The organism is Streptomyces sp. NPDC001796 (assembly GCF_042892355.1).
GTDB lineage: Bacteria > Actinomycetota > Actinomycetes > Streptomycetales > Streptomycetaceae > Streptomyces.
On sequence record NZ_JBIAUC010000001.1, the window covers coordinates 492081 to 549616 of the forward strand.

45 protein-coding genes and 2 pseudogenes are annotated in these 57536 nt (G+C 71.0%); 17 read left to right on the forward strand and 30 right to left on the reverse strand.

The genetic code is table 11. From position 1 onward, the window contains the following. Window positions 1-213: 213 nt before the first annotated feature. Complete coding sequence (locus ACFYZE_RS02190; RefSeq protein WP_388987179.1) at window positions 214-3213, forward strand: bifunctional [glutamine synthetase] adenylyltransferase/[glutamine synthetase]-adenylyl-L-tyrosine phosphorylase; 3000 nt, start codon at window positions 214-216, stop codon at window positions 3211-3213. A gap of 42 nt (window positions 3214-3255) precedes the next feature. Here the strand turns inward: ACFYZE_RS02190 and ACFYZE_RS02195 are convergent, their stop codons facing one another. Next, window positions 3256-4137: a phosphatase PAP2 family protein gene (locus ACFYZE_RS02195; protein ID WP_388987182.1), complete on the reverse strand. Its 882-nt coding sequence runs from the start codon at window positions 4135-4137 to the stop codon at window positions 3256-3258. Window positions 4138-4245: 108 nt separating this feature from the next. Beyond that, window positions 4246-5280: a LacI family DNA-binding transcriptional regulator gene (locus tag ACFYZE_RS02200; protein WP_388987184.1), complete on the reverse strand. Its 1035-nt coding sequence runs from the start codon at window positions 5278-5280 to the stop codon at window positions 4246-4248. A 457-nt stretch (window positions 5281-5737) separates the two neighbouring features. Here ACFYZE_RS02200 and ACFYZE_RS02205 point away from each other — a divergent pair, with 457 nt between their 5' ends. The 9 genes from ACFYZE_RS02205 to ACFYZE_RS02245 all read left to right on the forward strand — a co-directional run bounded on the left by ACFYZE_RS02205 (window position 5738) and on the right by ACFYZE_RS02245 (window position 21123). Beyond that, a complete protein-coding gene (locus ACFYZE_RS02205) occupies window positions 5738-7012 on the forward strand; it encodes an extracellular solute-binding protein (RefSeq protein ID WP_388987187.1) in 1275 nt (424 codons plus the stop codon). A gap of 161 nt (window positions 7013-7173) precedes the next feature. Beyond that, on the forward strand, window positions 7174-8178 hold the full coding sequence (locus tag ACFYZE_RS02210; protein WP_388987190.1) for a carbohydrate ABC transporter permease: 1005 nt from the start codon (window positions 7174-7176) through the stop codon (window positions 8176-8178). Window positions 8179-8191: 13 nt separating this feature from the next. Beyond that, entirely contained in the window at window positions 8192-9100 is a 909-nt protein-coding gene (locus ACFYZE_RS02215) for a sugar ABC transporter permease (RefSeq protein WP_388987194.1), read from the forward strand. A gap of 182 nt (window positions 9101-9282) precedes the next feature. Beyond that, window positions 9283-10947, forward strand: a complete 1665-nt coding sequence (locus ACFYZE_RS02220; RefSeq protein WP_388987197.1) for a glycoside hydrolase family 13 protein — start codon at window positions 9283-9285, stop codon at window positions 10945-10947. A 145-nt stretch (window positions 10948-11092) separates the two neighbouring features. Further along, window positions 11093-11746, forward strand: coding sequence for a maleylpyruvate isomerase N-terminal domain-containing protein (locus ACFYZE_RS02225; RefSeq protein WP_388987200.1), 654 nt, complete (start codon window positions 11093-11095; stop codon window positions 11744-11746). Window positions 11747-12049: 303 nt separating this feature from the next. Further along, on the forward strand, window positions 12050-13432 hold the full coding sequence (locus ACFYZE_RS02230) for an alpha-amylase family protein (protein WP_388987203.1): 1383 nt from the start codon (window positions 12050-12052) through the stop codon (window positions 13430-13432). A gap of 200 nt (window positions 13433-13632) precedes the next feature. Continuing rightward, complete coding sequence (gene pulA, locus ACFYZE_RS02235) at window positions 13633-19041, forward strand: pullulanase-type alpha-1,6-glucosidase (protein ID WP_388987206.1); 5409 nt, start codon at window positions 13633-13635, stop codon at window positions 19039-19041. 77 nt (window positions 19042-19118) lie between these two features. Beyond that, on the forward strand, window positions 19119-20732 hold the full coding sequence (locus tag ACFYZE_RS02240; protein ID WP_388987209.1) for a SpoIIE family protein phosphatase: 1614 nt from the start codon (window positions 19119-19121) through the stop codon (window positions 20730-20732). A 34-nt stretch (window positions 20733-20766) separates the two neighbouring features. Beyond that, window positions 20767-21123: a 5-carboxymethyl-2-hydroxymuconate Delta-isomerase gene (locus tag ACFYZE_RS02245; RefSeq protein ID WP_388987212.1), complete on the forward strand. Its 357-nt coding sequence runs from the start codon at window positions 20767-20769 to the stop codon at window positions 21121-21123. 7 nt (window positions 21124-21130) lie between these two features. Here the strand turns inward: ACFYZE_RS02245 and ACFYZE_RS02250 are convergent, their stop codons facing one another. The 3 genes from ACFYZE_RS02250 to ACFYZE_RS02260 form a co-directional block, all read right to left on the reverse strand. Further along, complete coding sequence (locus tag ACFYZE_RS02250; RefSeq protein ID WP_388987215.1) at window positions 21131-21847, reverse strand: TetR/AcrR family transcriptional regulator; 717 nt, start codon at window positions 21845-21847, stop codon at window positions 21131-21133. A 115-nt stretch (window positions 21848-21962) separates the two neighbouring features. Further along, window positions 21963-23879 (reverse strand): hypothetical protein, encoded by a 1917-nt coding sequence (locus ACFYZE_RS02255; protein ID WP_388987218.1) that lies wholly within the window; start codon window positions 23877-23879, stop codon window positions 21963-21965. Between the two features lie 58 nt (window positions 23880-23937). Further along, the gene (locus tag ACFYZE_RS02260; RefSeq protein WP_388987221.1) at window positions 23938-24441 is read right to left on the reverse strand and encodes a tetratricopeptide repeat protein; all 504 of its coding nucleotides are present in this window, start codon (window positions 24439-24441) and stop codon (window positions 23938-23940) included. A 143-nt stretch (window positions 24442-24584) separates the two neighbouring features. Here ACFYZE_RS02260 and ACFYZE_RS02265 point away from each other — a divergent pair, with 143 nt between their 5' ends. Then, window positions 24585-25010 carry a hypothetical protein gene (locus ACFYZE_RS02265; RefSeq protein ID WP_388987224.1) on the forward strand — a complete coding sequence of 142 codons (426 nt, stop codon included), beginning with the start codon at window positions 24585-24587 and terminating at the stop codon, window positions 25008-25010. Between the two features lie 102 nt (window positions 25011-25112). On the opposite strand, the gene ACFYZE_RS02270 is transcribed toward ACFYZE_RS02265, so the two are convergent. From ACFYZE_RS02270 to ACFYZE_RS02300, 7 genes and pseudogenes are all read right to left on the reverse strand, one after another. Further along, window positions 25113-26651: a DUF1996 domain-containing protein gene (locus ACFYZE_RS02270; protein WP_388987227.1), complete on the reverse strand. Its 1539-nt coding sequence runs from the start codon at window positions 26649-26651 to the stop codon at window positions 25113-25115. Between the two features lie 201 nt (window positions 26652-26852). Next, window positions 26853-27215 (reverse strand): annotated as a pseudogene (locus tag ACFYZE_RS02275) (LuxR C-terminal-related transcriptional regulator); the annotation flags it as partial. 96 nt (window positions 27216-27311) lie between these two features. Beyond that, on the reverse strand, window positions 27312-28334 hold the full coding sequence (locus ACFYZE_RS02280; RefSeq protein ID WP_388987230.1) for an SDR family oxidoreductase: 1023 nt from the start codon (window positions 28332-28334) through the stop codon (window positions 27312-27314). Between the two features lie 60 nt (window positions 28335-28394). After that, the gene (locus ACFYZE_RS02285; protein WP_388987233.1) at window positions 28395-28973 is read right to left on the reverse strand and encodes a winged helix-turn-helix domain-containing protein; all 579 of its coding nucleotides are present in this window, start codon (window positions 28971-28973) and stop codon (window positions 28395-28397) included. A 382-nt stretch (window positions 28974-29355) separates the two neighbouring features. Then, window positions 29356-30384, reverse strand: coding sequence for a glutamine synthetase (gene glnII / locus ACFYZE_RS02290; RefSeq protein WP_388987236.1), 1029 nt, complete (start codon window positions 30382-30384; stop codon window positions 29356-29358). Window positions 30385-30918: 534 nt separating this feature from the next. Beyond that, window positions 30919-31623 (reverse strand): hypothetical protein, encoded by a 705-nt coding sequence (locus ACFYZE_RS02295; RefSeq protein WP_388987239.1) that lies wholly within the window; start codon window positions 31621-31623, stop codon window positions 30919-30921. 135 nt (window positions 31624-31758) lie between these two features. After that, window positions 31759-32118 carry an arsenate reductase family protein gene (locus ACFYZE_RS02300; protein WP_388987242.1) on the reverse strand — a complete coding sequence of 120 codons (360 nt, stop codon included), beginning with the start codon at window positions 32116-32118 and terminating at the stop codon, window positions 31759-31761. Between the two features lie 163 nt (window positions 32119-32281). Here ACFYZE_RS02300 and ACFYZE_RS02305 point away from each other — a divergent pair, with 163 nt between their 5' ends. After that, window positions 32282-32590: a hypothetical protein gene (locus ACFYZE_RS02305; protein ID WP_388987245.1), complete on the forward strand. Its 309-nt coding sequence runs from the start codon at window positions 32282-32284 to the stop codon at window positions 32588-32590. Window positions 32591-32713: 123 nt separating this feature from the next. On the opposite strand, the gene ACFYZE_RS02310 is transcribed toward ACFYZE_RS02305, so the two are convergent. Together ACFYZE_RS02310 and ACFYZE_RS02315 are read right to left on the reverse strand one after the other, a co-directional pair. Continuing rightward, a complete protein-coding gene (locus ACFYZE_RS02310; protein WP_388987248.1) occupies window positions 32714-32860 on the reverse strand; it encodes a hypothetical protein in 147 nt (48 codons plus the stop codon). A gap of 13 nt (window positions 32861-32873) precedes the next feature. After that, a pseudogene (locus ACFYZE_RS02315) lies at window positions 32874-33140 on the reverse strand (DNA glycosylase AlkZ-like family protein); the annotation flags it as partial. Between the two features lie 140 nt (window positions 33141-33280). Here ACFYZE_RS02315 and ACFYZE_RS02320 point away from each other — a divergent pair. Next, window positions 33281-33544, forward strand: coding sequence for a hypothetical protein (locus ACFYZE_RS02320; protein ID WP_388987251.1), 264 nt, complete (start codon window positions 33281-33283; stop codon window positions 33542-33544). A gap of 22 nt (window positions 33545-33566) precedes the next feature. Here ACFYZE_RS02320 and ACFYZE_RS02325 read toward each other — a convergent pair whose 3' ends face one another. The 3 genes from ACFYZE_RS02325 to glnA form a co-directional block, all read right to left on the reverse strand. Further along, window positions 33567-34151 (reverse strand): hypothetical protein, encoded by a 585-nt coding sequence (locus ACFYZE_RS02325; RefSeq protein WP_388987254.1) that lies wholly within the window; start codon window positions 34149-34151, stop codon window positions 33567-33569. Between the two features lie 6 nt (window positions 34152-34157). Next, the gene (gene htpX / locus ACFYZE_RS02330) at window positions 34158-35081 is read right to left on the reverse strand and encodes a zinc metalloprotease HtpX (protein ID WP_388987257.1); all 924 of its coding nucleotides are present in this window, start codon (window positions 35079-35081) and stop codon (window positions 34158-34160) included. Window positions 35082-35300: 219 nt separating this feature from the next. Next, entirely contained in the window at window positions 35301-36710 is a 1410-nt protein-coding gene (gene glnA, locus ACFYZE_RS02335; RefSeq protein ID WP_103843613.1) for a type I glutamate--ammonia ligase, read from the reverse strand. Window positions 36711-36908: 198 nt separating this feature from the next. Between glnA and ACFYZE_RS02340 the strand changes: the two genes are divergently transcribed. After that, entirely contained in the window at window positions 36909-37376 is a 468-nt protein-coding gene (locus ACFYZE_RS02340; RefSeq protein WP_388987260.1) for an RDD family protein, read from the forward strand. A 156-nt stretch (window positions 37377-37532) separates the two neighbouring features. On the opposite strand, the gene ACFYZE_RS02345 is transcribed toward ACFYZE_RS02340, so the two are convergent. The 4 genes from ACFYZE_RS02345 to lipB all read right to left on the reverse strand — a co-directional run bounded on the left by ACFYZE_RS02345 (window position 37533) and on the right by lipB (window position 40947). Next, entirely contained in the window at window positions 37533-38234 is a 702-nt protein-coding gene (locus ACFYZE_RS02345) for a DUF4191 domain-containing protein (RefSeq protein ID WP_388987263.1), read from the reverse strand. Window positions 38235-38427: 193 nt separating this feature from the next. Beyond that, window positions 38428-38625, reverse strand: coding sequence for a hypothetical protein (locus ACFYZE_RS02350; protein WP_103843610.1), 198 nt, complete (start codon window positions 38623-38625; stop codon window positions 38428-38430). Between the two features lie 279 nt (window positions 38626-38904). Continuing rightward, window positions 38905-39894, reverse strand: a complete 990-nt coding sequence (gene lipA, locus ACFYZE_RS02355; protein WP_388987267.1) for a lipoyl synthase — start codon at window positions 39892-39894, stop codon at window positions 38905-38907. Window positions 39895-40149: 255 nt separating this feature from the next. Further along, entirely contained in the window at window positions 40150-40947 is a 798-nt protein-coding gene (gene lipB, locus ACFYZE_RS02360) for a lipoyl(octanoyl) transferase LipB (RefSeq protein WP_388987270.1), read from the reverse strand. Window positions 40948-41188: 241 nt separating this feature from the next. Here lipB and ACFYZE_RS02365 point away from each other — a divergent pair, with 241 nt between their 5' ends. Continuing rightward, window positions 41189-42664: a regulator gene (locus tag ACFYZE_RS02365; RefSeq protein WP_388987273.1), complete on the forward strand. Its 1476-nt coding sequence runs from the start codon at window positions 41189-41191 to the stop codon at window positions 42662-42664. A gap of 13 nt (window positions 42665-42677) precedes the next feature. Here the strand turns inward: ACFYZE_RS02365 and ACFYZE_RS02370 are convergent, their stop codons facing one another. Beyond that, window positions 42678-44048 (reverse strand): NAD(P)/FAD-dependent oxidoreductase, encoded by a 1371-nt coding sequence (locus ACFYZE_RS02370; RefSeq protein WP_388987276.1) that lies wholly within the window; start codon window positions 44046-44048, stop codon window positions 42678-42680. A 188-nt stretch (window positions 44049-44236) separates the two neighbouring features. After that, complete coding sequence (locus ACFYZE_RS02375; protein ID WP_388987279.1) at window positions 44237-45139, reverse strand: TIGR01777 family oxidoreductase; 903 nt, start codon at window positions 45137-45139, stop codon at window positions 44237-44239. A 70-nt stretch (window positions 45140-45209) separates the two neighbouring features. On the opposite strand from ACFYZE_RS02375, the gene ACFYZE_RS02380 reads away from it, so the two are divergent. Beyond that, window positions 45210-45698: a GNAT family N-acetyltransferase gene (locus tag ACFYZE_RS02380; protein WP_388987282.1), complete on the forward strand. Its 489-nt coding sequence runs from the start codon at window positions 45210-45212 to the stop codon at window positions 45696-45698. Window positions 45699-45709: 11 nt separating this feature from the next. On the opposite strand, the gene ACFYZE_RS02385 is transcribed toward ACFYZE_RS02380, so the two are convergent. After that, window positions 45710-46894, reverse strand: a complete 1185-nt coding sequence (locus tag ACFYZE_RS02385) for a MarP family serine protease (protein WP_388987285.1) — start codon at window positions 46892-46894, stop codon at window positions 45710-45712. 328 nt (window positions 46895-47222) lie between these two features. Here ACFYZE_RS02385 and ACFYZE_RS02390 point away from each other — a divergent pair, with 328 nt between their 5' ends. After that, window positions 47223-47990 (forward strand): peptidoglycan recognition protein, encoded by a 768-nt coding sequence (locus ACFYZE_RS02390; protein ID WP_388987288.1) that lies wholly within the window; start codon window positions 47223-47225, stop codon window positions 47988-47990. 422 nt (window positions 47991-48412) lie between these two features. On the opposite strand, the gene ACFYZE_RS02395 is transcribed toward ACFYZE_RS02390, so the two are convergent. From ACFYZE_RS02395 to lpdA, 6 genes are all read right to left on the reverse strand, one after another. Next, window positions 48413-48931: a DUF4240 domain-containing protein gene (locus tag ACFYZE_RS02395; protein ID WP_388987927.1), complete on the reverse strand. Its 519-nt coding sequence runs from the start codon at window positions 48929-48931 to the stop codon at window positions 48413-48415. A gap of 56 nt (window positions 48932-48987) precedes the next feature. Next, window positions 48988-49992 (reverse strand): helix-turn-helix transcriptional regulator, encoded by a 1005-nt coding sequence (locus ACFYZE_RS02400; RefSeq protein WP_388987291.1) that lies wholly within the window; start codon window positions 49990-49992, stop codon window positions 48988-48990. A gap of 85 nt (window positions 49993-50077) precedes the next feature. Then, window positions 50078-52780 (reverse strand): pyruvate dehydrogenase (acetyl-transferring), homodimeric type, encoded by a 2703-nt coding sequence (gene aceE / locus ACFYZE_RS02405; RefSeq protein WP_388987294.1) that lies wholly within the window; start codon window positions 52778-52780, stop codon window positions 50078-50080. Between the two features lie 377 nt (window positions 52781-53157). Beyond that, on the reverse strand, window positions 53158-53781 hold the full coding sequence (locus ACFYZE_RS02410) for a GntR family transcriptional regulator (protein ID WP_200417025.1): 624 nt from the start codon (window positions 53779-53781) through the stop codon (window positions 53158-53160). Between the two features lie 194 nt (window positions 53782-53975). Beyond that, on the reverse strand, window positions 53976-55775 hold the full coding sequence (gene sucB / locus ACFYZE_RS02415; protein ID WP_388987298.1) for a 2-oxoglutarate dehydrogenase, E2 component, dihydrolipoamide succinyltransferase: 1800 nt from the start codon (window positions 55773-55775) through the stop codon (window positions 53976-53978). 100 nt (window positions 55776-55875) lie between these two features. Further along, window positions 55876-57264, reverse strand: a complete 1389-nt coding sequence (gene lpdA, locus ACFYZE_RS02420; protein ID WP_388987301.1) for a dihydrolipoyl dehydrogenase — start codon at window positions 57262-57264, stop codon at window positions 55876-55878. Window positions 57265-57536: the final 272 nt, after the last annotated feature.

The window sequence follows — 57536 nt, forward strand, 5'->3', positions numbered from 1 at the left end:
GTCACCCGGCGCCCGCGGCCACCGCCACTCGCGCCCGCACGGCACCGACCCGCGCCCGTCGCGCCCGCATCGGCGTACCCCCTCCTACGCATCCGCACAGCCCCGTATCCCCGGGCCTGCGCCCCGTAGGCCACCGCCCCGGCGCTCCCGTCCCCGTCTCCAGTTAGGCTCAAAGCCTCAGGACCTTGATCTCGATGCTCGGGAGGCCGAGGGATGACCGTGCCCCAGGGGCGCAGAAGCAGCACCTTCACGCGACTGCTGCGACACGGTTTCACCGACCCCTCCGCCGCCGAGCGGCTGCTGGAGAGCGTCGAGCTGGCGCCGGTCAGGTCCGACCCCGTCCTGCTCGACGCGCTGGGCGCCACCGCCGACCCCGATCTCGCGCTGGGCGGCCTCGTCCGGCTGCTGGAGGCGCAGCCCGCGCCCACCGCCCGCCGGGAGCTCCTCGACACGCTGATCTCGGCCAAGCCCCTGCGCGACCGGCTGCTCGGTGTCCTCGGTGCCTCCGCGGCGCTCGCCGACCACCTCGCCCGCCACCCCGGTGACTGGCACGCCCTCGTCAACTACGAACCGCACGACCTGCACCCCGGCGTGGCGGAGTTCGAGCGGCAGCTCGCCGAGGCCACGGACCCCGTCTCGCTGCGCGTCGCCTACCGCCGCTGCCTGCTGTCCATCGCCGCCCGCGACGTGTGCGGCACCACCGACGTCGCCCAGGCCGCCGCCGAGCTGGCCGACCTCGCCACCGCCACCCTGCGCGCCGCCCTCCGTATCGCCCGCGTCGCCGCCCCCGACGACGCGGCGCTGTGCCGGCTCGCGGTGATCGGCATGGGCAAGTGCGGCGGCCACGAGCTGAACTACGTCTCCGACGTCGACGTCATCTTCGTCGGCGAGGCCGTGAGCGGCGCAGACGAGCGCAAGGCCCTCCAGGCCGCCGCCCGGCTCGCCTCGCACATGATGCGGATCTGCTCCGAGACGACCGTCGAGGGCAGTATCTGGCCGGTGGACGCCAATCTGCGCCCCGAGGGCAGAAACGGTCCGCTGGTGCGCACCCTGGCCAGTCACCTCGCCTACTACCAGCGCTGGGCCAAGACCTGGGAGTTCCAGGCCCTGCTCAAGGCTCGCCCGGTGGCCGGCGACCTCGACCTCGGCGAGGAGTACATCGCCACCCTCTCCCCGCTCGTCTGGCAGGCCGCCGAGCGGGAGAACTTCGTCGCCGACGTGCAGAAGATGCGCCGCCGGGTCGTGGAGAACATCCCCGCGGGGGAGGTCGAGCGTGAGCTGAAGCTCGGTCCGGGCGGCCTGCGGGACGTGGAATTCGCCGTCCAGCTGCTGCAGTTGGTGCACGGGCGGTCCGACTCCTCGCTGCGCAGCGGCAGCACCCTCGACGCGCTCAGGGCCCTCGCCGCCGGCGGCTACGTCGGCCGCGCCGACGCCGCCCAGCTCGACGACGCCTACCGCTTCCTGCGCTCCATGGAGCACCGCATCCAGCTCTACCGGCTGCGCCGCACCCACCTCGTCCCCGAGGACGAGGGGGACCTGCGCCGGCTCGGCCGTTCCCTCGGCCTGCGCACCGATCCGGTCGCAGCGCTGCGGCGCGAATGGAAGCGGCACAGTGGAGTCGTACGCCGGCTGCACGAGAAGCTCTTCTACCGCCCGCTGCTCGACGCCGTGGCGCAACTCGCCCCCGGCGAGGCCCGGTTGAGCCCCGACGCGGCCCGGGAACGGCTCGTGGCGCTCGGCTACGCGGACCCGGCCGCCGCCCTGCGCCACCTGGAGGCGCTGGCGTCCGGCGTCACCCGCAAGGCCGCCATCCAGCGCACCCTGCTGCCCGTGCTGCTCGGCTGGTTCGCCGACTCCGCCGACCCGGACGCGGGCCTGCTCAACTTCCGCAAGGTGTCCGACGCGCTCGGCAAGACCCCCTGGTACCTGCGGCTGCTGCGGGACGAGGGCGCCGCCGCCGAGAACCTCGCCCGCGTGCTGTCCGCCGGCCGGCTCGCCCCCGACCTGCTGATGCGCGCCCCGGAGGCGGTGGCCCTGCTCGGCGACGGGGACGGCGGCGGACTCGAACCCCGCTCCCGCGCCCACCTCGAGCAGGAGATCCTGGCCGCCGTCGGCCGCGCCGAGAACGCCGAGCAGGCGGTCACGGTGGCACGCGGCGTGCGGCGCCGCGAGCTGTTCCGTACGGCCGCCACGGACATCGTCGGCTCCTACGGCACCGAGGAGATCCCCGCCCGCCCGGATCAGGGCGCCCTGGTGGACCTCGTCGGCGGCGCGGTCTCGGACCTGACGGCGGCGACCCTGGCGGGCACCCTGCGGGCCGTGGTCCGTGAGGGCTGGGGCGACACCCTGCCCACCCGGTTCGCCGTCATCGGCATGGGCCGCTTCGGCGGACACGAGCTGGGCTACGGCTCCGACGCGGATGTGATCTTCGTGCACGAGCCGCAGGACGGCGTGGACGAACGGGAGGCGGCCGAGGCCGCGAACAAGGTCGTGTCCGAGATGCGACGGCTGCTGCAGATCCCGAGCACCGACCCGCCCCTGCTGATCGACGCCGACCTGCGCCCCGAGGGCAAGTCGGGACCGCTCGTGCGCACCCTGACCTCGTACGCGGCCTACTACCGCCGCTGGTCCCTGGCGTGGGAGGCGCACGCGCTGCTGCGGGCCGAGCCGGTCGCCGGGGACGAGGACCTGGGCCGCCGTTTCGTAGAACTGATCGACCCGCTGCGCTACCCCGCGCAGGGGCTCGGCGACGACGCCGTGCGCGAGATCCGGCGCCTGAAGGCCCGCATGGAGTCCGAGCGGCTGCCGCGGGGCGCCGACAAGACCCTGCACACCAAGCTGGGCCGCGGCGGCCTGTCGGACGTGGAGTGGACGGTCCAGCTGCTGCAGCTCCGGCACGGCCGGTCGGAGCCGGGCCTGCGCACCACCCGCACCCGCGCCGCCCTCGCCGCCGCCTGCGCAGCGGGCCTGATCTCCGACGAGGACGCCGCGATCCTGGACGAGGCCTGGGTCCTGGCCACCCGGGTGCGCAACGCGGTGATGCTGGTGCGGGGCCGCGCGGGCGACACGTTCCCCTCCGACACCCGGGAGCTGGCCGCCGTGGGCCGCTACCTCGGATACGGCCCGGGCCACGTCGGGGACATGCTGGACGACTACCGGCGTACGACGCGCCGGGCACGGGGCGTGGTGGAGGAGCTGTTCTACGGGTCGTGACGCGTCAGCGGCGGCGGAGCAGCACGCCCGCACGGTGGCGGGTCACACCCGTACCGGCACCAGCGCGGGCTCGCCCGCCGTCGCCACCCGTCGCGGCAGTGCGTAGGGCAGCGTGCCGTACCAGACCCGTGCCACCGTGAAGCCGAACGCCAGGCAGAGCGTGCCGCCCACCGCGTCCAGCCAGAAGTGGTTGGCGGTGGCGACGATCACCACCAGTGTCGTCGCCGGGTACAGCAGGCCCAGGACCCTGGCCCACGGCACCGTCGACAACGCGAAGATGGTCAGACCGCACCACAGCGACCAGCCGATGTGCATCGACGGCATCGCCGCGTACTGGTTCGACATGTCCTTCAGGTCGCCCGACGCCATCGAGCCCCACGTGTGGTGCACCACCACCGTGTCGACGAAGTGCCCGCCGTTCATCAGGCGCGGCGGCGCCAGCGGGAGGAAGTAGTAGCCCAGCAGCGCCACGCCGGTCGTGGCGAACAGGGTGAGGCGGGTGGCCGCGTAGCGGCCCGGATGGCTGCGGTAGAGCCACACCAGCACACCCAGCGTCACCACGAAGTGCAGTGTGGCGTAGTAGTAGTTCATCCCGATGATCAGCCATGTCACCGAGTTCACCGCGTGATTGACCGAGTCCTCGACGGCGATGCCCAGGTGGTTCTCCAACCGCCACACCCAGTCCGCGTTGCCCAGCGCCGCGGCCTTCTGCTCCGGCACGGCGTTGCGGATCAGCGAGTAGGTCCAGTAACTCAGCGCGATCAGCAGGATTTCGAACCAGAAGCGCGGGCGGCGGGGGGTGCGGATGCGGCGCAGGGCGCCGTGGATCGCGCCGTCCCGTGTGTCGTCCCGCGTGTCGTCCGCGACGGGCCGGGGAGCGCACTGCTCCTGGCCCCCCACCGCCGTCACGGTCCTGTCACCCATAGCTACAGAGTCTGCCAGAAAAGCATTCCCCCACCGATCATCCGCTGGCAGGGTTCCGGCCACCCGTTCTCCAACCGGCGTACTGGTACGGAGCGCCGGAACTACTGCCTAGGGACGACTCCGGTCCCCAGGAGCAGAAGCCGTCGACCCGCGCACCACCAGTTCCGGCATGAACACGAACTCACTGTGGGGTGCCGGTGTCCCACCGATCTCCTCCAGCAACGTGCGCACCGCCGCCTGCCCCATCGCCGGGACCGGCTTGCGGATCGTCGTCAGCGGCGGGTCCGTGAACGCGATGAGCGGCGAGTCGTCGAAGCCCACCACCGAGATGTCCGTGGGGACTTCCAGACCCCGCTGCCGCGCCGCCCGTATGGCCCCGAGCGCCATCATGTCGCTCGCGCACACCACCGCCGTGCAGTCCCGGTCGATCAGCGCGGTCGCCGCCGCCTGACCACCCTCCAGGGTGTACAGCGAGTGCTGGATCAGCCGGGACTCGATGTCCTCCACGGTCAGCCCGAGCTGCTCCTGAACGGTGCGCACGAAACCCTCGATCTTGCGCTGCACCGGCACGAACCGCTTGGGACCGAGCGCGAGTCCGATCCGCGTGTGCCCGAGGGACACCAGGTGCGTCACCGCGAGGGCCATCGCGGCCCGGTCGTCGGGGGAGATGAACGGCGCCTGCACCTTCGGCGAGAAGCCGTCCACCAGCACGTACGGCACGCCCTGGGCGCGCAGCCGCTCGTAGCGCTGCATGTCGGCGGTGGTGTCCGCGTGCAGCCCGGAGACATAGATGATCCCGGCCACCCCGCGGTCCACGAGCATCTCCGTCAGCTCGTCCTCGGTGGAGCCGCCCGGCGTCTGCGTCGCCAGCACCGGCGTGTACCCCTGCCGGGTCAGGGCCTGGCCGATGACCTGGGCGAGGGCCGGGAATATCGGGTTCTCCAGCTCCGGGGTGATCAGGCCCACCAGACCCTCGCTGCGCTGCCGCAGTCGGACCGGGCGCTCGTAGCCGAGCACGTCCAGAGCGGCCAGCACGGACTGGCGGGTGGTCGCCGCGACGCCCGGCTTTCCGTTCAGGACACGGCTCACGGTCGCCTCGCTGACCCCCGCCTGCGCCGCGATGTCGGCAAGCCGTGTGGTCACGGCACTGGACTGTACCGGCCGCGCCTCCGCTTGCCCACCAAAGGGACGCCGGGCCCGGGCGGCTGAACGCCCCGCTGCGGGTTGCTGCGTCATCGCGCTCCCTCGTGTTCTGTTTCGGCGTCCGTCCGCAACGGGATGATTCCCGCGCCGGTGACGTGTGGCAAGAGCTTGCAGAGTCTTGCACAAGTGTCCGTGGTCCCGCAGATCAGCCGCAAAGGCAGGTCTACGGGCCCTCACGGCGAGGTCACGGCGCGGTAACCATTGTCGCCTCTTTCATTTTTTTGCTGCAAGGTCTTTCGCAGCGGTTGCATCGCTGTTACGTTCACCGTCGCCCGGCGGCCTCCCCCACCGCCTCAACGGCGTGGGGGCACCCCCATCGAAGCAGTCGGCAGTCGGCAGGGGCGGCAGACGGGGCCGCCACCTGTAGCACTCGGGCTTTCACCCTCAAGGAGAACTCATGCGGCGTGGCATAGCGGCCACCGCGCTGGTGGCGTCCGTCGCCCTCGCGGCGACGGCCTGCGGCGGAAGTGACGGCGGCAGCGGCAAGTCCGACGGCCCGGTCACCATCACCTGGTGGGACACCTCCAACGCCACCAATGAGGCGCCGACGTACCAGGCGCTGGTCAAGGACTTCGAGAAGGCCAACCCGACCATCAAGGTCAAGTACGTCAACGTCCCCTTCGACCAGGCGCAGAACAAGTTCGACACCGCCGCAGGCTCCAAGGGCGCCCCCGATGTGCTGCGCTCCGAGGTCGGCTGGACCCCCGCCTTCGCCAAGAAGGGCTACTTCCTGCCGCTGGACGGCACCGCGGCCCTCGCCGACCAGAGCAAGTTCCAGCCCAGCCTGATCAAGCAGGCCCAGTACGACGGCAAGACCTACGGCGTGCCGCTGGTCACCGACACCCTCGCCCTGGTCTACAACAAGGCCCTGTTCAAGAAGGCCGGAATCACCGAGGCCCCCAAGACCTGGGACGAGCTGAAGTCCGACGCCGCCAAGGTCAAGGACAAGACCGGCGCCGACGGCTACTGGGGCTCCACCCAGGCCTACTACGCCCAGACCTTCCTCTACGGCGAGGGCACCGACACCGTCGACGCCGGCGCCAAGAAGGTCACCGTGAACTCGGCCGCCGCGAAGAAGGCGTACGGCACCTGGCTGAGCACGTTCTCCGGCAAGGGCCTGCACAAGGCCGACACCACCGCCGACGCCTACGCCCACATCCAGGACGCGTTCGTCAGCGGCAAGGTCGCCGCGATCATCCAGGGCCCCTGGGAGATCACGAACTTCTACAAGGGCTCCGCCTTCAGCGACAAGTCCAACCTCGGCATCGCCACCGTCCCGGCCGGCTCCACCGGCAAGGCGGGCGCCCCGACCGGCGGCCACAACCTCTCCGTCTACGCCGGCTCCGACAAGGCCCACCAGGAAGCGGCGCTGAAGTTCGTGGCCTTCATGACCTCGGCGAAGTCCCAGGAGGCCATCGCCCTGAAGAACTCCACGCTGCCCACGCGCGACGACGCCTACACCGCCCAGGTCAAGGCCGACCCCGGCATCGCCGGCTACCAGTCCGTCCTGCCCGCCGCCCAGCCGCGCCCGGCGCTGCCCGAGTACAGCTCGCTGTGGGGTCCGCTCGACACCGAGCTGCCCAAGATCGCGGGCGGTAAGGAGACGCTGGACAAGGGCCTGAGCAACGCGGAACTCGCGATCGCCAAGCTGGTCCCCGACTTCAGCAAGTGAACCGCCGTGGCCGCCGGATCTCCCTGGGGGAGGGATCCGGCGGCCACCGGCCTGTGCCAGGGCCGCTCGTTCCGATCAGGCCGGCTCGCTGATCCGGCCTGATCCAAACGAAAGACCCTGGCCCCCCTCGATCCGCAGACCTCCGAGAAGGTTGTCGAACCATGACAGTCGCCATCGACCGAGCGACCGGCAAGCGGCGCGGTGAGCCGGGACCGCGACCCGGCCTGGGCCGGCGCATCAGACACGGCTACCAGAAACACTGGTACGCCTACGCGATGATCGCACCGGTGGCGGTCGTGCTCGGCGTGCTCGTGCTGTACCCCCTGGTGTACGGCCTCTACCTGACGCTCACCGACGCCAACAGCCTCAACACCGCCCGCACGATCGGCGTCAACCACATCGACGCCACGTACAAGTTCATCGGGCTCGACAACTACAAGGACATCCTGTTCGGCCCGACCTCCTACGACCGCTTCTGGTCGCACTTCATCTGGACCATCGTGTGGACCGCGCTGTGCGTGGCACTCCACTACACGATCGGGCTCGGACTGGCCCTGCTGCTCAACCAGAAGCTTCGGGGACAGACCTTCTACCGGCTGATCCTGATCCTGCCGTGGGCCGTGCCCACCTTCGTCACAGTCTTCGGCTGGCGCTTCATGCTCGCCGACAGCGGCATCATCAACGCCGCCCTGCACACCCTCCATCTGCCCCAGCCGCAGTGGCTGGAGGACACCTTCTGGCAGCGGTTCGCCGCGATCATGGTCAACACCTGGTGCGGTGTGCCGTTCATGATGGTCTCGCTGCTCGGCGGCCTGCAGTCGATCGACGCCTCCCTGTACGAAGCCGCCGAGATGGACGGCGCGAACGCATGGCAGCGGTTCCGGTACGTCACCCTTCCTGGGCTGAGGTCCGTCAGCTCCACCGTCGTCCTGCTCGGCATCATCTGGACCTTCAACCAGTTCGCCGTCATCTTCCTGCTGTTCGGCACCACCGCGCCCGACGCCCAGATCCTCGTCACCTGGGCGTACTACCTGGGCTTCGGACAGCAGCCGCGTGACTTCGCGCAGTCAGCGGCCTACGGCATCCTGCTGCTGGCCATCCTGATCGTCTTCACCTCGTTCTACCGCCGCTGGCTGAACCGCAACGAGCAGCAGCTCGCGATCTGAGGCAGGAGTTCCCATGAGTACGACCACCGTCGAGACCTCCGTCGCGGTGACCGAGGCCGGTTTGGCGGGCGCCGCCCGCACACCCCGCTCCCGTGGTGAGCGGAGCCTCGTCGCGTCCCTCGCCTCCCACGGCATCCTGATCGTCGGGAGCGTCGTGGCGCTCTTCCCGGTCGCCTGGCTGGTGTTCCTGTCCCTCGGTCCGGACAAGGACGACTACCTGCACCCGAGCGGCATCTGGAAGAAGATGACGTTCGACAACTACTCGTTCGTCCTCCAGCACACGGGCTTCTTCGACTGGCTGAAGAGCTCCCTGATCGTCTCGCTCGGCACCACGGTGCTCGGCGTCCTGGTCGCCGCCACCACCGGATACGCGGTCTCCCGCATGCGCTTCCCGGGCTACCGGAAGTTCATGTGGGTGCTCCTGGTCACCCAGATGTTCCCGGTGGCCGTTCTCATGGTGCCGATGTACCAGATCCTGGCCGACCTGCAGCTCATCGACAACTACTTCGGCCTGATCCTGGTGTACTGCTCGACGGCGGTGCCGTACTGCGCCTGGCTGCTGAAGGGCTACTTCGACACCATCCCGTTCGAGATCGACGAGGCGGGACGCGTCGACGGGCTGACCCCCTTCGGCACGTTCGCACGGCTGATCCTGCCGCTCGCCAAGCCGGGCCTCGCGGTCGCCGCCTTCTACAGCTTCATCACCGCTTTCGGCGAGGTCGCCTTCGCCACCACCTTCATGCTGGACGACAACAAGTACACGCTCGCCGTCGGCCTCCAGAGCTTCATCAGCGAGCACGACGCCCAGCGCAACCTGATGGCCGCCACCGCGGTGCTGATCGCGATACCCGTGTCCGCGTTCTTCTACCTGGTGCAGAAGAACCTGGTGACCGGCCTCACCGCGGGCGGCACGAAGGGCTGAGCCCCGCCTCGCCGACAACGGCTCCCGCGCGCCTGTCCGCGCGGGGCGGCGGCCGCGGTGCCCTCCCCCAAGCTCTTCGAGCAGGGGGGACCCCCAGACCCCGCTCACCGCGGCCGCCTCGTCACCTGCCCGCCGTACCCATGCCCATGACCCGAAGCACTCCGTTACGTACCAAGGACGCCATGAGCCAGCACTCCGCCGACCCGGCCCCGAACACCGCCGTCGCCACCGTCGCCAAGCGCCGCGACTGGTGGCGGGACGCGGTGATCTACCAGGTCTATCCGCGCAGCTTCGCCGACAGCAACGGCGACGGCATGGGTGACCTGGAAGGCGTACGTTCCCGACTCCCGTATCTGCGCGAACTCGGCGTGGACGCCGTGTGGCTCAGCCCCTTCTACGCCTCGCCGCAGGCCGACGCCGGCTACGACGTGGCGGACTACCGTGCCGTCGACCCCATGTTCGGCAACCTGCTGGACGCGGACGCGCTGATCCGCGACGCCCACGAGCTGGGCCTGCGCGTCATCGTGGACCTGGTCCCCAATCACTCCTCCGACCAGCACGAGTGGTTCAAGCGGGCGCTCGCCGAAGGCCCCGGCTCCCCGCTGCGGGACCGCTACCACTTCCGCCCCGGCAAGGGGGAGAACGGTGAACTCCCGCCCAACGACTGGGAGTCCATCTTCGGCGGCCCGGCCTGGACCAGGGTCCCGGACGGCGAGTGGTACCTGCACCTCTTCGCCCCCGAGCAGCCCGACTTCAACTGGAACCACCCGGCCGTCGGTGACGAGTTCCGCTCGATCCTCCGCTTCTGGCTGGACATGGGCGTCGACGGCTTCCGCATCGACGTGGCCCACGGCCTGGTGAAGGCCGACGGCCTGCCCGACCTTGGCGCCCACGACCAGCTCAAGCTGCTGGGCAACGATGTCATGCCGTTCTTCGACCAGGACGGCGTGCACGAGATCTACCGCGAGTGGCGCAAGATCCTCGACGAGTACACCGGCGACCGGATCTTCGTCGCCGAGGCCTGGACCCCGACCATCGAGCGCACCGCGAACTACGTCCGCCCGGACGAACTGCACCAGGCCTTCAACTTCCAGTACCTGAGTACCCACTGGGACGCGGCCGAACTGCGCGACGTCATCGACCGCACCCTCGACGCGATGCGCCCGGTCGGCGCCCCCGCCACCTGGGTCCTGTCCAACCACGACGTGACCCGGCACGCCACCCGCTTCGCCCACGACGCGGCCCTCGGCACCCAGATCCGCGAGGCGGGCGACCGCGCACTGGGTCTCAGGCGGGCGAGGGCGGCGACGCTGCTGATGCTGGCGCTGCCGGGATCGGCGTACGTCTACCAGGGCGAGGAACTGGGCCTCCCGGACGTCGTGGACCTCCCCGACGAGGTCCGCCAGGACCCCGCCTACTTCCGGGGCGCCGGCCAGGACGGCTTCCGCGACGGCTGCCGGGTCCCGATCCCGTGGACGCGTACGGGTACGTCGTACGGCTTCGGCAGCGGCGGCAGCTGGCTCCCGCAGCCGGAAAGCTGGGGGGAGTTGAGCGTGGAGGCCCAGCAGGGCGTCCCCGGCTCCACCCTGGAGCTGTACCGCACGGCACTCGCGGCCCGCCGCGCCCACGCCGACCTGGGCGCGGGCGACGCGGTGGAGTGGCTGAAGGCCCCCGAGGGCGTCGTCGCCTTCCGCCGCGGCGACTTCGTCTGCGTGGCGAACACGACGGGCGAGGCGGTGACGATCCCGGCGTACGGGCGCGTGCTGGTCGCGAGCGCGGAGGTGACGGTCGCGGAGGCGGAGGCGAAGCTGCCGTCGGACACGACGGTGTGGTGGACGACGTCCTGACAGCGGTGCACCACATGCGTCGTAGGGCCCGCCGTCAGCACCGACGGCGGGCCCTGCGGTTTGCAGGTGCCGTCACCTTCCCCGGCCTGGTCGAGGCTCAGCCGGTTCGCTTGTCCAACCTTCCGGGCGGCCTTACCGTGTCGCGGTGGATCTCTTCTCACGCTCCTGGACGGCGTTGCGGGCGGCGGTCGCGGACATCCCGGACGAGGACTTCGAGCGGCCGTCCGGCTGTGCCGGCTGGCTCGTGCGGGACCTGGTGTGCCACCTGGTCATCGGTGCCCAGGACGTGCTGATCACCCTGGTGACGCCCGCTGAAACAGAACCGACCGTGGACGCGGTCGGCTACTGGAACCTCGTCGAACCGCCGACAGGCGAGGATCCGCTCGAGGCGCTGATCCCCCGGCTGGCGGCCGCATACGGCGAGCCGCGGTGGCTCAAGTTCCACTTCGACGACGTGGGTTCCGCCGCGGGCCGCGCCGCCGAACTCGCCGATCCGGCCGTGCGTGTCAGCACGCGCGACGAGGTGCTGACCGTCGGCGAGTACCTGTCCGCGTACGTGCTCGAATGGTCCCTGCACCACCTCGACCTGATCGCGTATCTTCCGTCGGCCGCCGAGCCGCCCGGCGAGACCCTCGCGGCGGCACGCGCGTTGCTGGAGAAGATCGCCGGAACCCCGCTTCCCGCCTCGTTCCCCGACAAGGACGCGCTGCTGATCGGCACCGGACGTCGCACGCCGACCGACGAGGAGAAGGCCGCGCTGGGCGACTTCGCCGCGAGGCTCCCGCTCGTCCTCGGCTGAGCGGGCCCTGTTCGCCTTCCGGCCGTAAGTTCTTGCGCCGTTTTCAGAGACCCCGGTCGTCCCCCGTGGACGGTGGGCCCCGGCGTCTGCCCGGGCCGTTCACCCAGGTCCAACCTGGCGCAATCCGGCTCTATTTCGCGTATGTGACAGGAACATGTCCGCAGGGTTGACCGCCGGGGGCAGGCCTCGTACGGTCTGCTGCACTGCAAGTAGTTGAAAACTTGCAGCAATTCCCTTCAGGGGGTGTCAGCGCCTCCCCAAGGCTCCCCTCAGCAGATCCTTCAACGGAGAAGGAACCCCCACATGCCCAACAGAACGCTCTCCGGCGCCCTCGCCCTCGTGGCGGCCGCGTCGGTCGCACTCGCCGTCCCCGCCGGGACCGCCCAAGCCTCCCCGCCCGGCACGAAGGACGTCACCGCCGTCCTCTTCGAGTGGAACTTCGCCTCGGTCGCCAAGGAGTGCACCAACACCCTCGGCCCTGCGGGCTACGGCTACGTGCAGGTCTCGCCGCCCGCCGAGCACATACAGGGCTCCCAGTGGTGGACCTCGTACCAGCCGGTCAGCTACAGGATCGCGAGCCGTCTCGGTGACCGCACCGCCTTCCGGAACATGGTCAACACCTGCCACGCGGCAGGCGTGAAGGTCGTCGTGGACACCGTCATCAACCACATGTCGGCCGGCAGCGGCACCGGCACGGGGGGCTCGTCGTACACGAAGTACGACTACCCGGGCCTGTACTCGTACGCCGACTTCGACGACTGCACCGCCCAGGTCACCAACTACCAGGACCGCTGGAACGTCCAGCACTGCGAACTCGTGGGCCTCGCCGATCTGGACACCGGCGAGGAGCACGTCCGCAGCACGATCGCCGGCTACATGAACGACCTGCTCGGCCTGGGCGTCGACGGTTTCCGCATCGACGCCGCCAAGCACATCCCGGCGGACGACCTGGCCAACATCAAGTCCAGGCTGACCAACCCGTCCGCGTACTGGAAGCAGGAAGTCATCTACGGCGCCGGCGAGGCGGTCCAGCCCACCGAGTACACCGGCAACGGAGACGTCCAGGAGTTCCGCTACGCCTACGACCTGAAGCGGGTCTTCAACAGCGAGAAGCTCGCTTACCTGAGCAACTTCGGCGAGCCGTGGGGCTACCTGAGCAACTCGGTCGCCGGGGTCTTCGTGGACAACCACGACACCGAGCGCAACGGCTCGACCCTCAACTACAAGGACGGCGCCAACTACACGCTGGCGAACGTCTTCATGCTCGCCTGGCCGTACGGCGCACCCGACATCAACTCCGGGTACGAGTGGTCCGACCCGGACGCGGGCCCGCCGAACGGGGGACAGGTCAACGCCTGCTGGCAGGACGGCTGGAAGTGCCAGCACGCGTGGCCGGAGATCAAGTCGATGGTCGCCTTCCGCAACGCCACGCGCGGCCAGGCGGTCACCAAGTGGTGGGACGACGGCAACAACCTCATCGCCTTCGGCCGCGGAAGCAAGGGCTATGTGGTGATCAACCACGAGGCCACGACGGCCGACCGCTGGTTCGAGACGTCGCTGCCGTCCGGCACGTACTGCGATGTGCAGGGCAACAGGACCGTGACGGTGAACAGCAGCGGCTGGTTCCAGGCGTCGGTCGCCCCTAACGCGGCCCTCGCCATCTACGCGGGCAAGTCCAGCTGCTGAGCCCGCACTTCCCGAGGGGCCCGCCGCCCGCCGTGTGCATGGCTGCGGGCCCTGTCGATGCAATTCCTTTCCGTTGCTTGCAGATCTCTTGCTGTAAACCTTGCGTGAGCGATACGGTCGCGCCGGCGTCCGGCGACGAAGCCGTCCCGCGGCGCAGGGGTCAGACCCACCTGAGCCGTATTCGCAAGGAGTTCACACCTGTGATACCGAGATGGCCGGCGCCCCCGACGCGCCGCACCCCGTACCGGAGAAGGGTCGCGGCCACCGTCGTCGCCGCGCTCGCCGCCGCCGTCCTCCCGCCCCTCGCCGCTCACGCCGCGCCCCCGCCCGCGCCCCCGTCCGACGCGAAGCTCGCCGCACAGCCCGCGCGGCACGGTGACACCCGCGAGCAGTTCTACTTCGTCATGCCGGACCGTTTCGCCAACGGGGATCCCTCCAACGACCGCGGCGGTCTCACCGGCTCACGTCTGACCACCGGCTACGACCCCACCGACAAGGGCTTCTACCAGGGCGGCGACCTCAAGGGCCTGACCGACCGGCTCGACTACATCAAGGGCCTCGGCACCACCGCCATCTGGATGGCCCCGATCTTCAAGAACCAGCCCGTTCAGGGCACGGGATCGAACGCCTCCGCCGGGTACCACGGGTACTGGATCACCGACTTCACCCAGGTCGACCCGCACTTCGGCACCAACAAGGACCTGAAGACCCTCATCTCCAAGGCGCACGCCAAGGGCATGAAGGTCTTCTTCGACGTCATCACCAACCACACCGCCGACGTCGTCGACTATGCGGAGAAGTCCTACGACTACCTCTCCAAGGGCGCCTTCCCGTACCTGACCAAGGACGGCCGGCCCTTCGACGACGCCGACTACGCCGATGGCACCAGGCGCTTCCCGGCGGTGGACGCCGATTCCTTCCCGCGCACCCCCGTCGTTCCCGCCGCCAAGCGGAACCTCAAGGTCCCGTCCTGGCTCAACGACCCGACCATGTACCACAACCGTGGCGACTCCACCTTCGCCGGCGAGAGTGCCACGTACGGCGACTTCTCCGGCCTGGACGACCTGTGGACCGAGCGTCCCGAGGTCGTCAAGGGCATGGAGAGGATCTACGAGCGCTGGGTGCGGGACTTCGGCGTCGACGGCTTCCGGATCGACACCGTGAAGCACGTGAACATGGAGTTCTGGACGCAGTGGGCGACCGCGCTCGACCGGTACGCCGCCGCGCACGGCCGCAGGAACTTCTTCATGTTCGGCGAGGTCTACTCCGCCGACACCTCCATCACCTCGCCGTACGTCACCCAGGGCCGTCTCGACGCCACGCTCGACTTCCCCTTCCAGGACGCGGCCCGCACCTACGCCTCACAGGGCGGCAGCGCACAGAAGCTCGCGGGCGTCTTCGCCGGCGACTACAAGTACACGACCGACCAGGCCAACGCCTATGAGCAGGTCACCTTCCTCGGCAACCACGACATGGGCCGTATCGGGTACTTCCTGAAGCAGGACAACCCGAAGGCCACCGACGCCGAGCTGCTCGCCAAGGACAGGTTCGCCAACGAGGTGATGTTCCTCAGCCGCGGCAACCCGGTCGTCTACTACGGCGACGAGCAGGGCTTCACCGGCTCCGGCGGCGACAAGGACGCCCGCCAGACCATGTTCGCCTCCAAGGTCGCGGACTACCTGGACGACGACGAGATCGGCACCGACCGTACGCACGCCAGTGACTCGTACGACACCGGTGCGCCGCTCTACAAGGAGATCGCCGCTCTCTCCAAGCTGCGCAAGAACAACCCCGCGCTCATCGACGGCGTCCAGACCCAGCGGTACGCCGCCGACGGCCCCGGTGTCTACGCCTTCTCCCGTACGGGTACGGACGGCACCGAGTACGTCGTCGCCTTCAACAACGCGGACGACGGCAAGACGGCCACCTTCGCCACCGGGTCGGCGGGCATGACCTTCCGCGGCATCCACGGCACCGACGCCTCCGTCACGAGCGACGCCGACAAGAACGTCACCGTCACCGTCCCCGCCCGGTCGGCGGTCGTCCTCAAGGCCGCCGGCCCGCTCGGCGCCCCCGCGGCCAAGCCGGCCCTCACCCTCAAGGCCCCGGACGCGGGTGCCACCGGCACGGTGGAGGTCTCCGCCGACGTCACCGGCGGGCAGCTCGACCGCGTCGTCTTCGCGGCCCAGGTCGGCGACGGCGCCTGGAAGGTGCTGGGCTCCGCCGACCACGCCCCGTACAAGGTCACCCAGACGATCGGCAAGGACGTCCCGGCCGGAACCGCCCTGCGCTACAAGGCGGTCGTCGTCGACTCCGCGGGTCGCACCGCGAGCGCCACGGCCGGCAGCACCACCGGCACCCCGCCCGCCCCGCAGGTCCCCACCGCGTCCTCGCGCGACCATGTGATCGTCCACTACAAGCGCGCCGACGGCGACTACGCGAACTGGGGCCTGTACGCCTGGGGTGACATCGCCGACGGCGAGGCGACGACCTGGCCGAACAGCCATCCCTTCATCGGCCGTGACGCGTACGGCGCCTTCGCCTACGTCAAGCTCAAGCCGGGCGCCTCCGGTGTCGGCTTCCTCGTCATCGACAAGGACGGGAACAAGGACGTCTCCGCCGACCGCAGCATCGACGTCACCAAGACCGGGGAGGTGTGGGTCGAGCAGGGCAAGGAGGCGGTGCTCACGCAGAGGCCCGGGTACCCCGCGCAGGACACCACCAAGGCCGTCATCCACTACCACCGCGCCGACGGGAACTACGACGGCTGGGGCCTGCACGTCTGGACCGGCGCCGCGAACCCCACCGACTGGTCCGCCCCCCTGAAGCCGGTGCGGACCGACGCGTACGGCGCGGTCTTCGAGGTGCCGCTCGCCGCCGGCGCCACCGGCCTCAGCTACATCATCCACAAGGGCGACGAGAAGGACCTCCCCGCCGACCAGTCGCTCGACCTGAAGGCGAACGGCTACGAGGTGTGGCTGCTGAACGGCCAGGAGAAGTACTTGCTGCCGCAGCCCGCGGGCAGCGCGGCGGCCCTCGACCCGGCCACCTCCAAGGCGGTCTGGATCGACCGGGACACTCTCGCCTGGAACGGCGTCGACGGCGCCGTGTCCACCCAGCTCGTCTACTCCCACGACGGTTCGATCACCGTCAAGGACGGGACGCTGACCAGTGACGACGAGCGCTGGCTGCGCCTGACGAGGACGACGCTGTCCGACGCGCAGAAGGCGAAGTTCCCGCACCTGAAGGACTACACGGCCTGGTCCGTCGACCCGCGCGACCGCGACCGGGTGCGTGAGGCGCTCGGCGGCCAGATCGTGGCCTCGCAGCGGGCCGCGAACGGCGCGGTCCTGGCGGCGACGGGCGTCCAGATCGCCGGCGTCCTCGACGACCTGTACGACGCGACGAAGGCCGAGCTCGGGCCGGTCTTCCACCACGGCCGTCCCACCCTCGCGGTGTGGGCGCCGACGGCCCAGTCGGTGGAACTGGACCTCGACGGCTCCACCGTCGCCATGAAGCGCGACGACTCCACCGGCGTCTGGTCCGTCACCGGCCCGGCGTCCTGGCGGAACAAGCCCTACCGCTACGTTGTGAAGGTCTGGGCGCCCAGCGTCCGTAAGGTCGTCACCAACAAGGTGACCGACCCCTACTCCCTGGCCCTCACCGCCGACTCGAAGCGGAGCCTGATCGTCGACCTGGACGACAGGTCCCTGGCCCCGAGCGGCTGGTCGGCTCTGAAGAAGCCGAAGGCCGTGCCGCTCAGGGACGCGCAGATCCAGGAGCTGCACATCCGCGACTTCTCGGTCGCGGACAGCACCGTGCCGGCCGAGGACCGGGGCACCTACCTGGCCTTCACCGACGACAACAGCGACGGCTCCAAGCACCTGAGGGAGCTGGCCAAGGCGGGTACCTCGTACGTCCACCTGCTGCCCGCCTTCGACTTCGCTACGGTCCCCGAGAGGAAGTCGGAGCAGTCCGCCCCCGGCTGCGACCTCGCCTCCTACGCCCCCGACTCCGACCGGCAGCAGGCGTGCGTCGCCGCGACCGCCGCGAAGGACGCCTACAACTGGGGCTACGACCCGTACCACTTCACGGTCCCGGAGGGCTCCTACGCCACCGACCCGGACGGCACGGCCCGTACCGTCCAGTTCCGCAGGATGGTCAAGGCGCTCAACGAGGACGGCCTCCGGGTCGTGATGGACGTCGTCTACAACCACACCTCGGCGAGCGGTGAGGCCGACACCTCCGTGCTCGACCAGATCGTGCCCGGCTACTACCAGCGGCTCCTCGCCGACGGCTCGGTGGCCAACTCCACGTGCTGCGCGAACACCGCGCCCGAGAACGCGATGATGGGCAAGCTGGTCGTGGACTCGATCGTCACCTGGGCCAAGGAGTACAAGGTCGACGGGTTCCGCTTCGACCTCATGGGCCACCACCCGAAGGCCAACATCCTGGCGGTCCGCAAGGCCCTCGACGCGCTGACCCCCGCCAAGGACGGCGTCGACGGCAAGAAGATCATCCTGTACGGGGAGGGCTGGAACTTCGGCGAGGTCGCCGACGACGCCCGCTTCGTGCAGGCCACGCAGAAGAACATGGCAGGAACCGGCATCGCCACCTTCTCCGACCGCGCCCGCGACGCCGTGCGCGGCGGCAGCCCCTTCGACTCCGACCCCGGGGTCCAGGGCTTCGCGTCCGGGCTCTACACCGACCCCAACTCCTCGCCGGCGAACGGCACCACGGCCGAGCAGAAGGCCCGCCTCCTGCACGACCAGGACCTCATCAAGGTCGGCCTGACCGGCAACCTCGCCAAGTACCGCTTCACCGACTCGGGCGGCAAGGAGGTCACCGGCGCCGAGATCGACTACAACGGCTCACCCGCCGGGTACGCGGACGCGCCCGGCGACGCCCTCGCCTACGCCGACGCGCACGACAACGAGTCGCTGTTCGACGCCCTCACCTACAAGCTGCCGAAGGACACCTCCGCCGCCGACCGGGCCCGGATGCAGGTGCTCGCCATGGCCACGGCCACCCTCTCGCAGGGCCCGTCCCTCTCCCAGGCCGGCAGCGACCTGCTGCGGTCCAAGTCCCTGGACCGCAACTCCTACGACAGCGGCGACTGGTTCAACGCCATCCACTGGGACTGCCGGGACGGCAACGGCTTCGGGCGGGGTCTGCCGATGGCGGCCGACAACCAGTCCAAGTGGCCGTACGCGGGGCCCCTGCTCACCTCGGTGAAGGTGGGGTGCGGGCAGATCGAGGGCGCCTTCGCCGCCTACCGGGACCTGCTGCGGATCCGGACCACCGAGCCCGTCTTCTCCCTCGCCACCGCCGACCAGGTGCAGTCGCGGCTCTCCTTCCCGCTCTCCGGTGAGGACGAGACGCCCGGAGTGATCACGATGGAGCTGGGTGACCTGGTCGTCGTCTTCAACGCGACACCGACGACGCAGCAGCAGACGGTCGCCGCCCTCGCCGGCGAGCACTACGCGCTGCACCCGGTGCAGGCAGCGGGCGCGGACTCTACCGTCAAAACGGCCTCCTTCGCGGCGAAATCCGGCACGTTCGCCGTTCCGGGTCGTACCGTCGCGGTCTTCACCCGGGGCACGCGCTAGGACACTAGCGTGGTGGGGCGGACCGGAAGCTCCGGCTCCGCCCCATCCTCTTTCCCGAGCGCCGAGGGGCGGCTCTCATGGACGGCAATGGCGAACACACGGGCTCCACCGTGCTGGTGGTCGACGACGCGCCGGCCAGCCGCCATGCCCTGGGCAGCGTGCTGGCCCGGGCCGGCCATCACGTCGTGCCCGTGTCCAGCGGCGGCGAGGCGCTGACCGAACTCCACGCGCGGGTACGCGACGGCACCCTGCCCGATGTCGCCCTCGTCGAGGTGGGCCTGCCGGACATGAGCGGCTTCGAACTGTGCCGCAGACTCAAGTCGTCACCGCCCACAGCCGCCCTGCCGGTCGTGCACTTCTCCGCCGCCTCGGCCGGACCCGGCATCCGCTGCCGGGGCCTGGACTCCGGCGGCGAGGCCTACCTGTCGGTGCCGGCGGCGCCCGAGGAGATCCAGGCCGTCGTACGGGCCGCCGTGCGCGGGGCCCGGATGCGCACCGGCGCGGAGGCGCTCGCGCGACGGCTGACGCTGCTGTCGGAGACCATCGTCTCGGTGCAGGCGGCGCGGTGCATGACGGGACTCGTCCGGGCCGCAGCCGAGGGCACCGCCCGGCTCACCGGTTTCCCCGCGGTCGTCTTCGTGCTCGGTGAGGACGGTGAGCTGCACCGGGGCCTGTCCCGCTCACGCACGCCCGCCGTTCCCCCCGACGCCGGGGCGCACGACGCCGTGACCCGGCTGATCCGCGGCCTGGCCACCGGGCACAGCGGGGCCCGCGGCACCGTGGTGCCGTACCCGCTGTGGCCGGCCGGGCTCTTCGGGCCCGGCCATGCGGGGGACGCCCGCGTGGTGGTGGCGCGCAGCCGGGAGGGCAAACCGGCCGTGTGTCTCGCCGTGCCCGCGCGCGGCCCGGCCGACGAGGGCGACCCGCTGGTCACCCGGCTCGCCCAGGCCATCGCGCTCGCAGCGGACGCCCTGGTCATGTACCAGGTGGAACGCCATGTGGCGCTCACCCTGCAGCACAGCTTCCTGCCCCAGAAGGCGCCCCCGACACGGGGCGTCGAGACGGTCGTCCGCTATGTGCCCGCCTCCAGGAAGACAGAGATCGGGGGCGACTTCTACGCCGCGCTGACCACCGCGGGCGGGGTGCTCACGGCGGTGGGCGACGTCGCCGGGCATTCGCTGGACGCGGCCACCGTCATGGTCGAGATCCGGCACGCGCTGCGCGCCTACTGCCTGGAGGACCCGGACCCGCGGAGCCTGGCCCGGCGACTGGACCGGCTGCTCCAGCACTACCACGCGGACGTCACCGCGACCGTCTGTCTGGTCCTGGTCGACCCGGACAGCGGGCGCGCGCGAATCGCCAACGCCGGGCACATTCCGCCGCTGGTCGTGCGCGACGACGGCACCGCCGCCTACGCCGCCGCGAAGGGGCCGTTGCTCGGTCTGGGGCTCGACCGGCCGCCGCCCACCGAGACGGTGCTGCGGCCCACGGACCGGCTGCTGATGGTCACCGACGGGCTCATCGAGGACCGCGGTACCGACCTGACCGTGTCGATGGAACAGCTGCGCAAGGCCGCCGCCGACGCCCCGCCCGGCGTCGCCTCGCTGTGCGACACGCTGCTCGGCTGCTTCGGCCGGGACCGGCAGGACGACATCGCGCTGCTGGCACTCCGGCTGACCGGCACCGTCTAGGGTGAGCTCGTCCCGCCGTAGAACAGGAGTGCCCATGCCGCAGATCACCGTCGACTACTCCGCACCGCTCCAGGACGCCTTCGACCGGCGTGCGTTCGCGCTGGCACTCCACGACCGGGTGGTCGACATCGCGGCGGCGCGGATCGAGGCGTGCAAGACGCAGTTCCGCCGTACCGAGGACACCACGGTCGGCGCCGACACCGACGGGCACGCCATCGTGCACGTCACCCTCGGGCTGCTCGCCGGGCGCACGGAGGAGACCAAGGCGAGGCTGACCGAGGTGACGCTGGAGCTGCTGCGGCAGCACATCAAGCCCGCCGGGGACCTGGCGCTGCACGCGTCCGCCGAGGTGCGGGACCTGGACGCCTCGTACCGGAAGTTCGAGAGCTGACGGCCCCTCAGGACGCCAGGGTGACCAGCCGGGCGACCAGGTCGCCGAACGGACCGTCGGCCGGCTCGTCACCGAGCATGCGGCGCAGCAGCGCGCCCATCTCGTCGTCGTAGGCGGCGCTCACCGCCGTGAGCGCCGCGAAGTCGCGCACGAGCTGGGCCTCCAGCTCCCGGCGCGGGATCCGCCGGCCGTCGAGCCAGATCAGTGCCGTGGACTCGACGAGCGAGATCCAGGAACGGATCACCAGCTCGAGGCGGGCGGACGGTTTCTGCACCTGAAGGTGCGCGAGGATCTGGACATAGGCGGCCTGCCGCACCGCGTCGACGAGCGCGTTGGTACGGGAGGCTGCATCCCTTGAGCGGACTCCGTCCGCGGGGACGGCCGGGCCGCCGCGCATCAGAGCGGAGAAACCGGGGCCGTGGTCGTCGACGAAGTCGAAGAACCGGCGCATCACACGCAGCAGCCGGGCGCCCAGCGGACCCTCCTGCGGTTCCACGAACCGGGCCGCGAGGTCCTCGGAGGCCCGCTTCAACGCGGCCTCGTACAGGCTGAGTTTGCCGGGGAAGTAGTGGTAGACCAGCGGCCGCGAGATACCCGCGGCCGACGCTATCTCGTCGATGGAGACCTCGTCGGGGGAGCGCTGGCTGAACAGTTCCAGCGCGACGCCGATCAACTGCTGCCGCCGCTCCTCGACTCCCAGCCTGCGGCGTACCCCGGTTGCCATGCGAACACCTTACCGATCGAATCCAGCCGCACAGGGCTTCGAACGGCAGCAGTTGTTCACATCTCAATCACAGGTCTCTCACCGAACGGCCGCAGCGCACGGGCCAGGTGTCGTGTCACCGCAATGCGCCGATCGTCCTCCCGTCCTTCAGCGTCCCCTTCAACCGCGCCTGCGCTCCCTGCTTCGCGCGCACGGTCAGCAGCCGGGCTTCCGCCGACCCGGTCACCCCGCCCGTCGCCCGGATCGACTTGGTGTCCTCGGCCCCGGCGGCCAGCAGGTACCAGTCGCCCTTCGCCGACTTCCACAGCACGCCCGCCAGCACATGGGGATCCTTCGCGCCGCACGCCGGCACCTCCTCGGCCTGCGCCGCCACCGCCCCGGAGGTCCCGCCCGGCGTCTGGAACTGCGCCTGCACCTGGGCCCCCTCACCCCGCCATGTGTCCGCCCGCGTGCACACCCAGATCGCGTTCCCGGAGCCGTCCGGCAGCGCCTGCCGCGCGTACTCCCAGGCGTTCACCGACTTCACGCCCTGCGACCGCACCACCGCCAGCGAGCAGGCGAAGGGCGCCCACGCGCGCAGCGCCGTCGCCCCGGACACCTCCCCCGGCGCACCCGGCCGTCCCACGGTCAGGTGCGCCGGCACCAGTTCCCCGAGGTCGGTCAGCAGTTGTGTGCCCGAACCGCCGGTCAGCTCCAGGACGTTCCACGACGAGCACGAGCCGGACTGCTGCGCCGGACTCGCCAGCGGCGCGGTCACCCCGCCGGTCAGGCCGAGGTTCATCGTCTCCTCCCCCGGCTTGCGCAGATCCCGCTCGACGGCACCGGTCACCCAGGGCGCCGTCAGATAGCGGACGTTGCCGTCGGCGCGGTCCAGCACCACCGCGTCCGCCTCGGCTCCGCCCGCCCCGTCGACCCGGGCGAAGTCGAGCGCGGCCCCGCGGGAGCCGTCCTTCGGCTCGGCGTAGCGCACGATGCGCAGACCGTCGTAGAAGACCACCACGCGCGCGGTGTCGACCTGCCCCGCGTACAGCAGCCGCGGCGGACCGGGCGGAGCGCCCGAGGGGGTGCCCGGGGTCATCGAGACCCGGACGGAGTCACCGGGTCGCGCCCAGGCCGTGAGCGCGCGCCGCAGCAGCGCCCGGTCGCGGGTGAGGGCGCCGCGCGCGGGCCACACTGAGAAGTCGGTGCGCGCCGAGGTCTTCCAGGCGGCGGGCGGCACCGTCGTCACCCGGGCCGGATCCAGGGCGGCCTGCGCGGCCGGGTTCGGCGCGGCCGAGGGAGTGGCCGCGTCGTCCGCGCCCCAGCCGCCGCCGGGCAGCGCGAGCAGCGCTCCGCACACCGCGGCGGCCGCCGCCGCGGCCAGCGCCGCCTTCGCGTGCCGGCGGCGCCGCATGAGGTCGGTGGGCCGGGCCTGAAGGGAGCACGGGTCGAACTCGGGGGAGTCCAGCAGCGCCTCCTGCACGGGCACTTTCGCGGCCTGCCGGACCGCGACCGCCGGGTTCGTGACGCCCGCCGCGGCGAGCACCTTGCGCACCTCGTCGTCGGGGAGCTTCTCCAGGCCGCGCAGGACGTAGGCGGCGCGGGCCGGGCCGGAGAGCGTCGACAGGCGCTGGTCCAGGGCGAGTTCGTCGGCGCCGCCGGAGCGCGGGAAGAGCTTCAGACCCCACACCTGCGGCAGCAGCGGCGGCAGCTGGGAGCGCTTCGGCCAGGCGACGCGCCGCAGCGGCGCTCCCGCCTCCAGTGCCGTACGCACCACCCGGAGGCGGACGAAGGAGTACCCGGGGTCGCCGTCGCGGCCGGTCGCCTGGGCCGGGATCACCGACGCGGAGGCCCGCCCGTGGGGCAGCGCCCGCTGGACGAGGGCGTGTGCGGTCAGCACCCGCCGGGTGCGGCCGAGGCCCGGTGGCAGCACCAGATAGGCGAGCCGGACGAGCCGGGGGTAGTGCTCGACGAGCGCGGCCTCGGCCTGCTCGACGTCGACGACCGGTCCGGAGGTCGGAGTTGGGCGCGGGGCGACATCCTGTGGCTGCACGTCCGGCAAAACGAGCGAGACGGAGGTTGGTCACCGGCATCCGGGCCCCCGGGGAAGCTCAGTCCCCGGGGTCGACCAGCAGCCGCGCGTAGTTCGCCATCGACCGCTGGTAGCGCGGCAGATGGGGGGCGAGCGCGCCGAGGACCAGGGCGAGGCCCTCACGGTCGCGGCCGAGGCTCGACAGGCACAGGGCCAGGGTGGCGCGTACCGCGTCGTCCAACTCGTCGGAGGGTCCGTCGAGTTCCGGGGTGAGCAGCTTGACGCCCTCCTCCGGCTGCCCGATGTTCCTGAGTGAGCTGGCCAGCTGGATCCTGGCCCGGCAACCGCGGTAACCGTCGAGGCCGCGCGCCAGCGCCTCCCGGTACAGCGGCACCGCCTGGTCCGAGTGGCCCGTCGAGTCCCAGGCGCAGGCCCGTTCGAACGGCCCGAGCGGGCTGTCGTCGGGCAGTTCGGCGACGAGGGCGTCGATCAGCGCACGGAAGTCCGCGGCGCCCCCCTCGGCGTAGTCGTCGAAAGCGGCCCAGGCGGCGGCCAGGCGTTCCTCCCAGTCCCGTGTGCTCATCCATCCCCCTCGTCACGAGTACCGACGGCACACTGTCGCACAGATGTGCCGTCGTTGAGCACCGGACGCACCACAGCCGTACGGAAGGGCAGGGCCCCTCGCGGGGGCTCCCAGCGGCATGGCCCGAAGGACCGGAGGAACACATGAGGTGGACGCGCGAGAAGCTGGCGGCCGGCGCCGTCGTCGCCCTGCTGGGGCTTACCGGCTGCGGCGGATCGGGCGGGTCGTCCGGAGCCGCCAAGGACCAGGTCCCGGCGGCCGCGACCGGCAGCCTCGAGGACCTGGCGGCGGACGTGAACTGCAAGCCGAACATCCAGACGGACGCCGACGAGATCCGTCAGGCCATCTGCACCAACTCCGACGGCAAGTTCGTGCTCGCCACCTTCGCCACCGACCGCGGCCAGCGTGAGTGGATCAACGATGCCAAGGACTACGGCGGTTACTACCTCGTGGGCCGCAAGTGGGTCGCCGTCGGCGACGACGGTGTGGTCAAGGCGCTGCGCGGCAAGCTCGGCGGCGATGTCGAGGTGGGCGCCGACCACCACTCCCACGCCGGTCACAGCGGCTGAGGCGGGTCGGGCCGGCACACGACGAAGGCCGGTGGCGGGATCTCCCGCCACCGGCCTTCGTCAGTGGGTCACCGGCCCGGTCGGGTCACCGGCCCGGTCGGGTCACTGGCACCTCTGACCGGAGTTGATGCAGTTGGCGATCTTGTTCGCCAGGCCGCCGGTCGTGACGCTGATGAAGTCGTCGTGGTCGGTGGCCGCCTTGTGGAGCTGGTCCGGGAAGCCGTCCACCGCGTAGGCGTTCTTCACCTGGCCGTTCTGGATGACCGGCGGGTTGATCTTGTACACGAGGCGCATCGTCAGCTGCGGGATCGCCTTGAAGCCGTTCCCGCAGACGCCGCTCGCCGGGTCGGCGAAGGCCACGTGCGTGCGATGGTTGGCGCTGTCGATGTTCTGGCCGTCCCAGCAGCTCTGGAAGGCGAACGTGCGGACCACGTTGCTGCCCTGCGGGCAGATCGGGTACTGCGTCGTCAGCTGGACCTTGTTCTCGAAGCCGGTGCAGCTCCAGTGCGCGTTGGCGTTCGCCAGACCGTTGGTGGTGGTCTTGGCGTCACCGGTGATGATGCGCAGGAACTGCGGCATCGCGACGACCTTGCTGCTCGGGTTGCCGACGTACTTGATCTCCGCCTGGACGGGGGTCAGGATCCGGCCGACGTTTCCTTCCTTGCCGCCGCCGTCCTTGTTCTGGTCGAAGTCCTGCGTACCGTCCTGGATGCGGACGACCGGCCAGTAGTACGCCGACAGGTCGTTCTTGTTCTGGCAGCTGGTGCCGCCCTGCAGGAACGTCTGGTTGCTGGAGAAGGCGTTGACCTTCTGGTTGCCGACGTAGTCGTGCAGGTGGTGTGCGCCGTTGGCCACGCCGGGCGCCACGATCACGTTGTCGGTGTTGTGGTTCTTGTTGGCGTTGACACCGCAGCGCGTGACGAACTGACCCGTCGAGGCGTTGCCGGTCTTTTGCGGCTTGGCCTGGACGTTCGGCGCGACCTTCGTGATGTCGACGAAGTCGGCCGCCACCGGGCCGTTGCCGGCCTGGCCGCCGTTGCCCTGCTGCTGGCCGCCGTTCTGCTGGCCGCCCTGCTGCTGGCCACCTTGCTGCTGCTGGCCACCCTGCTGCTGACCGCCGTTCTGCTGCTGGCCACCGCCGGTCTGGCCGGCGTTGGTCTGGTTGGCGGTCAGTGTCGTGCAGGCGGCGAGCTGGGACAGCGACTGGTTGAAGGTCCCGCCGACCCGCTGGATGTCGATCCTGATCCGGTCGATCGTCGCGGCCCGCTTCTCCTTCAGGGGGCCGACGATCGCGTTCTGCACGAAGCTCGCGTCGTTCGCCTGGGCCTGCCGCGTGGAGGCGAGCCGGGAGTAGGCCTCGGTGATCTGCCTGTCGAGGTTCGCGAGCTCCGCGGCCACGCCGTTGCGAGCCGCGGCCGGCACGTTCGTCAGCTTCTGACCGACGTCCGGGCAGGAGATCGTCGCCACCTGGGCGCTGGCGGCCTTGGTCTGGTTCCCTCCCCAGGCCTGGTTGTTCGTCTCGTGGGCCGAGGCGAAGTAGTTGGCCCAGAGCAACCCGCCCCCACCGAGCGCTAGGGCAGCCGAGGCGGCTATGGCCTTGGTGGCCAGCGGCGTACGGCGTTTTCTCGTGTTGCGTCCCATGGAACTCCTCTGACTTCCTTTCGGGGCGGAGGCGCCCGACAGGGGTGAAGCGGCGCCATCCCATACGCAGGAGGCCGGTGGGGTGTTCAGAGGCCGGAGAAAAACTTGGAAGTTCCTGAGGGCAATTCGGGTACAAGAGGTGCAGAAGCCCCTGTTTCAAGGGGAGTTGGGGCGGGTAAGCCTCACCTTTTTGAATTTCATTCAGCAATCGTGATCCAAATAGGCGAGCACGGCCAGAACCCGCCGGTTGTCGTCGTCGGAAACCCCGAGACCCAGTTTCGCGAAGATGTTGGAGGTGTGTTTCGTGATCGCCCGCTCGGTGACCACCAGCCGGTCGGCGATCGCCGCGTTCGAGCGGCCCTGCGCCATCAGCTCCAGCACCTCCAGCTCACGGGGCGTCAGCCGCGCCGGCGGCCGGTCGTCCGCCGCACGCCGCGTCAGCAGCTGATGGATCACCTGCGGGTCCATCGCGGTGCCACCCGCCGCGACCCGTCGTACGGCGTCCACGAACTGCTCCGCGTCGAACACCCGGGCCTTGAGCAGAGAGCCCACCCCGCCGGTGCCGGGTGTTCATGGCAGCAGTCTCGCCGGGGAGCGCGGCGAGGTCACGGGGGCGAGCCCCCGTCAGGGGGTGGTGCCCGGCACACCCCCGGACCCCCATCAGGGGGTGGTGCCCGGCACACCCCCGGACAGGCCCGCGAGCACCCTCGCCTCCACCTCCGGGTCCAGCCCCTTCGTGGTGCGGTCGGGACGCATCGGCGCCGTGCCGCCGATGTCCCGCAGCCACGCCCAGGTGTCGGCGACGGTCTCCCCGACGGGACGGCAGCTCAGGCCCGTCGCCAGCGCCCGCGAGACGTCCGCGGAGTGCAGGGAGTCGTGCATGTCGCTGCCCGGCGGCACCCACACCGGCAGCTGCGTCCACGGCTCGACACCCGCGTCCAGGATCACTTCCGGCCCGGCCCAGCGCAGTTCCGCCGCCGCACCGGTCACGTCCACGCACGCGTCGAGCAGTTCACCCATGGTGGCGTGCCCCTGCGGGCTGATCACGTTGTACGGCCCGCTGAGCTCCTGTTCCGCCGCCCCGAGGATCCACTCGGCCATGTCGCGCACGTCGACGTACTGCAGGGGCAGCTCCCGCGGCCCCGGCGCCAGCACGGGCCCGCCGCGGGCGATGCGGGTCAGCCACCACGGCAGCCGGCCGACGTTCTCGTACGGGCCGAGGATCAGCCCGGCCCGTACGAGAACGCAGCGGTCCGCGCCGAAGGCCTCGACGGCGGCGATCTCGGCGCCCCGCTTGTCGCGCGCGTAGTCGGTCGTGCCGGCGTCGGGCTCGGCGCCCTCGACCAGCGGGGCACTCTCGTCGTACCCGGCCGGCGCGGGCCAGGCGTACACCGAGCAGCTCGACACGTACACGTACCGCCCGGCGCGGCCCCGCAGCAGCCGCGCCGCCTCGTGCACGGCCCGGGGCGCCGCCGACCAGGTGTCGACGACGGCGTCCCACTCGCCTTCCGCGAGGGCGGCGAGCCCGTCGGGCGCGGTGCGGTCGCCCTGCAACGCCCGCACACCGGCCGGGGGTCGGTGCGTCCCTCGGTTCAAGACGGTCACGTCCCAGCCGCGCCCGAGGGCCGCCTCCACGACGGCCCGTCCCGCGAACTCCGAGCCACCCAGCACCAGAAGTCTCATGCCGGTGACTCTGCCCGGTCGAGCGGCCGGGGGGAACGGGGATCTGCCGTCAGCAGAGGGTCAACGGCCCGTCGGCGGCACGTACTTGTAGCCCACGCGCCGCACCGTCCGGATGGTCTCGCGGTGCTCGGCGCCCAGCTTGCGCCGCAGCCGGGCGATGTGGACGTCGACGGTGCGTCCGTCGCCCACATGGCCGTAGCCCCACACCGTGGTCACCAGCTGGTCCCGGGTGTGCACCCGGTGCGGGTGCGCCACCAGGTGGGCGAGCAGCTCGAACTCCAGATAGGTCAGGTCGAGCGGCCGCCCGTCCACCTCGGCGGTGCGCCGGCCGGTGTCGACGCGGACAAGCGGGTCCGCGCCCGCGGCCTGTTCCGTGTCCGGCTGGTCGGGCACCGCGACGGGCGGGAACGGGGGCTCCTGGTCGGCCGGGACGAGCACCAGGTAGCCGACCATCGGCGGGCGGCCCGGCAGGCTCGGCAGCGCTTGCGGGGGCGCCGGCAGCCAGGTGGCGCCCGGCGGCAGGAAGTCGGCCACGTCGACGGCCTCGTCCCGGTCGACGGCACGCAGCCGGTGCCGTGCCGAGCCGTTCGGCGGGGTGGTGGTGAGGGCGGCGGTGGAGAGAGAACGAGTGGTCGCCATGAGAGGTCAGCTCTTTCGCGCGAGGAGTTCGTCGGGGGACGTACGTCGTGCGCGCTGGCCGAAGGCCGGAAGGACGGCTGTGCCGGGGTGCGGCTGCCGGGTGTACGGCTCTACAGGGCCCGCGCGGTGGTCGCGCGACAACACACCCGGTCGAAGTCGTGGTGCTGACGGGAAGGCCAGAAGGGCTCGAGGTCACGGCGACCCGTCGCGCTGAACTTCTGGTAGCTGGCCATGGTTCTCATTGAAGCAGACACACGACCGTGACAGGAGCCTCCTCTCACTGCTTGGACGCTCTTTTTCCCGGCGTGCACACGCACCCCCGACACGCGGAAGGGGCGCCCGCACGACGCGGACGCCCCTTCCGGGAGCTGTGTCGAGCCGATCAGACCTGGCCGGCCTTCTCCAGCGCCGTGCAGCAGGTGTCGACGATGAGGCGGGTCACCAGGTACGGGTCGACGTTGGCGTTCGGACGGCGGTCCTCGATGTAGCCCTTGCCGTCCTTCTCGACCTGCCACGGGATGCGGACCGAGGCGCCGCGGTTGGAGACGCCGTAGGAGTACTCGTTCCACGGGGCGGTCTCGTGCAGACCGGTGAGGCGGTCCTCGACGCCGACGCCGTAGTTCTTGACGTGGTCGAGGGGCTTGGAGCCCTCACCGAGCGCCTCGCAGGCGGTGATGATCGCGTCGTAGCCCTCGCGCATCGCCTTGGTGGAGAAGTTGGTGTGCGCACCGGCACCGTTCCAGTCGCCCTTGACCGGCTTCGGGTCCAGGGTCGCGGAGATGCCGAAGTCCTCGGCGGTGCGGTACAGCAGCCAGCGGGCCACCCACAGCTGGTCGGCGACCTCGAGCGGGGAGAGCGGGCCGACCTGGAACTCCCACTGGCCGGGCATGACCTCGGCGTTGATGCCGGAGAGACCGAGGCCCGCCTTCAGGCAGTTGTCCAGGTGCGCCTCGACGACCTCACGGCCGAAGATCTCGTCGGCGCCGACACCGCAGTAGTAGCCCCCCTGGGGGGCAGGGAAGCCGCCCTCCGGGAAGCCGAGCGGACGGGAGCCGTCGAAGAAGGTGTACTCCTGCTCGATACCGAAGATCGGCTCCTGGGCGGCGAACTTCTCGGCCACCTCGGCCAGCGCGGCACGGGTGTTGGACGCGTGCGGGGTCATGTCCGTGTCGAGGACCTCGCACAGCACCAGGACGTCGTCGCCGCCGCGGATCGGGTCGGGGCAGGAGAAGACCGGCTTGAGCACGCAGTCCGAGGAGTGCCCCTCGGCCTGGTTGGTGGAGGACCCGTCGAAGCCCCAGATCGGCAGCTCCTTGCCCTTGGCGTCGTCGGCCAGGATCTTGGTCTTGGAGCGGAGCTTGGCGGTCGGCTGGGTGCCGTCGATCCAGATGTACTCAGCCTTGAAGGCCATGGGACACATCCTTCGGGGGTGGTCTCGACTGCGCGGTCGACAGTGCAGTCGCAGAGGTCGTGCGGGTGCGCGGCGCTGCGGCAATGGGGCGCCGGGTGATGCCCGGCAGCTTGTCAACAGGCGATTTCCCGGCCATTGCTCTGATGTGAACCCCGTGTTACCGGGGGTTCCCGCGCCGGGAATCACCCGGTGACCGGTCCGGCCCCTTCCGGCGCGTACGCCGCCGACCCTTGGCGCGTACGTCATCGACCCTGACGCGTACGCCATCGGCCTCGTCGCCGAGTCGAGGCTCGGCACACGTGAGGCCGGCCACCGCCCCCGGTACGGTGGCCGACCCCAGGGCCCGCTCCACGCGGAGCGGCGCGGCTCCAGGAGGCGACCGTCGGCTTCCCGACCCGGTAACCGGTCACGGGCCCGCGTGCGAGCGCCGCCGCGCTGCGCTCGCCCCGCGTGCCGGTCCTGCTGCTCGTGGCCGCGAACAGCGGGACCGTGCCACGTGACGCGCCGCCTCCTGGAGTTACTGAAGCGCCGGTCTCACCCCACCTTCTCGATCACGGCACGGCGGATCAGGAACTTGCCGGGTTCGCGGACCTGTTCGAAGGCGGCGTTGTTGAGCAGCACGCAACTGCCGGAGACGGAGGTGACCTTAACCGTCGTGGACTTGTTGTTGTCCAGGTTGGTGACCTTCAGGGTCGTCCCGGCCGGGAACTGGTTGCTGGACGCGGCCGGGGCGCCGCCCTCACCGGAGAGCGTCACCGTGGAGCCCTTGCAGACCTGCTGGCCCGAAGCAGCGGTGCCGGTGCCTCCCGTGTTGTCCGCGGGCGCGGTCGTGGCAGGCGCGGTGGTGGCGGCCTGCGAGGCCTGGGGGTCCTGAGCCGACCCCCCGGCCTGCGCGGCGCCGCCGGACTGCGCCGATCCCGATCCACCCGCCTGGATCGACTCCCCGACCTGGCAGCCGGACGCCTCCTGCTTCCGCTTGATCTCGGCGACCACCGCCTCGCGGTTGGCGATCCGCGCCGCCGACTGGGCGTCCGGGTTGGCCTTCTGTGCGGCGATGAACGACTCGTTGTTGCCGAGCGCGGTGGCCAGGCCCTGACAGACCGTCGAGGTCGACGCGTTCTGCACGTTCGCCGCGTTCGAGGTGGCGGCGAGGGCGAAGGCCCCACTGCCGGCCACGGCTACGGCGGTGACCGCCAGCGCGATCTTCTTCTTGGGACTGAGGGTTCTCCTACGCGACATGCGCGCCTCCTGTCCCCGGCCGCCGTCATCGGCGACCGGATCGATAGGTACGCCGCTATGTACGAGATACCGAACGGAGTTACTCAGCGGTTTACAGGAGTCAGCGAAGTAACGTACGTCACAGGGGAGTCGGCGTCAGCGGGACAGGGCGGCCCGTACGGCCTCCTCCGTGCGTCCGACCACGGCCGTACCGTCGTCGGCGGTGATGATCGGCCGCTGGATGAGCCGCGGGTGCTCGGCGAGCGCACGCACCCAGCGGTCGCGCGACGCGGCGTCCCTCGGCCACTCCTTCATGCCCAGTTCCTTGGCGTCGGCCTCCTGGGTGCGCGTGATGTCCCAGGGTTCGAGGTTCAGCCGGTCGAGGACCTCGCGAATCTCGTCCTCCGTCGGCACGTCCTCCAGATAGCGGCGCACCGTGTAGTCCGCGCCCTCGGCATCGAGCAGGGTGAGGGCGCTCCGGCACTTCGAGCAGGCCGGATTGATCCAGATCTCCATGCCCCACACGGTAGCCGACACACCCCTTCTCACCCATGTCACAACCTGGCTCAAATGGCCTGTGGCCAGGGGATTTTGTCAGTGGTCGGCAGTAAAATAGAAGCAGTGTTCGAGGGAGGCGCCGGGTGTCCGGCACCTCCCTGACCGCGACAGGAGGATGCCTGTGCCCGCTGCCGCAACCAAGCCGAAGCCGACCCGGTCGACGGCGCGGCGACCGGTCCCGATGGACCTGCCGTACGCGCCGGTGGCCAAGCGACCGCTCCCACCGGGGCGGCCGCGCGAGTGGTACGTCACGCACAACCGGCGCCTGAAGGCGATGCGCCTCGCCATCGCCCTGCTCGACTCCGGCGTGTACGTACCGAACCAGGCGCACAACGAGACGATACGGAGCACGGCCGAGCGGGTCGGGATACGGCCGCCGTCGGACACGACGTGCCACATGGTGCGGGCGCTGATGCGATACAGCCGTTGAGCGTGGCGCCGGGTGCCCGCCCGCTGCCGGGTACCCGGCGCTGTCCTGCCGTGGACCGGGGGCTCGGCCCCCGGACCCTCATCGGCCTGAACGGCCTCGTCCTCAATCGCCGGACGTGCTCGACTATCTGGCCGGCTCCTTCTCCAGCGGTGTCCGGAAGCGCGGCGTCAGCCGGGTGCCGCCCAGCCACGAGCCCAGGCGCGCCGCCTCCCGCTCGATCGCCTCGTACGCCTCCCGGCCCAACCCCTCCCCGCCCAGCACACGCCACACCACCTCACCGTCCGAACACCGTGTGCCGCATACCGTGCATCCGCACCAGCGTCCGGTCCCCGTACAGCGCCCGCTCGACCTCCGCCACGGTCTTGTCCGCGTCCGCGAGGCGCGCCCCGACAGCGAGGTACACCGTGGCCGGATCCGTGCCGTGCAGCGCGACCAGCGACCCGGCGACCTCCTCGGGCGTCACCGCCCGCGACCCGGCACCCAGCCGGTGCCGTACCGCGAGCCGGGCCCGTCGCCCGACCGCCCCGACATGCCGCCCTCCGCCGCCCATGCCGTCTCCCTCGGATCGAAAAGCAGATGCACCCGCAGTGACCGCCTCCCTACGCTGGACACACATCCGACGGGGGCACGATCCCGGCACCCCGTCAAATCCCCGTGGCACAACCACTCACCCAAGCGAAGGAGGGCGTCATGGGCACCATCATCCTTGCCGGAACCGTCGTCCTCGTCCTCTTCGGATTCGGCAACCACATCTGGTGGCTCGCCGCCATAGCGCTGTTCGTCCTGTACGTGCGGTACGGGCGCGGTTCGTCCGCCGCGGGCACCGGAGGGACCCCGGCCTCGGCGGCCAGCTACCAGGAGTACCGCGCGCGCCGTGACCAGCAGGCCAAGTGGGAGCGCCGCTACCGCCGCGAGCGCCCCTTCGAGGCCCGCCGCCAGGAGGGCGGCAAGTAGGAAGCGCGAGGAGGAGCAGGCGTCACAGGCCGGGCGCGCCCCAGATCGGGAACCACCGGCCGAGGTCCTGCTCGATCCGCAGATCGTTCCCGAGGGCAGCCTTGATCTGGAGCTCCAGCGCGTTGTCGCGCCGCTCGCCCTGCCCGGCGAGCGGCGCGAACGGATAGAAGGTGCCCCTCTTGTACAGATAGACCAGCCCCAGCCGGCGCCCGCCCGCGTCCTGGAAGCCGGCCACCGAGCACAGCAGCTGCGGTCCGAAGCCGTTGACCTCCATCGCGCTGTTCACCGCGTGCAGATCGTTGACCAGGGCGGACAACTGGTCGGGGGTGCGGTGGGAGACCAGCCAGGAGTAGCCGTAGTCGTCCCGTTGCAGCCGGACGGGCGGACCGGTGCGGTCGGTGTCGGCGTCGAGGAGTGCCTGGACCTCCTGGTTGGCCTGGGCGAAGGCGCCACCCTCCACCGTGGCGAAGCAGACCGCGCCTGTCCCCGTCGGGGTGAACCCGGCGGCGGCCTCGAGCGTGATCGCCGCAGACGGCAGGGCGAACAGCTGGTCGAGGTCGGGTGCCACCGGCTTCGTACGGCCGAGCAGGATGTCCAGGAACCCCATCGGCGCTCAGCCCGCCTTTCCCGGCGCCGCCGCCTCGCCGAGCTCCGCGGAGATACGGGCGAGCTGCTCGAGCCGTTGCTCCAGGGTCGGGTGCGTGGAGAACAGGCGGGAGATGCCCGGGTCGGCACCGAAGGCGGGGGTGAAGTAGAAGGCGTTGAACGCCTGGGCCGTCCGCAGGTCCTGCGTCGGGATGCGGGCGATGTCCCCGGTGACCTTGGTCAGCGCGGACGCCAGCGCCGAGGGCCGCCCGGTCAGGTGCGCGGCGGCGCGGTCCGCGGCCAGCTCCCGGTACCGCGACAGGGCCCGGATCAGCAGGAAGCTGATGGCGTAGACGATCGCCGAGATCCCCATGACGGCGCCGAAGACGGCGATGGTGTTCTGGTCCTTGCGGCCACGCCCGCCGAACAGCTCCGAGTAGAACGCGAACCGGACCACCAGCCCGGCGATCACCCCGAGGAACGACGCCACGGTGATCACGGCGACGTCCTTGTGCGCCACGTGCGACAGCTCGTGCGCGAGCACACCCTCCAGCTCCTCGGGCTCCAGCCGCCTGAGCAGCCCGGTGGTCACGCACAGCACGGCGTGATCGGGGTTGCGGCCGGTCGCAAACGCGTTCGGCATGTCCAGATTGGAGACGGCGACGAGCGGCTTCGGCATGTCGGCCACGGCGCACAGCCGGTCCACCACACCGTGGAGCTGTGGAAACTCCTCCCGCTCCACGATCCGTCCGTGCATGGCGTACAGCGCGATCCGGTCCGAGAACCAGTACTGCGCCCCCAGTGCCACCGCCGCGATCACGACGACCAGCACCCAGGACTTCAGCAACGCGATCAACGCGGCGACGAACGCCACGTACAGCAATCCGAGCAGGAACAGCGTGACCGTCATCCGGACGGTCAGCCGCCGATCACTCTGGAACCGGCTCCGCATCGTGCATCACCCCGCAGTACCCGCAGTAAGGCACTCGTCCCATCCCCATTGTGCGCCCAACCCGACCCATGAACCGGTTCCGAACGGCTCCATGGCAGGCAAAGAGTCCCTGTGGATCCCGGCGGGCTCGGGCAAAGAACGGCGGCGCATGCGACGGAGCCCCGTCTCCACCCGGGGGCGGGGACGCGGCTCCGTGTCAGTGCTGCGGCAGCGGCCGGCTCACACGTCGAAGTACAGCTCGAACTCGTGCGGGTGCGGACGCAGCTGGAGCGGGGCGATCTCGTTCGTGCGCTTGAAGTCGATCCACGTCTCGATCAGGTCGGACGTGAAGACGTCGCCCTGGAGGAGGAACTCGTGGTCGGCCTCGAGCGAGTCGAGGACGGCCGACAGCGAGGTCGGGACCTGCGGGACGTTCGCGTGCTCCTCGGGAGCCAGCTCGTACAGGTCCTTGTCGATCGGCTCGGCCGGCTCGATCTTGTTCTTGATGCCGTCCAGACCGGCCAGCAGCAGCGCCGAGAAGGCCAGGTACGGGTTGCCGGAGGAGTCCGGGGCGCGGAACTCGACGCGCTTGGCCTTCGGGTTCGAGCCGGTGATCGGGATGCGCATCGCGGCGGAGCGGTTGCGCTGCGAGTACACCAGGTTCACCGGGGCCTCGAAGCCCGGCACCAGGCGGTGGTACGAGTTCACCGTCGGGTTGGTGAAGGCCAGCAGCGACGGGGCGTGCTTGAGGATGCCGCCGATGTAGTAGCGGGCGGTGTCCGACAGGCCCGCGTAGCCGGCCTCGTCGTAGAACAGCGGGTCGCCGTTGCTCCACAGGGACTGGTGCACGTGCATGCCCGAGCCGTTGTCACCGAAGATCGGCTTCGGCATGAAGGTCGCCGTCTTGCCGTTGCGCCAGGCGACGTTCTTCACGATGTACTTGAACAGCTGCAGGTCGTCCGCGGCCGCGAGCAGCGTGTTGAACTTGTAGTTGATCTCGGCCTGGCCGGCGGTGCCCACCTCGTGGTGCTGACGCTCGACCTTCAGACCGGCCTTCTCCAGCTCCAGGGAGATCTCGGCGCGCAGGTCGGCGAAGTGGTCGACCGGCGGGACCGGGAAGTAGCCGCCCTTGTAGCGGACCTTGTAACCACGGTTGTCCTCGAGGGCGCCGGTGTTCCAGGCACCCGCCTCGGAGTCGATGTGGTAGAAGGACTCGTTCGCGCTGGTGGCGAAGCGGACGCTGTCGAAGACGTAGAACTCGGCCTCGGGACCGAAGTACGCCGTGTCGGCGATCCCGGTGGAGGCGAGGTACGCCTCGGCCTTCTTCGCCACGTTCCGCGGGTCACGGGAGTACTGCTCGCCCGTGATCGGGTCGTGGATGAAGAAGTTGATGTTGAGCGTCTTGTCCCGGCGGAACGGGTCGACGCGTGCGGTCGACAGGTCGGCGCGCAGCGCCATGTCGGACTCGTGAATGGCCTGGAAGCCACGGATCGAGGATCCGTCGAAGGCGAGCTCGTCGTCCGGGTCGAACGCCTCGACCGGCACCGTGAAGTGCTGCATCACGCCCGGCAGGTCGCAGAAGCGGACGTCGATGAACTTGACGTCCTCGTCCGCGATGAACTTCTTGGCCTCGTCGGCGTTCTGGAACATCCAGCTCCTCCTACTCCCGACCGTCCGTGCCGGGGTGGTAGTTCGTTCGTGCGGCCAGTGCGGTGGCACACGCTGCAGCCGACCATAGGGACGGGCGGTTTCTCAGGCGTGACCCATTTGTTTCTCCCAGGTTAACCAGCTCGCGCCTCCGTGACCCCGGCCCCCGGGCCGCCGAATCGGGAGCGATACCGTGGACGGGTGGACAACAGGCAAGCAATCGGATCGTGGCTCTCCGGTCCCCGCGCGGCCATGGAAGAAGCCGGGGCGGACTTCGGATACCGCGGTGAGCAGCTCGGTCTGCCGGAACAGGGGCCGGGCTCGATCGCCCGCCCGGGCCGGCGCCTCGGCGCCCTCGCCGTCGACTGGGGCCTGTGCGTCTTGATCGCATACGGTCTGATCACCCATGGCTATGAGCCGGCCACGAGCAACTGGGCGCTACTCGTCTTCTTCGCGCTCGGCATCCTCACGGTCGGCACGGTCGGCTTCACCCCCGGCAAGCGCATCTTCGGGCTGCGGGTGGTGGCCCTGGGCACGCGCCGGGTGTCGCCCCTGCGCGTGGTGCTGCGCACGCTCCTGCTGTGTCTGGCCATTCCGCCGCTGGTCTGGGACCGGGACGGCAGGGGGCTGCACGACCGGATGGCGGGGACGGTGGAGATCCGGATCTGAGGCCTGACAACATCTGCGGCCTGACAACGGTCGGATCCGAGGGTCCCGAACGGTCCGGATCCGAGGGCCCCGAACGGTCCCGATCGAGGGTCCCGAACGCCGATCGGCCGTCCCGAGAGCTGATGTCCCGGGACGGCCGATCGGCGTTCGGGCGGGTCATCGGCCCTTCGGGCCACCTCGCGGCATCCGCATCCCCTTCGGCAGGGGCCCCTTCGGCAGCGGCATGTTGCTCATCAGATCACCGAGGGCCCGCAGCCGGTCGTTCGTGGCGGTCACCTGGGGACCGGTGAGCACCCGCGGGAACTTCAGCATCGTCGTGCGCAGCTTCTTCAGCTCGACCTGACCCTCACCGGTGCCCACGACCAGGTCGTGCACCGGCACGTCCGCGACGATGCGTGCCATCTTCTTCTTCTCGGCGGCGAGCAGGCTCTTGACCCGGTTCGGGTTGCCCTCGGCGACCAGGACGATGCCGGCCTTGCCGACCGCGCGGTGCACCACGTCCTGGTTGCGGTTCATCGCGACCGCCGGGGTGGTGGTCCAGCCGCGGCCGATGTTGTCCAGGACCGCCGCCGCTGCGCCCGGCTGGCCCTCCATCTGGCCGAAGGCGGCGCGCTCGGCCCGGCGTCCGAAGACGATCGCCGTCGCGAGGAAGGCGAGCAGGAGGCCCAGAATGCCGAGATAGATGGGGTGACCGATCAAGAAACCGATCGCGAGGAAGACACCGAAGGTGATGATTCCGACTGCCGCGAGTACAAGACCGATCTTCGGATCGGCCTTGCGGGTCATCTTGTAGGTCAGGGCGATCTGCTTCAGTCGCCCTGCGTTCGCAGCGTCCGCTGCACTTTCCTTCCTCGCCATGCCACGCAGTCTACGTGGCCCGGGAAGCGGCTACGACGGCAGTGCCGGGGCGGAGCGGTGCGGAGGGGGCGGAGCGGTGGGGACGCTCCGGTACGCCGGGGAGGCGGTGCGTGGCGGCGGTGAGCCGGACGCGTGGCTGCTGCGCGCGGCGGGACGGCTGTCCCGGGCGGGGCGCCGCAGGCTGGACCGGATGTTACGAGCGGGACGCCGCGGCCTCGAGGACGCGCTCGGCCTCGACCCGGTCCTTGGCGCGGCGGCGGTCCTCCAGGACGGAGGTCCAGGCGTTGCGACGGGCGGTCCGCTGGCCGCCGCTCATCAGCAGCGACTCGATGGCACGGAGTGCATCGGTGAACGACGGGATCGCGTTGGCACGTACGGGTGCGGCCTGCATGGTGGAGGTCCCCCCTCGGGGTCGGCGGCTCGTGGCCTGGGTGCTACCGGGCGTAAGGCCAGGCTCACTGTTTGGTGTTACCAGGACGTGACCGACCGGTCAAACGCCAATGAAGCCTTGCTACGCAGCACGAAAAGCCGGACGCGGCCCCGACGGTGCCCGCTAGCTGCGGGGACGGTCGGGACCGCGTCAATCGGCCACTACCCGGCGGTAGCCGCTTGTGTGCGGATTCACACACGGGAACTGGCACGGGGTGCCAGAGCCAGGGTGACCGCCGGATCAGACGGCCTGTGCGGCGACGTATGTGCCGCCCTGCTGCGGAGCATCCGCCTGACGCTGTTCGATGGCCATCCGGTAGAGCCGCCCGGCGCGGTACGAGGAGCGCACGAGCGGACCGGACATGACGCCGGAGAAGCCGATCTGCTCGGCCTCCTCCTTCAGCTCCACGAACTCCTGCGGCTTCACCCAGCGCTCCACGGGGTGGTGGCGGACGCTCGGGCGCAGGTACTGGGTGATGGTGACCAGCTCGCAGCCGGCGTCGTGCAGGTGGCGCAGGGCCTCGCTGACCTCCTCGCGGGTCTCGCCCATGCCGAGGATCAGGTTCGACTTGGTCACCAGGCCGTAGTCACGGGCCGCGGTGATCACCGTGAGGGAGCGCTCGTAGCGGAAGCCGGGGCGGATGCGCTTGAAGATCCGCGGGACCGTCTCGATGTTGTGGGCGAAGACCTCGGGGCGGGAGGAGAAGACCTCCTCGAGCTGCTCCGGGACCGCGTTGAAGTCGGGGGCGAGGAGCTCGACCTTCGTACGGCCGTCCTCGCGGTCCGCCGTCTGCTGGTGGATCTGCCGCACGGTCTCGGCGTACAGCCAGGCGCCGCCGTCCTCGAGGTCGTCGCGTGCGACGCCGGTGATGGTGGCGTAGTTCAGGTCCATGGTGACCACGGACTCACCGACCCGGCGCGGTTCGTCGCGGTCGAGGGCCTCGGGCTTGCCGGTGTCGATCTGGCAGAAGTCGCAGCGGCGGGTGCACTGGTCGCCGCCGATGAGGAAGGTGGCCTCGCGGTCCTCCCAGCACTCGTAGATGTTCGGGCAGCCGGCTTCCTGGCAGACCGTGTGCAGGCCCTCGCTCTTCACGAGGTTCTGCATCTTCGTGTACTCGGGACCCATTTTCGCCCGGGTCTTGATCCACTCGGGCTTGCGCTCGATGGGGGTCTGGCTGTTGCGGACCTCCAGGCGCAGCATCTTGCGTCCGTCGGGTGCGACTGCGGACACGTCGGCTCCCTGTAGCTTCGATTCTTCGGCGTACACCAGGGTACGCCCGTGGTTGTCTGCCCCCGTGTCGAGGCCAACCTGGGGGCCTTGGGGTGCATTCCCCCGCCGGGGTGCACGGGATGTGTTTCGCCCCGCCGCCCCGCCCTTCCGCGCCCGGGGGCTCCGCCCCTTCGGCCCCGCCGGGGCTGCGCCCGGACCCCTTTCCGGGGGCCGGCCCCCGGACCCCCGCTCCTCCAACGCCGGAGAGGCGGGATCTCACGCCGACGCCCGCTCGACCTCCCGCGGCTTCAGTTCGGCGTTCTCCAGCACGTCCCGCAGGTGCCGCTCCACCACCGGCAGCACCTCCTCGATCGTCACGTCCCGGCCCAGCTCGTTCGCCAGGGACGTGACCCCCGCGTCCCGGATGCCGCACGGGATGATCTTGTCGAACCACGCGTTGTCCGGGTTCACGTTCAGCGCGAAGCCGTGCATCGTGACGCCCTTGGCGACGCGGATCCCGATCGCTGCGATCTTGCGGTCCTCCCGCCGCTGCCCCGCGTTCGACGGCGCGTACTCCGGGCCGTTCAGCCGCGGGTCGAACTCCTCGTCGTGCAGGCGCGGGTCGAAGTCCAGGGAGAGACCGCCCAAGGAAGGGCGCTGGTCGACCGGGTCCCCTAGGACCCACACCCCGCTTCGGCCCTCCACCCGCGTCGTCTCCAGGCCGAACTCCGCACAGGTGCGGATCAGGGCCTCCTCCAGGCGCCGTACGTGGGCCACCACGTCCACCGGGCGCGGGAGCTTCTGGATCGGGTAGCCCACCAGCTGGCCCGGGCCGTGCCAGGTGATCTTGCCGCCGCGGTCCACGTCGATGACCGGCGTGCCGTCCAGGGGCCGCTCCTCGGGCGCCGTGCGCCGGCCCGCCGTGTAGACCGGGGGATGCTCCAGGAGCAGGCAGGTGTCCGGGATCTCGTCCGCGAAGCGGGCGGCGTGCACCCGGCGCTGCTCGTCCCACGCCTCCTGGTAGTCGACGGCACCGGTCCCGAACCCCATACGGACGAACCGCAGCTCACTCACGGCAAGCGCCTCCCTAGAAGCCTCGTAAGGCGCGAAACGCGCCCACGCCACTGTACGTCCGGCCCCGGGGGAAGGTGCCGCCCGGGCCACCGTCAGCTCGACCCAACGATCCTCACACGATCGGATGAATGGGTACCGAAGAATGCGATCGTCTGCTCACTCTCCGCTACATTCACGCCGTCACCAGGCCATAAGGGCTGTTCACAGACGATTTCAGGGCAGGCAGGAGACCGCACCGCAGATGACGGAACGACCCGCGCAGCGCACCCCCAACCGACAGCTCGCCGCGCTCATCGCAGAAGCGGGGTTCTCCAACGCAGGTCTCGCCCGTCGCGTCGACCAGCTGGGCCTCGAACACGGGCTTGATCTGAGATACGACAAGACGTCCGTGACGCGCTGGCTGCGCGGGCAGCAGCCGCGCGGCACCACCCCGGCGCTGATCGCCGAGGTGTTCACCCGCAGGCTCGGACGCCGGCTCACCGCCCAGGACCTCGGGCTCGACGCCTGCGCCCCGGTGTACGCGGGGCTGGAGTTCGCCGCCACCCCGGAGGAGGCCGTCGACATCGTCAGCGGCCTGTGGCGCAAGGACTCCGGCAGCCACGCCGAGCTTCGGAAGATCGCGTTCACGCCGGCCGGGCTCGTCGTCCCCAGCCGCGACTGGCTGATCGGGCGCCCGGACGACAAGGTCGCCCGAGGCGAAAGCACCCCTCGCATCCCCGCCCAGGGCCGCCCCGCCTCCCCCAAGTCCTCGACTTCGCTCGAACAGGGGGGACACCCATCCCGGCAGCGCGGCCCGTCCGAGCGCGGCCCCGGCCAGAAGGTCACCGGCGGAGACATCGCCGCCCTGCGCTCGGTCGGCGAGCTGTTCCGCGCCCTCGACAACGCCTACGGCGGCGGCCACGCCCGCCAGGCCCTCGTGCGCTACCTGGAGCACGAGGCCGAGCCGATGCTCCGCGGCACCTACGGCGAGCAGACCGGCCGCCGGCTGTTCGCGGCCGCGGCCGATCTGACCCGGCTCGCCGGCTGGACGTCGTACGACATCGGCGCGCACGGCCTCGCCCAGCGCTACTTCGTCCAGGCTCTCCGGCTCGCCCAGGCCGCCGGGGACCGGATGTACGGGGCGTACGTGCTGGTCACGATGAGCCGCCAGGCCGTCTACCTCGGACACGGCCGCGAAGCCGTGCAGCTCGCGCGTGTGGCACAGCAGGGTGTCGGCACCTCGGCGCCGCCCGTCGTGCAGGCGCTGCTGCACGCCGTGGAGGCGCGTGGGCACGGCGTGCTCGGCGAAGTGCGCGCCTGTACCTCCTCCCTCGTACGGGCCGAACGTGCGCTGGAGTCCGCCCGGCCCGGCGAGGATGTCCCCTACTGGGCGCGGTTCTTCGACGAGGCGCAGCTCGCCGACGAGTTCGGGCACTGCCACCGGGACCTGCAGCAGTACCGGGCCGCCATCCAGCACGCCGAGCGCTCGCTGCAGCTGCGGGCGCCCGGCTACGCCCGCAGCCGGCTGTTCTGCCGGGTCGTGCTCGCCACCGCGCGGCTCGGCCTCGGCGAGCTGGACCAGGCGTGCCAGCTCGCGGCCGAGGCCGCGGGGCAGGCGGCGGAGATGCGGTCGGTGCGGGCGACGGAGTACGTACGGGACTTCGAGCGCCGCCTGGAGCCCTACAAGGACGCCGCCCCCGTGCGCGGCTACCGCGACAAGGTCGCCGTCCTGCACTGACCCCGGGGGCCGCTCAGGCCGCCGTCGGCAGCGGGTCCGCCAGCTTGGTCGGACCCGTGCCCAGGTCCGCCAGGACCGCGGAGGCGGCCCGGTGGCCCGAGTGCAGTGCCCCCTGCACCGTGCCCGTGTCCCGGTGGTCGCCGCACACATACAGACCGGCCAGCAACCGCACCGGCCGGCGTACGTCGTGCGGCGGCCGCATCACCGGGACGGCCCGCGCGGTGTGGTGCACGGCGAGCGTCTCCCACCGCGTGGTCGAGGTGCCGTACAGCCGGGTCAGATGGGCGCGTACGGCGCCGTCGACGTCCTCCGGCGGCGCGCCGAGAACGGTCGAGGAGACCAGGGGCCGGCCCGCGGGCGCCCGGGACGGGTCAACCAGGCTGACCACCGCCGTGTGCGCCACCGGGCCGTCGCGGTCCGCGTCGAGGAGCAGTGACGCGCCGGTCGGCGGCGGCTCGTCCATGGTGTGGTGGACGACCGTGACGGGGTGGAAGTCGGGCACGCGCAGCCCGGGCAGCAACTCGGCGGCGGCATGGGCGTCGGTGGCCAACAGCACGGCGCGGCAGCGGAATTCGCCGTGCTCGGCGGTGGTGACCGAGGTGGTGGAGATCGAGGTGGCGCGCACGCCCGTGTGCACCGTGCCCGGCGGCAGCGCCTGCGCCAGCAGTTCGGGCAGCGCCTCCGCGCCGCCCTCCGGCAGGCACAACCGGCCGCTCGCGAAGGCGCGCAGCGCCAGGTCGGCGGCGCGGCTCGACATGCCCAGCTCCGGGTCGCACAACAGTGCGGCGAGCAGCGGACGCAGAACGCCCTCGACCGTGCGGGCGGGCATTCCGCGGGCCGCGAGCGCGCGTCCGGCGGGCAACTCGGGCCGCGCCAGCAGCCGTTCCACGGGGGTCGCGGCCATCCGCGCCAGCGCCGCGTTGAGCCGCGCCTGGTCCATGGCGCCGCCGAGCGGGGCGGGGGATCCCGCCGCCCTCGGCCGCACGGCCCGCACGACGGCCGTTCCGCTCCCCGAGCGGGGCGCACCGGCAAGAGCGCGCACGGCGTTGAGCGCTCCCCGTGCGCCCCCTGTCATCGGGAGAGCGCCCGCGCGCCGGTGGCGGCCGCCGCTGTGCACCAGGACACCCGGCGCGAAGGGGCGCAGGACGAGCGCGTCGAGCCCGGGCGTCAGGCCCAGTTCGGGATACGACGTGGACAGGAGCTGTCCGACGCGGTCGAGCCGGAAGCCGTCGACCTTCTCGGTCGACATCCGGCCGCCCACGGCATCGGCGGCCTCCAGGACGGTGGTACTCACTCCTGCGCTGGTCAGCCGGTGGGCCGCCGCGAGGCCCGCCACCCCGGCCCCCACGATGACGACGTCCGCCTGATACACGGGCTTCAACACGTGCCCCTCCTCGAGGTTGCGCGGTCGGCGAAGACGTCATGCCCGCGACCGGCTTCAGGAATACCCGAGTTCTGCTCGAGGGTAGGGCCACGCACGGTCAAGTGAAGTCGCGCATCAACAGAGCACGGTCGCACAGCGGTCGCATATGGTCGAACGCGAAAGGTTCCGTGCCGCGGCGTGCCGACCGGTCACTGCCGGAGCGCCGCCCGCAGCGCGTCCTCGATCTGGGGGAACGTGAAGGAGAACCCCGACTCCAGCAGCCGCTTGGGCACCACCCGTGCGCTGCCGAGCACATCCCCGGCCATTTCGCCGAGCGCGAGCCGCAGGGCCGGCGCGGGCACCGGGAAGAGCGTCGGCCGGTGCAGCACCCGCCCCATCGCCGCCGTGATCTCACGGTTCGTCAGCGGCTCGGGAGCCGTCAGGTTGAACGGCCCGGACAACCCGTCCGTGCCCAGGAGGTGACGGATCGCCGCCACCTCGTCGTACAGCGAGATGAACGACCAGTACTGTCGCCCGTCTCCCATCGGCCCGCCGAGCCCCGCCCGGAAGAGGGGGAACAGCCGGCCCCAGGCGCCGCCCTCACGGGCCACCACCAGTCCCGTGCGCAGGAACACCGTCCGCACACCCGCCTCCCGCGCGGGATCCGCCGCCTCCTCCCACTCCACGCACATCCGGGACAGGAAGCCGTCCCCGGGCGGGGCCTCCTCGTCGACCACCCGGTCCCCGGTCTCGCCGTAGTAGCCGATCGCGCTCGCGTTCACCAGGACGCGCGGCGGTTCGGGCAGGGAGGCGACGGCCTCCGCGAGCGCCGCCGTACCGAGCACCCTGCTGTCCCGCAGCGTCTTCTTGTACGCGTCCGTCCAGCGGTGGCCGCCGACACCGGCCCCCGCGAGGTTGACCACCGCGTCGCACCCGGCCAGCCCGGCGGTGTCGACGTAACTCCCCTCCGGATCCCAGCAGACCTCGTCCCGGCCCCGGGCGCCGCGACGCACCAGGCGCACCACCTCGTGCCCCTCCTCGGCCAGTGACCGGACCAGGGCACTGCCGATGAGTCCGGACGCACCGGCCACGGCGATCCTTGAAAGTTCCATGAAACCATCCTGCCCGTCGCCGCCTGAAACCCCGGTCAGGACATGCGTACCCCGCCGTACAGTGACCTTCATGCCCGCTGCGTACATACGGCTCGCCATCCCCGACGACGAGGACGCGCTCGGCCGGCTCGACCGGGAGACCTGGTCCCCGCTGCACGCCGTCCAGCCCCGCCCCCAGCCGCCGTACAAGCCCTTCTACGACGAGCGGTTCGGCCCCCGGGACCACCTCGTCGCGGAACTCGACGACGCCCTCGTCGGCTACATCCGGCTCGGGTTCCCGACCTCGCTCGCGTGCAACTCCCACGTCCGGCAGATCCAGGGCCTGGCCGTCGCCGAGGAGGCGCGCGGCGCCGGCGTCGGCCGGGCGTTGCTGCGGGCCGCACAGGACGAGGCCCGCCGCCGCGGCGCCTGCCGCATCACCCTTCGCGTCCTCGGCCACAACACTCCCGCCCGGGGGCTCTACGAGTCCGAGGGCTTCGTGGTGGAGGGCGTCCTGCCCGAGGAGTTCCTGATCGAGGGCGAGTACGTCGACGACGTGCTCATGGGCCGCTCCCTGTGACGCCCACGGGCTCAGGACGTGACGAGCTCGCCCGTGTCCACGGGTGTCGTGGCGTTGACCGCCCGCTGGGCGTCGCCCGCCACCTCGTCCGCCGTCAGGACGTACCCCGTCTCCTGGTCGGAGGTGGAGCGGGCGAACACCACGCCGTACACCTCGCCGTCGGTGCTGAGCAGCGGGCCGCCGGAGTTGCCGGGAAGGACCGTGGAGCGGACGGAGTAGATCTCCCGGGTGACGGTGTCCGTGCCGTAGATGTTCTGACCCGTCGCCTGGATCTTGTTCGCGACCGTGGCGGCACGCAGCGTCAGGGGGCCGTCCTGCGGATAGCCCGCGACCACGGCCGCGTCACCGCGCTTGGCGCTGTCGTCGAAGCGCAGCACCGGCGCCCGCAGATCCGGCACGTACAGCACGGCCACGTCCCGGTCGGGGTCGAAGAGCACCACCCGGGCGGCGTACGCCGGTCCGACGCCGCCGACGCGCACGGTCGGGTGGTCGATGCCGGCCACCACGTGTGCGTTGGTCATCACATGCCGCGCCGCGTACACGAACCCACTGCCCTCGCGGCCCTGGAGGCCCGAGGCGCCCTCGATCTTGACGGTGCTGAGCTTGGCGGCGTTCGTCGCGCTCGGCGTGACGTTGTCCCCGGAGGGCTTGGCCACCGTGGCCGTCGGTTCGTTCTCGAAGGGGTTGAAGACCTGCGGGAAGCCCGCCTGGGTGAGCGCGGAGGTGGCGCGGGAGAACCAGGTGGGGGTGGTGTCCGGCATCACGTTCTGCACCGCGCCCAGCAGCCGTGAGTCCCGGATCGACTCCGTGACCAGTGGTGAGGATGAGGCGCCGAGGACGCTCGCGGCCACCCACGCCACGATCAGCACCGCCAGCGAGTTCGCCGCCGCCCCGCCGATCCCGTCGGCCGCCCTGACCGGCCCGTGGTCCAGCTCTCGCCGCAGCTTCAGCGCGAGCCGGCCCGCCAGTTCGTGGCCGATCGCCGCCGGGACCAGCACCGTGAACACCGCCGTCACCGTCGCCGCGGTCGTCCCGCGGGTCACCATGTGCATCACCCAGGGCAGGACCCACACACCGACGACGGCGCCGCCCACGAAACCGGCCAGGGAGACACAGCCGGCCACCAGTCCGCGCCGGTAGCCGGACGCCGCGTAGGCCAGGATCACCAGCATCAGAAGGATGTCGAGCAGGTCCACGAAGCCGCCTTTCTCTTGGACCCCTTAGTACGCGCAGCGGGGTCCCAGTGATCAGCCCCACGCGCGCGGCGCGCGGAAATCGGCCCCGCGCGCCCACCTGCGCTGCACCACCCGGGGGGACCGCCTCGGACCGCCGGCCCGCGTGTGGTCGCCCGGGCGAGCCGCGCGGCGCGCACTGGTGAAAACGTCCTGGACCAGGACGATGGTTCCACCGGGTGGCACACCACACATCGCGGACCCGGTGGAGGGGATGGACAGTGGGTCCATGCGTGTCTTCCGAAGAGCACGAAGGGGCAGAAGAAGACGCCCGCTCCGTTCGCTCCGTTCGGTGCGGATCTCGGGCGTCGTCCTGCTGCTGGTCGGCTGTACGCCCGGACTCACCGCGGGTGTCGCGCTGCTGATCGGGACGTTGAGTGCCGAGACCCCGGTCGAGGTGCGGCGCCCGCGGCCGGTCGGCGTCCGCTCCGCCGTCCTGCACACGGCGCCCAGACCGCGCATCCTGCCGAGGTCCGCCTGGGCCCAGGCGGAGGAAGGCGCCGGGAGCCGGCCGGCGCCGCGCTACGACGACAAGGTCGTCGCCGTCTTCGTGCACCACACCGCCTCGCCCAACCAGTACGACTGCGCCGACACACCCCGCATCATCCGGGCGCTGTACGCGGGCCAGATCGGGAACCGCCGCTGGGACGACATCGGCTACAACTTCCTGGTCGACCGCTGCGGCACGATCTACGAGGGCCGTGCCGGCGGCGTCGAACGTCCCGTCATCGGCGCCCACACCCAGGGCTTCAACCACCGCACCTCCGGCATCGCCGCCATCGGCACCTTCTCCCAGGGCGTGTCCGTGCCGCGGGCGATGACCGACGCGATCGCCGCCCTGGCCGCCTGGAAGCTGGGACTCGCGGACGTCGACCCGCGCGGCAAGGTCAAGCTGGTCTCCAGCAACGGCCAGAGCCGGTACGAGGAGGGCAGGACCGCCCTCCTGCCCGCCCTCGCGGGCCACAGGGACGGCTATATGACCAACTGCCCCGGCGCGGCCCTCACCGCCCTGCTCCCGTCGATCAGACAGAAGGCGGCCCACCTCCAGGGCAGGAAGTGAGGGCCCATCACGGCCCCGTCTCCCGGTCCGCCCGTGGGCCCGGTCCACAGCAACGCCACAGGTCGTCCGCAGGGTCCGGAGAACCCGGCGGCCTACGGTTCCGGCAACGGCCGAACCGGAGGTGTGGAGCATGAGCAGCGGCAGCACGGAGAAGAAGAGGACGAGCACCTGGGCGGGGGCCGCGCGCAGCCCGTGGACGGTGCTCTGCGCGGTCGCGGCGGTCGTCCTCGGCCCGGCCGCGACCACGGCGTCCGCCCTCGACCAGGCCAACAAGGCGCCGCTCCACCACGCGGCCGACCCCGGACGGGCGCCGCACCCCCACCTCCCGGGCGCCGGCCGGGTACAGGCCCACCTGCCCTCGGGGGCCACCCGCCGGCGCGACGGGGCCCCGCCGGAGCGGAGTCGGGAGTGGGGAGTGAGCCTCAGGCCCGGAAACGGTCCCACAGTCTCGGGTAGCGCTCGGCCAGCACGGACTCGTTCTCCAGGTCGAACGGCGTGCCCTCCGGCTCCGCGGGCGCGGGCGGGATGTCCAGGTCGGGCGTCTCGGTGCCGGTGAGCTGTTCGTACGCCTCGTCCGCCGCGTAGCCGAGTTCCTCTCCGTCGCCGTCGATCTCCTCGTCGAACTCCTCCAGCAGGTCGGCGAGCGAGTCGGGATCGTGCAGGGCGCCCTCGAAGACATGCCGGCCCCGGCCGATCAGCCAGCACCGGAAGGAGTCGAACGCGTCGTCGCTGGCCCCGTCGAGCAGCACCCAGGCGGCACCCCACAGGTCCCAGCGGTAGGAGCGGTTGAAGCGGGACTCGAAGTGCCGGGCGAAGTCGACGACCGACTCCGGGTCCCGTTGCAGCAGCCGCTCGACGAGCACGTCGGCCTGTTCGTCGGGGTCGCCCTCGGCAGCCTCGCGGCTCGCGTCCACCAGCTCCCAGAACTCCATCTCGTCCATCACGGGACCAGCATCGGCCCTCGGCGCAAGGGACGCACGCGGAGTGCGCCGCGACGTCAGGAGGCGTACAGCCCCGCGAGCCGCCGAGCGTCGCTCGCGAAACGCGCGCGCAGCCCCTCGGGCGACAGCACCTCGACCTCCGGTCCGAGCGCAGTGAGCTGGGTGTGCGCCACCTCCTCGGACTCCACGGGCAGGGTCGCCGTCACCCAGCCGCGCCCGTCCGGGAGGCCCGCGTCCCGCAGCGCCTCCCGGGCCGAGGTGCGGCCGACGGCGTACGGCAGTCTTCTCACGCCGTCCTCGGACAGCCGCACCACGACCTCGGCCCGCAGGATGGACCGCGCGAACTGCTCGGCGCGCTCCGCCCAGAAGGCGGGCAGGTCGAACTCCTCGTCCCGGGCGAAGCGTTCCCCGCCCCCCTCCACGGCCGTGAAGCGGTCGATGCGGTACACCCGGAAGGAGCCGTGCCCCGCGTCCCCTGCGGCGCGCCCCCGCGGCTCGCCGATCCGCGCGCACAGGTACCAGACGCCCGCCTTCAGCACGAGGCCGTAGGGCTCCATTTCGCGCTCCACCACGTCCTCGCCGCGCCGGTAGCGCGCGGTGACCGGCCGGTCGTCCCACACGGCCTCCGCGACCGCAGGGAGCAGGGCGGGTGTCTCGGGCTCCTTGAACCAGTCGGGCGCGTCCAGATGGAACCGCTGCGCCGCCGCGCGCGGCGCGTCGCGCTGCGAGGGAAGGAGGGCCGCCGACACCTTCAGACGGGCCGCCGAGGCCGCGTCCTGAAGACCCATCTCGCGCAGCGCGCCCGGCACGCCGCTGAGGAACAGCGCCTCGGCCTCGCTGCGGGCGAGACCGGTCAGCCGGGTACGGTACCCGCCGACCAGGCGGTAGCCACCGAGCCGCCCCCGGTCCGCGTACACCGGGATGCCCGCCTCCGAGAGCGCCTGGGCGTCCCTGGTGACGGTCCGCTCGGACACCTCCAGCTCCTTCGCCAGCTCGGCGGCGGTCATGGAGGGCCGGGACTGGAGCAGCAGCACCATTTTGATCAGACGGGCGGCACGCATGGGTTCATCATGCCGGGAGCCACTGACAGAGAAGACGGTGCAGGGGTACGGCGGCGGCCGTACCCCTGCACCCTGACTCAAGGCCTCACAGGCCGTACTTCTCCCGGGCCTCCTTCACGGCCGTCGCCTTGACCTCGCCGCGCTTGGCGAGCTGGGCGAGGGCCGCGACCACGATCGACTCGGCGTCGACGCCGAAGTGGCGGCGGGCCGCCTCACGGGTGTCGGAGAGGCCGAAGCCGTCGGCCCCCAGCGAGGAGTAGTCCTGCTCCACCCACTGCGCGATCTGGTCCGGAACCTGGCGCATGTAGTCGGAGACGGCCAGTACCGGGCCCTCGGCGCCCTGGAGCGCCTGGCGCACGTACGGCATCCGCTCCTCGCCGCGCAGCAGGGCCGCGTCGGCCTCCATGGCTTCGCGCCGCAGCTCGGTCCAGGAGGTCGCCGACCAGACGTCCGCGGCCACGCCCCACTCCTCGGCGAGCAGCTTCTGCGCCTTCAGCGCCCAGTGGATCGCGGTGCCGGAGCCCAGCAGCTGGATGCGCGGGGCGTTGGCAGCCGGGGCGAGACCCGCGGACTCCGCCGTGTTGAAGCGGTACAGGCCCTTGACGATGCCCTCGTCGACGCCCGGAGCGGCAGGCTTGGCGGGCTGCGGCAGCGGCTCGTTGTAGACGGTCAGGTAGTAGAAGACGTTCTGGTCCTCGCCCGGTGCCGCCTCGCCGTACATACGGCGCAGACCGTCCTTGACGATGACCGCGATCTCGTACGCGAACGCCGGGTCGTACGTCAGCGCCGCCGGGTTGGTCGCGGCGATGACGGGGGAGTGGCCGTCCGCGTGCTGCAGGCCCTCACCGGTCAGCGTGGTACGGCCGGCCGTCGCGCCGACGAGGAAGCCGCGGCCGAGCTGGTCGCCGAGCTGCCACATCTGGTCGGCGGTGCGCTGCCAGCCGAACATCGAGTAGAAGATGTAGAACGGGATCATCGCCTCGCCGTGCGTCGCGTACGACGTCGAAGCGGCGATGAAGTCGGCCATCGAACCGGCCTCGGTGATCCCCTCGTTGAGGATCTGGCCGTTCTTGGCCTCCTTGTAGTACATCAGCTGGTCGCGGTCGACCGGCTCGTACGTCTGGCCCTTGGGGGAGTAGATGCCGAGGGACGGGAAGAGCGACTCCATGCCGAAGGTGCGCGCCTCGTCCGGGACGATCGGCACCCAGCGCCTGCCCGTCTCCTTGTCGCGGACCAGGTCCTTGACCAGACGGACGAACGCCATGGTGGTCGCCACGTTCTGGGAACCGGAGCCCTTGTCGAAGGCGGCGAACGCCTTCTCGGCCGGGGCCGGCAGCGGGGCCACCGGGTGGACGCGGCGGGCCGGGGCCGGGCCGCCGAGGGCCGCGCGGCGCTCCTGGAGGTAGCGGACCTCGGGGGAGTCGGCGCCCGGGTGTCCGTAGGGGACCACGCCGTCGACGAAGTCGCTGTCCTTGATCGGCAGGCCGAGGCGATCGCGCATCGCCTTGAACTCGTCCACCGTCAGCTTCTTCATCTGGTGGTTGGCGTTCTTGGACGCGAAGCCCTCACCGAGGGTGTGACCCTTGACCGTCTGGGCCAGGATCACCGTCGGCGCACCCTTGTGCTCCAGGGCGGCCTTGTACGCGGCGTAGACCTTGCGCGCCTCGTGACCACCGCGGGAGAAGTGGAAACACTCGATGATCTTGTCGTCGCTCAGCAGCTTCGCCATCTCGGCGAGCGCCGGGTCCTTGCCGAAGAAGTCCTCGCGGATGTAGGCGGCGTCGCGGGTCTGGTACGTCTGGACCTGCGCGTCCGGTACCTCGCGCAGGCGGCGGACCAGCGCGCCCGTGGTGTCGAGGGCGAACAGCTCGTCCCAGGCGGTGCCCCACAGCGTCTTGACGACGTTCCAACCGGCGCCGCGGAACTGGGCCTCCAGCTCCTGCACGATCTTGAAGTTGGCGCGCACCGGGCCGTCGAGGCGCTGCAGGTTGCAGTTGATGACGAAGGTGAGGTTGTCCAGCTCCTCACGGGCGGCGAGCGCGAGGGCCGCCGTCGACTCCGGCTCGTCCATCTCGCCGTCGCCGAGGAACGCCCACACGTGCGAGGACGAGACGTCCTTGATGCCGCGGCTGGTGAGGTAGCGGTTGAAGCGCGCCTGGTAGATCGCGGAGAGCGGGCCGAGGCCCATCGACACCGTCGGGAACTCCCACAGCCAGGGCAGGCGGCGCGGGTGCGGATAGGAGGGCAGGCCGTTGCCGCCGGCCTCCTGGCGGAAGTTGTCCAGGTGCTGCTCGGTCAGGCGGCCGTCGAGGAAGGCACGGGCGTAGATACCGGGGGAGGCGTGGCCCTGGATGTAGAGCTGGTCGCCCGAGCCGTCGCCCTCCTTGCCCTTGAAGAAGTGGTTGAAGCCGGTCTCGTAGAGCCAGGCGGCGGAGGCGAAGGTGGCGATGTGGCCGCCGACGCCGTGTTTGCTGCCACGGGTCACCATGGCCGCCGCGTTCCAGCGGTTCCAGGCGGTGATCCGGGCCTCCATCTCCTCGTCACCGGGCACGGACGGCTCGGCCGAGGTGGGGATGGAGTTGACGTAGTCCGTCTCGAGGAGCTTCGGCAGCGCGACGCCGGCGCCCTCGGCGCGCTCCAGCGTGCGGCGCATCAGGTACGCGGCACGGTGCGGCCCGGCCGCCTTGGCGACGGCGTCCAGGGAGGCCTGCCATTCGGCGGTCTCCTCGGGGTCGCGGTCCGGGAGCTGGTCGAGCTCGCTCGGCTGGATGGCCTGGGGGTCGGTCATGTCGCCGCCTTCCTCAGTCGAAGGGGGTTCCCTCATCGGTAAGGGTCGGGGTGCCCTTGGTCTTTGGCAGGACAGGGCGTGGGCTCCGGTGAGAGTCCATCGGGGACTCTAACTCCTTGATCGATGATCGATCAAAGGGTTGAGGGGCAAAACCTCTTGATCACGAGAAAGTCGGCACGCGGTGCCTCCGCTGATGGCACGGGGTGACGTTGTTGCGCGGGGTTTTCGCAGGTGAGAGTGCGTCTGAGCGCGGGGCCGCTCTGGTGTTCGGGGTCTTTTCGGGGCGGCTGCGGCGAGTCCGCACCGCTGGTCACCGCGCTGGGGCTGATCGCCGTAGCGGTGGGGAAAGCTGATCGCCGTAGCGGTGGGAAGAGCTTTCACGCCCTCGGCGCGCAGCCGAGCACATGGGCCTTCACCAGGTCCGCGATCCTCGGGTCGCGACGCTTGAACGCCTGTACCAGTTCCTCGTGTTCCTCCGCGTACGACTGCTGGACCGTGCCCAGCCAGCGGATCGACAGGGCCGTGAAGACCTCGATGCCCAGGCCCTCCCAGGTGTGCAGCAGCACCGAGTTGCCCGCCGCCCGGACCAGTTCCCGGTGGAAGGCGACGGTGTGCCGTACCTGCGCCGTACCGTCCGACCTGCGGTCCGCCTCGTAGAGCGCGGCCACGTGCGGTTCCAGCGCCGAGCAGTCCTCGGCCAGCCGCTGCGCCGCCAGCTCCGCCGCGATCGCCTCCAGACCGGCCCGGACCGGGTAGCTCTCCTCCAGGTCGGCCGCCGACAGGTTCCGCACGCGTACGCCCTTGTTCGGCGCGGACTCGATCAGCCGCAGCGACTCCAGCTCGCGCAGCGCCTCGCGCACGGGCGTCTGGCTGACCTCCAGCTCGGTGGCGATCCGCCGCTCCACGATCCGCTCGCCCGGCTTCCAGCGACCGCTGACGATCCCCTCCACGATGTGCTCGCGGATCTGTTCGCGCAGCGAGTGGACGACGGGCGCGGTCATGAGGGCTCCTTAGAAAGGGGCCCAGTGGCCCCCGGGGGGCGTTGACGTTTAGACAATACGGCCGCCGCCGCCCGGGGGAAGGGCGCATACCGGCGCTTTTGCGCAGGTGAGACGAGGCTTACACCCGGCAAACGCGACGCCCCCGCCCGGACAGCTCCGGACGGGGGCGTCGTACAGCCGTATCCCTGAGGGGATCAGAGGCCGAGCTCGACCTCGAACTCGCCCGCCTCCAGGATCGCCTTGACCGTCGTCAGGTAACGGGCCGCGTCGGCGCCGTCCACCAGGCGGTGGTCGTAGGACAGCGTCAGGTACGTCATGTCGCGGACGCCGATGACCGTGCCCTCCTCCGTCTCGATGACGGCCGGCCGCTTGACCGTGGCGCCGATGCCGAGGATCGCGACCTGGCCCGGCGGCACGATGATCGTGTCGAAGAGCGCACCGCGCGAACCGGTGTTGGAGATGGTGAAGGTCGCTCCGGCCAGCTCGTCCGGCGTGATCTTGTTGCCGCGGACCTTGGCCGCCAGGTCGGCGGTGGCCTTGGCGATACCGGCGATGTTCAGGTCACCGGCGTTCTTGATGACCGGGGTCATCAGGCCCTTCTCGGAGTCCACCGCGATACCGACGTGCTCGGTGTCGAAGTAGGTGATGCTCCCCTCGGCCTCGTTGATCCGGGCGTTGATGACCGGGTGGGCCTTCAGCGCCTGGGCGGCGGCCTTGACGAAGAACGGCATCGGGGAGAGCTTGACGCCCTCACGCGCCTGGAACGAGGCCTTCGCCCGCTCGCGCAGCTTCATCAGGCGGGTCACGTCGACCTCGACCACCGAGGACAGCTGGGCCTGCTCGTGCAGGGCCTTGACCATGTTGTCGCCGATGACCTTGCGGATCCGCGGCATCTTGACGGTCTGGCCGCGCAGCGGGGAGACCTCGAGCGCCGGGGCCTTCGCGGCCGGGGCGGCGGCGGCCGGAGCCGGGGCTGCGGCGGCGGCCTTCGCGGCCTCGGCGGCGGCGATGACGTCCTGCTTGCGGATACGGCCACCGACGCCGGTGCCCTTGACGCTGGACAGGTCGACGCCGTTCTCGGCGGCGAGCTTGCGCACCAGCGGGGTGACGTAGGCACCCTCGTCGGTCGGCTGGGCGGCCGGAGCAGCCGGGGCCGGGGCGGGCGTGGGCGCAGGCGCGGCCGGCGCGGGGGCCGGAGCCGCGGGCTGAGCCGGGGCCGGGGCGGCAGCGGCGGGGGCCGCCGGGGCGGCGGGAGCCGGAGCCGGAGCGGCAGGCGCGGCGGGAGCCGGGGCCTCGGCGGCGGGCGCCGGGGCGGGGGCGGCCGGAGCCGGGGCGGCCGCCGGAGCGGCACCAGGGGCGCCGATGACGGCGAGCTTCGCGCCGACCTCGGCGGTCTCGTCCTCACCGACGACGATCTCGAGCAGCACACCGGAGGTGGGCGCCGGGATCTCGGTGTCGACCTTGTCCGTGGAGACCTCGAGCAGCGGCTCGTCGGCCTCGACGGTGTCGCCGACCGACTTCAGCCAGCGGGTCACGGTGCCCTCGGTGACGGACTCGCCGAGCGCGGGCAGGACCACCTCGGTGCCCTCGGCGGTGCCGGCACCGGCGGTGGCCTCGGCGGTCGGGGCCGGGGCCGGGGCGGCCTGCTCGGTGGAGGGGGCCACCGGGGCCTGGGCGGCCGGAGCGGCCGTGGGGGTCGGGGCCGGGGCGGGAGCGGCCTCGGCGGCCGGGGCCGGGGCGGCGGCCGGGGCACCGGAGCCGTCGTCGATGACGGCCAGCTCGGCGCCGACCTCGACCGTCTCGTCCTCGGCGACCTTGATGGAGGACAGCACGCCGGACGCCGGCGCCGGGATCTCGGTGTCGACCTTGTCGGTCGAGACCTCGAGCAGCGGCTCGTCGGCCTCGACGCGTTCACCCTCGGCCTTCAGCCAGCGGGTGACAGTGCCCTCGGTGACGCTCTCACCGAGCGCCGGAAGGGTTACGGAAACCGCCATGGTTTCGGTTGCTCCTTACGGATGGGGTCTCCCCCAGTTCGAGCGGAGTCGAGAACTGGGGGAAGCGGGAGTCTGTGTCGTCGCGTTCGTCGACCGAGGGTCAGTCGTGCGCGTGCAGCGGCTTGCCGGCCAGAGCCAGGTGGGCCTCGCCGAGCGCCTCGTTCTGCGTCGGGTGGGCGTGGATGAGCTGGGCCACCTCGGCCGGCAGCGCCTCCCAGTTGTAGATCAGCTGGGCCTCGCCGACCTGCTCGCCCATGCGGTCGCCGACCATGTGGACGCCGACCACGGCACCGTCCTTGACCTGGACGAGCTTGATCTCGCCGGCGGTCTTGAGGATCTTGCTCCTGCCGTTGCCCGCCAGGTTGTACTTCAGGGCGACGACCTTGTCCGCGCCGTAGATCTCCTTGGCCTTGGCCTCGGTGATGCCGACGGAGGCGACCTCCGGGTGGCAGTACGTCACCCGCGGCACACCGTCGTAGTCGATCGGAACGGTCTTCAGACCCGCCAGACGCTCCGCCACCAGGATGCCCTCGGCGAAGCCGACGTGGGCCAGCTGGAGGGTCGGGACCAGGTCGCCGACGGCGGAGATGGTCGGGACGTTGGTGCGCATGTACTCGTCGACGAGGACGTAGCCGCGGTCCATGGCGACCCCGGCCTCCTCGTAGCCGAGGCCCTGCGAGACCGGGCCGCGGCCGACGGCGACGAGGAGGACCTCGGCCTCGAACTCCTTGCCGTCGGCCAGGGTGACCTTCACACCGTCCTGGGTGTACTCGGCCTTCTGGAAGAACGTGCCGAGGTTGAACTTGATCCCGCGCTTGCGGAAGGCGCGCTCGAGAAGCTTGGAGGAGTTCTCGTCCTCGACCGGGACGAGGTGCTTGAGGCCCTCGATGATCGTGACGTCGGAGCCGAAGGACTTCCACGCGGAGGCGAACTCGACGCCGATGACGCCGCCGCCCAGGATGATCGCGGACTTCGGCACGCGGTCCAGGACGAGGGCGTGGTCGGAGGAGATGATGCGGTTGCCGTCGATCTCGAGACCGGGCAGCGACTTCGGCACGGAGCCGGTCGCGAGCAGGACGTGGCGGCCCTGGATGCGCCGGCCGTTGACATCGACGGAGGTCGGGGAGGACAGGTAGCCCTCACCCTCGATGTAGGTCACCTTGCGGGAGGCGATCAGTCCCTGCAGACCCTTGTACAGGCCCGAGATGACGTCGTCCTTGTACTTGTGGACGGCCGGTACGTCGATGCCCTCGAAGCTGGTCTTGACACCGAACTGCTCGCTCTCGCGGGCCTGGTCGGCGATCTCGCCCGCGTGCAGCAGGGCCTTGGTGGGGATGCAGCCCCGGTGCAGGCAGGTGCCGCCGACCTTGTCCTTCTCGATCAGGGCGACGTCCAGGCCCAGCTGCGCCCCGCGCAGGGCCGCGGCGTAACCACCGCTACCGCCGCCGAGGATCACTAGGTCGAAAACGGTGCTGGCGTCGTTCGCCACGTCACGTCCTCCATGCATGTGCGCCGTGCGCCGGTCGTCGGTGACCGGCAGGCGGCTGGTGTCCGGCCGCTTGATGCTTCGGCCCTTCGGTGGGGCCCTGTCCTGCCGAGACCCCATCTTTGCACTTGTCGGCGGCCACCGAGACGCCGGGCCGGTGTGTGAGACGTCTGATCCGTCACGTCGCAAGGTCGCGGCGGCGGCGGGCCGTACGGATTTCGTCGAGGGCGTAACGCCCGGTGCGACGGCGAGGGCGCCCCCCGACCGTGGTGGTC

What these genes read in the sequence shown, in the direction of transcription:
- ACFYZE_RS02345 (WP_388987263.1), bottom strand. Translation starts at nt 38,234, where the DNA reads ATGGCGAGGAAGGAAAGTGCAGCGGACGCTGCGAACGCAGGGCGACTG.
- ACFYZE_RS02210 (WP_388987190.1), top strand. Translation starts at nt 7,174, where the DNA reads ATGACAGTCGCCATCGACCGAGCGACCGGCAAGCGGCGCGGTGAGCCG.
- htpX (WP_388987257.1), bottom strand. Translation starts at nt 35,081, where the DNA reads ATGCGGAGCCGGTTCCAGAGTGATCGGCGGCTGACCGTCCGGATGACG.
- ACFYZE_RS02245 (WP_388987212.1), top strand. Translation starts at nt 20,767, where the DNA reads ATGCCGCAGATCACCGTCGACTACTCCGCACCGCTCCAGGACGCCTTC.
- glnII (WP_388987236.1), bottom strand. Translation starts at nt 30,384, where the DNA reads ATGGCCTTCAAGGCTGAGTACATCTGGATCGACGGCACCCAGCCGACC.
- aceE (WP_388987294.1), bottom strand. Translation starts at nt 52,780, where the DNA reads ATGACCGACCCCCAGGCCATCCAGCCGAGCGAGCTCGACCAGCTCCCG.
- ACFYZE_RS02380 (WP_388987282.1), top strand. Translation starts at nt 45,210, where the DNA reads ATGCCCGCTGCGTACATACGGCTCGCCATCCCCGACGACGAGGACGCG.
- ACFYZE_RS02400 (WP_388987291.1), bottom strand. Translation starts at nt 49,992, where the DNA reads ATGCGTGCCGCCCGTCTGATCAAAATGGTGCTGCTGCTCCAGTCCCGG.
- ACFYZE_RS02350 (WP_103843610.1), bottom strand. Translation starts at nt 38,625, where the DNA reads ATGCAGGCCGCACCCGTACGTGCCAACGCGATCCCGTCGTTCACCGAT.
- ACFYZE_RS02195 (WP_388987182.1), bottom strand. Translation starts at nt 4,137, where the DNA reads ATGGGTGACAGGACCGTGACGGCGGTGGGGGGCCAGGAGCAGTGCGCT.
- ACFYZE_RS02265 (WP_388987224.1), top strand. Translation starts at nt 24,585, where the DNA reads ATGAGGTGGACGCGCGAGAAGCTGGCGGCCGGCGCCGTCGTCGCCCTG.
- ACFYZE_RS02410 (WP_200417025.1), bottom strand. Translation starts at nt 53,781, where the DNA reads ATGACCGCGCCCGTCGTCCACTCGCTGCGCGAACAGATCCGCGAGCAC.
- ACFYZE_RS02285 (WP_388987233.1), bottom strand. Translation starts at nt 28,973, where the DNA reads ATGGCGACCACTCGTTCTCTCTCCACCGCCGCCCTCACCACCACCCCG.
- ACFYZE_RS02295 (WP_388987239.1), bottom strand. Translation starts at nt 31,623, where the DNA reads ATGTCGCGTAGGAGAACCCTCAGTCCCAAGAAGAAGATCGCGCTGGCG.
- ACFYZE_RS02230 (WP_388987203.1), top strand. Translation starts at nt 12,050, where the DNA reads ATGCCCAACAGAACGCTCTCCGGCGCCCTCGCCCTCGTGGCGGCCGCG.
- ACFYZE_RS02395 (WP_388987927.1), bottom strand. Translation starts at nt 48,931, where the DNA reads ATGGACGAGATGGAGTTCTGGGAGCTGGTGGACGCGAGCCGCGAGGCT.
- ACFYZE_RS02250 (WP_388987215.1), bottom strand. Translation starts at nt 21,847, where the DNA reads ATGGCAACCGGGGTACGCCGCAGGCTGGGAGTCGAGGAGCGGCGGCAG.
- ACFYZE_RS02260 (WP_388987221.1), bottom strand. Translation starts at nt 24,441, where the DNA reads ATGAGCACACGGGACTGGGAGGAACGCCTGGCCGCCGCCTGGGCCGCT.
- sucB (WP_388987298.1), bottom strand. Translation starts at nt 55,775, where the DNA reads ATGGCGGTTTCCGTAACCCTTCCGGCGCTCGGTGAGAGCGTCACCGAG.
- ACFYZE_RS02270 (WP_388987227.1), bottom strand. Translation starts at nt 26,651, where the DNA reads ATGGGACGCAACACGAGAAAACGCCGTACGCCGCTGGCCACCAAGGCC.
- ACFYZE_RS02215 (WP_388987194.1), top strand. Translation starts at nt 8,192, where the DNA reads ATGAGTACGACCACCGTCGAGACCTCCGTCGCGGTGACCGAGGCCGGT.
- ACFYZE_RS02220 (WP_388987197.1), top strand. Translation starts at nt 9,283, where the DNA reads ATGAGCCAGCACTCCGCCGACCCGGCCCCGAACACCGCCGTCGCCACC.
- ACFYZE_RS02375 (WP_388987279.1), bottom strand. Translation starts at nt 45,139, where the DNA reads ATGGAACTTTCAAGGATCGCCGTGGCCGGTGCGTCCGGACTCATCGGC.
- ACFYZE_RS02240 (WP_388987209.1), top strand. Translation starts at nt 19,119, where the DNA reads ATGGACGGCAATGGCGAACACACGGGCTCCACCGTGCTGGTGGTCGAC.
- ACFYZE_RS02190 (WP_388987179.1), top strand. Translation starts at nt 214, where the DNA reads ATGACCGTGCCCCAGGGGCGCAGAAGCAGCACCTTCACGCGACTGCTG.
- ACFYZE_RS02300 (WP_388987242.1), bottom strand. Translation starts at nt 32,118, where the DNA reads ATGGAGATCTGGATCAATCCGGCCTGCTCGAAGTGCCGGAGCGCCCTC.
- glnA (WP_103843613.1), bottom strand. Translation starts at nt 36,710, where the DNA reads ATGTTCCAGAACGCCGACGAGGCCAAGAAGTTCATCGCGGACGAGGAC.
- ACFYZE_RS02325 (WP_388987254.1), bottom strand. Translation starts at nt 34,151, where the DNA reads ATGGGGTTCCTGGACATCCTGCTCGGCCGTACGAAGCCGGTGGCACCC.
- ACFYZE_RS02280 (WP_388987230.1), bottom strand. Translation starts at nt 28,334, where the DNA reads ATGAGACTTCTGGTGCTGGGTGGCTCGGAGTTCGCGGGACGGGCCGTC.
- ACFYZE_RS02320 (WP_388987251.1), top strand. Translation starts at nt 33,281, where the DNA reads ATGGGCACCATCATCCTTGCCGGAACCGTCGTCCTCGTCCTCTTCGGA.
- ACFYZE_RS02205 (WP_388987187.1), top strand. Translation starts at nt 5,738, where the DNA reads ATGCGGCGTGGCATAGCGGCCACCGCGCTGGTGGCGTCCGTCGCCCTC.
- ACFYZE_RS02365 (WP_388987273.1), top strand. Translation starts at nt 41,189, where the DNA reads ATGACGGAACGACCCGCGCAGCGCACCCCCAACCGACAGCTCGCCGCG.